This window comes from Hohaiivirga grylli (assembly GCF_039655745.1).
In the GTDB taxonomy this organism is placed as follows: Bacteria; Pseudomonadota; Alphaproteobacteria; order Rhizobiales; family Beijerinckiaceae; genus Hohaiivirga; species Hohaiivirga grylli.
The window spans coordinates 403,701-459,090 of the sequence record NZ_JBBYXI010000002.1; the positions used below are offsets into that span (position 1 = coordinate 403,701).

Here is a 55,390-nt window from a genome sequence, read left to right on the forward strand (position 1 = left end):
GACTACCTGTTCTGAGCCCCGGTAAATTGGACAGGATGGGCTTGGTAAAACTGGAAGATATTGAATTTGCAACCGATACTGTGCTCACCGAAGCCTCATCAGCTTCTGCTGGTGTCTCTTGTCTGGCCGATGCAGCATCCATGATTCTTGTCCGTAACCATTCCTCTACAAGGGTAGACATGCAGGCCATATTGAACAGCACGTTCCCGATGATAGGCAGGTGATAAGGCAAAGTTGAGCGGGCGACAACCATCTCACAAAAAATTGCTTTCAGATTTCGCAAGCAGGTTTGTGAGGTCTGAAGTGAAAGCCTGACAGACTATCCTAGGAAACAAATAATTGAGCTCTATTTTCCGATTGTGGCGCTTTCACCTCTGCGTGCAGCGCCCATTGTGTTGTTCAGCACTGAGCAAAAGGACATATCGTCCGAGGCTGGTAATGAAAAATTTCTATGAAAGGGAACACCAATGACGGAAAATATGTCTGATCCTATGCCGGAGTTTTCGAAACTGGACCGTTCCATCCGCATGAGAGGTATATCTTCTCTGTTGGCCAGTAACTGGTGGGCTGTTGCGCTGCGTGGGCTGTGTGCCATCATTTTTGGCCTGATTGCGCTATTCATTGCACCTGCTGCGATTCTCTCGGTCGTTTATCTTGCCGGTGCCTATATGCTGGTTGGCGGTATCTTTGGCCTCATCAGTGCGTGGCGGGCAGCGCAGGCTGATCAACGCTGGGGCTGGCTGACATTTGAAGGCATCATCAATATTCTGGCTGCTATGGTGGCCTTCTTCTGGCCATTTGCGACTGCTCTTGCCTTTATTTTTATGTTGGCTGCATGGTCGATAGTAAGTGGTATCTTCATGCTAGCTGCCGCTTTCCAGTATCAGGGGGATGGTAAGGGCTGGCTTATTCTGAGCGCTCTTGTCTCCGTAATTTTTGGTATTATTCTCTTTGTCTCTCCAATGGTGAGTGCTGTTGTGCTGACATGGTGGGTTGGTATTTATGCCGTTATTTTCGGAATTGGCATTATTATTCTGGCCTTCAAATTGCGCAAATTGAATACTCAGCTTTAAGTTTGCCTTGTATGAGTTGACTGCCTGAACATTTTTTAATGTATCGGGCAGTTAATTTTCTTGCTGCTCTGGTATTATTTTGCCTTAATTCCCATGTATCTTTCAACATGCCCGGGTTCTCGAAGCGCCGGGTGAACAGATAGCTTGGGGTTAAACCGTATGGACCGTTTGAAAAAAGCCTTTCTTGCCGCTGCGACTCTCGGCATAGCAGGAGCTATTGCTTTTGTTGCGCTGGTTTTTATTGGAGGCGCTTTAGCTATCGCCGGAATTATCATTGCAGCGATGATTTTGGTTGGAGCTGTCATGTCCATGTTTGGCAAAAAGCCATTTGGCAGAAAAGGTGAGCCGCTAACGGTGATGTATACCCGGGTGGATGAAACGGATTATCGGTCAAATGGCCGCTGATTGATAAAATTCCCGTTGCCGAATAAAAAAAGCCCCCTGAGAAGGGGGCTTAATTTTTCCGGATGTGATCACTTAGTTTGTTGTGATCGGGTCGAAGCGTGTCAGACCACGGAAGAGCTGGCCAACAAAGTTCTGTTCAACACCAGCTGCTGGTGTGCTGCGGCTGATGAAGTCGAATACAACACCATCCTGCAGGCCATAGAGTGCAGTACGCTCAACGCGCATGGCTGAATTGAAGTAAATTGCCGTTACACGACGGTCATCAGTCTTCTCAGGCAAAAACTGGGCTTTGCGATGAGAGTTTTCACTGATGTAGTACCAAGTCTTGTTACCGACAGTGGAAACAGTTGATGGTGTACCAAGCGTATGAAGAACCTGCTCGGCACTCGTACCCTTTTTAACGCTTGCGAGGGCTGCTTCATCGAGGATATATCCGCGCTGATAGCTTTCTCCAATCTTCGAGCAGCCAGCTAGAGCCAAGCCCATAACGGCAGCAACAGCAAGACGTGCGATAGCAGAACGGTTACGACGGATCATCTTTTATTCCCTGCGCTAACATTTAAAAACATATTCGCCAGCCCCGGCAGGCGAATTAAGATGCGGCATTATAAATTCCCTTGAAAGCAATTTCTATGCCTTTGAGCATTTTTCAGTTGGATGACAACTTATTTAAAGCTCGAATTGATACATAGAAACAAATTGTGGCAGAAAAAAACGTGTTCAAGAGCAGGGCTGTATATAATGAATGGCCTATGCTAGTAGCTATAAAATGTCTTTAAGAGTTCGTCTGAAACAAAGATTTGCGCATGTTTTCGTTCTTCAAGAGAAAATCTGATAACCGTAAGGTCATTTCATCGCTCTATCATGGTATCGCCAGAGCAGCCTTGAGGCCGTTTATTTTTGCTGGCTTTGGCGTTGAGGATACCCTTGAAGGCCGGTTTGAGAGTTTGGCGCTTCATATGGCTGTTGTCTTGCGGCATATGAAAAACTGGGCTCCACCTGCGGATGATGTTGCCTCTGACCTGACCGATTACTACTTTACGCAGCTTGACGATGTGCTCAGGGAGCTTGGAACCAGCGATAATAAGGTTCCGAAGAAAATGAAGGCAATGGCCGGTGCTTTTCTGAGCCGCGCAGAAGCCTATGATAATGCCTTTAAAAACAGTGAGATGACGCAGGTATTACAGGAACGTTTCGGTTCTGCTATCGACGTTGCCGGTTTCTCGCAGTATGTGGCTGCAATAGATAAATATGTGTCCGATTCTTGCCTTGATATATGGCTAGAGAAGGGAATTGAATTTCCCGAACCACAAGTTTCTGCTGGAGCAGTGTTATGAGTAAGGAAGTCGACAGCCTCTTGTTCAGGCCTTTCCCCGTTTTGCAGATGAAGCCAAGCGGTGTGGATATGAAGGTTGAGGCAGATGAAGAAGAACGTCTGGCTATTGCAGCTGATTTTGGGCTGCCCAAAATTAAATCGCTGGTTGCCAATTTCAAACTGACAGGTCGCCCGGAGCGTATCCGAATTGTCGGGACTGTTCAGGCTGATATTGAACAGATTTGCGTTGTATCTCTTGAGCCATTCGAGAGTATCGTCAAAGAAGATCTGGACGTTTTGTTTGCAGAGCCGGGAAAACTGCGCCCACGTCATGAGGAAGATGTTGCTGAAGATCTGCCTGATCCGATTGAAAACGGTCAGATTGATTTGGGAGCAATAACTCTAGAGTTCTTTGCGCTTGCGCTTGATCCTTATCCACGGAAGCCGGGAACCTCTTTTGAAGGTGTTAAGAAAGCATTGGGCTTAAGTGAGAGTTCCGGTACATCTCTCGGTGATATGATCAAGAAGGGGAAAAGCGGTTCTTGATCGTGACCGTAAACTTCGCTAGCAGATAGAAACAGGTTTTAGGAGAAGGGCGGATTGCCATTTTCCTTTCAGGTAAGAAAGAATTTCAAATAAATGGCACAGAACGTGTGCATTTCAGTTGATGCAATGGGTGGCGACCATGGGATTGCAACCGTAATTCCGGGGGCTGCTCTTGCATTGGAACGGCATCCCCAGATGCGTTTTCTGATGTTTGGCGATGAGCAGCAGATTACTGCTGCGCTGGATAAGCATCCGAAGTTGAAGGCTGCAACCGAGATACGCCATACAGATGTGTCGATTTCCATGGCTGACAAGCCTGGACAGGCACTTAGGGCAGGTCGTGGTAAATCCTCCATGTGGATGGCTATTCAGGCAGTGAAAGATGGCGAGGCTGGTGCTGCTGTCTCAGCCGGAAATACCGGTGCCCTGATGGCAATGTCCAGAATGTGCCTCAAAACAGTTGGACATATTGAACGGCCTGTGCTTGCCGCTCTATGGCCAACGCAGAGAGGCGAGAGCATTGTTCTCGATATGGGGGCAACCATTGGTGCTGATGCCTCTCATCTGGTTGATATGGCTGTTATGGGTGCCGCTATGGCCCGTATCGTATTTAATTACGAGCGTCCGTCTGTTGGTTTGCTTAATGTGGGTGTTGAAGAGGTCAAGGGCCTTGAAACAGTTAAGGAAGCCAGTCGGCTTCTGCGCGAAGCTAATCTTCCCAATCTGGATTACCGGGGCTTTGTTGAAGGTGATGATCTTGGCAAGGGCTCTGTTGATGTTGTTGTTACCGAAGGCTTCACGGGAAATATTGCCCTGAAGACTGCTGAGGGGACAGCCAAGCAGATTTCATCATTCCTCAAGGAAGCTTTGGGGCGTACATGGATGACAAAGCTTGGCTATCTGCTTGCCAAGCAGGCCTTTGATGCCCTGCGTGAGAAACTGGATCCCCGTAAGTCAAACGGTGCGGTTTTTCTTGGGCTTGAAGGTATTGTGATTAAAAGTCATGGTGGTACCGACGCATTAGGTTTTGCCAGTGCAATTGATATCGCCTATGACATGGCACATTATGATCTCATGCGGACCATTCGGGAAATGCTTGAGCAGGAAACCGCTGCGGTGCCAGCGTAAAGGAATTTAAAGTGACAAAACTCCGCTCAGTCGTTCGTGGATGTGGCTCTTATCTACCTGAAAAAGTCCTTACAAATGAGGAACTGGCAGGGCTCGTCGAAACTTCGGATGAATGGATCGTTCAGCGAACAGGTATTCGTCAGCGCCATATTGCAGCCGAGGATGAGCCAACTTCTGCGCTGGGTATTAAAGCGGCTGAAGCCGCTCTCAAGGCCGCTGGTTTGACAGCTGATGATATTGATCTTGTCATCTGTGCGACATCAACTCCTGATTTCACATTTCCTTCGACGGCTTCTGTGATTCAGGCTGGTCTTGGAATTACCCAAGGGGCAGCTTTTGATGTTCAGGCTGTATGCTCCGGGTTTGTTTTTGCCCTGACGACGGCTGACAAGTTTCTGACATCAGGCTCGCACAAGCGGGCTCTTGTCATTGGCGCAGAAACCTTCTCACGCATTCTTGACTGGACAGATCGCACCACCTGCGTGCTGTTTGGTGATGGCGCGGGAGCTGTTGTTCTTGAAGCTCAGGAAGCTGCTGGCACCAATAAAGACCGCGGAATATTGACATCACACCTTCGGACAGATGGTCGTCATAGAGACAAACTGTTTGTTGATGGAGGTCCGGGTTCAACCAAGACGGTTGGTCATCTGCGCATGCAGGGACGGGAAGTCTTCAAGCATGCTGTCAGCATGGTGACGGATGTTATTGTTGATGCCTTCAATGCAACTGATACAACTGCTGAACAGTTAAATTGGTTTGTACCGCATCAAGCTAATAAGCGGATTATCACGTCTAGTGCGGATAAGCTTGGAATTGCCCCAGAAAAGGTTGTCATGACGGTAGAGAAGCACGGGAATACATCCGCTGCATCTATCCCACTGGCGCTGTGTGTCGCTGTGAATGACGGGCGTATTAAACCGGGTGATCTCGTTATGGTTGAGGCCATGGGGGGCGGTTTTACATGGGGTAGTGCCCTGATCCGTTGGTAAATAAGAGCGTTTGCTTAACTTATACGAATGTTCTTGTTCTAATATATTGATAACGCTTGTTTAATAACGTAGTATTCTAGGGATCGAAACGGGGAGAAGTCATGTCAGGGAAAACTGTAACACGAGCTGATCTTGGCGAAGCTGTTTATCACAAGGTGGGACTTTCCCGTACGGAATCGTCCGCACTGGTTGAATCTGTTCTGACGGAAATTTGTGATTGCCTGGCCTCTGGCGAAAATGTGAAGTTATCATCTTTTGGCTCTTTTGTTGTCCGTAGCAAGGGCTTGCGCATCGGTCGTAATCCAAAGACCGGTGTTGAGGTTCCGATTGAGCCACGCCGTGTTATGGTCTTCAAACCTTCCAACGTTCTCAAGGCGCGTATCAATGGCCTTGAACCAGATGGAAAAGACTGAGACTTACCTGAATAAATCAGGGACAGGTATTTTGGCTCTAGGGTGATGCCATAGAATCTATTAGACTGATGTCATGGATAAAAGCCCTGATGCATTTAAAACGATAAGTGAAGTTGCGGAAGATATTGATCTGCCGCAGCACGTTTTGCGTTTTTGGGAAACGCGCTTTACCCAAATCAAGCCTTTAAAGCGCGGTGGTGGCCGCCGTTACTACCGCCCGGATGATATAGATCTGCTGCGGGGAATTCGTCATTTTCTGTATGGTGAAGGCTATACCATCAAAGGTCTACAGAGAATTTTAAAGGAAGAGGGCATTCCTTTTGTTCAGGCCGTGGGACGTGGTGAAATTATACCTTCTCCAGCGCCGCAACCTCCAAGTGCCGATAACTTGCCTGAGGCTTTTGCAACTCAGGAGCCTCACTCCAGTGAGCCTGTTGCCGCCTTTTCAGCAGGCTTAGCATCTACATCTTCTGTTGGTCAGGGCAATCTGTTTGAAGTGGCAGCGCCCGTTGCTCCGGTGCGAGAGCTTTCTGCTGGCAGGATCAAGCTCTTAAAAGCGGTTCTGGAAGACTTGAAAGAGTGTGAGCGCGTCTTGAATAGGCTGAAGCTACCGGGATAAGCCTCTGACGGCGATAACGGCAGCTGTCGGTTAGTGTAAAATATCAGCTTAATTTCATTTTATTTTCTAGAGCTTTCCAAGTGCTCTTCATATATGATGCTTAAAAGCACGTATCGATGATTATTGCTGAATCTTCTTCCCGCTTCCCTGTTGTGAATAATGTCTGCTGATCCTGAAACAGATAATCTTGAAACATCCGGCTCCTCAAACGAGAGAGAGAAGGGACGTATACAGATTGAAAGCCATGCCCCAAAGGGCGTGCTGCTGTTGATGATTGCACTGTTTTTATTCTCTTCAATGGATGTCACGACAAAATATCTTGCGACCCGGTATGAAGTGCCCTTCATCATGGCCGTGCGTTATATCATCAATACTTTGCTTCTGGTCGTCATGCTCACGCCGACCCAAGGGCGGCAGATGGTCCGAGTACAGCGGAAATGGCTCGTTTTTCTGCGTGGGGCGTGTATTGCTTCCGGCTCTTTGTGTGGGGCATGGTCAATGCATATTATGCAGGTTGCCGAGGCAACCGCTATTATCTTTCTGGCCCCCATAATGGTTGTGTTGTTAGCAAGCCGAATATTGAATGAAACAATAGGCTGGTTGGGTTGGGCAGCAGCTTTGGTTGGTTTTATCGGTATTCTGCTTATTGTGCGCCCAAGTGGTGGGCTTGATCCTCTAGGGGTATTTCTTGCACTCTGTGCATGCATGACAACAGTTATCTATCAGTTTTTGTCCCGCTTTTTGGTAACAACCGAGAATACTGCCGCCTTATCATTTTATGCCGCTCTTATTGGGGCAATCGGTTTTGGCATAGCGATTCCCTGGACAGTGGGAGGCCCAAGGCCAGATCCAACAATATTGGCTATGTTTATCGGAACCGGAATTGCTGGTGGAATAGGGCACTTCCTGCTGACATCTGCATACCGGCTGGCACCGGCATCGCTCTTGGCACCCATTAATTACGTACAATTGCTCTGGTCCGGTATTTTGGGCTGGATTGTGTTTGGTCATATTCCAGATGGAATTACAACGCTTGGTATGATCGTTGTTGCATTATCTGGTGTATTGGTGACCTTGAAGTTGCGGAAGTCCTGAAAATATTTTTGGCTTTGATTATTAAAATATCCAGCTTTATTTATGAGCTGTGTTTCTAAGTCCTATAACAAAAAACCGGCTAATCATATTCCCTCATAATCTTTAACGTAACGGCATGCCGTATTGGCGGTAGATTTAGATGTTGGATTGGAAGGGGATTTAATGAAGCCGTTCACTGTTGCCGCAATGCTTTTTTCCTTTGCTTTTTTCTCTCCCGTTCACGCGCAAACAACAGATAGTGCTCATAACAGTCGGGGAGCGTATCCGATGTTAAATACAGATGATATTGGTAAAGTTTCTCCAGCACTTGCAAAACATATGCAGGACACATTGCAGGGAGAGGTTTGGAAGCGATCCGAAATGAACATGAGAGATCGCAGTCTTGTTACAGTTGCCTCGCTTATTGCCCGTGGACAGACAGTTGATATGCCCCAATATTTCAATCTGGCTCTTGATAATGGAGTGACTCCGGGGGAACTTTCTGAAGTCATTACACATTTGGCATTCTATTCTGGCTGGTCAAATGCCATGTCAGCGATTGTTGTTGCGAAAGAAGTCTTTGAAAAGCGTGGCGTCACTCCTGAACAGCTCCCGGCTGCATCTGGCAATCTTCTTCCTCTTGATGAAGAGGCCGAGGCAAAACGGGCCGCATCTGTTGAACAACAGGTTGGGCCTGTTGTTCCGGGACTTGTTAAATACACATCGGAAGTTCTGTTTCATGACTTGTGGTTGCGCCCGGGACTTTCCCCACGGGACCGCAGCATGGTTACTGTCTCGGCTCTCATCACATCCGGACACTTTGCGCAGGTGAATTACCATCTGAACAGGGCAATGGATAATGGTCTGACGCAGCAAGAAGCTGCTGAAATTGTAACTCATCTTGCATTTTATGCAGGGTGGCCGAATGCTTTCTCAACAGTGCCGGTAGCGAAGGACGTTTTTGAGAATCGTAACAAGTAATATCTGGGCGAAAGTGACTGTTTAATGATATAGAATAAAATTCTTCATTGAAGGAGCTTTTGCGTATTTCTGCTTCACTTTTGCTTCTGCTCAACTATTTGAAGCTACTGAGGTCAAAAATTGGGGCTGGTTGTCATGAAGCACATACAAACAGCTACTCCAGCTTTAAGGGCATAAACGGTTTTGCAGCAGGTAAATGCCCACACTGATTATGGGTCGTTATTCTGTTTTGGTTATAAATAATTCAACCTATTTCATTGGAAGGACTAGGAAATGTTCATATGTGAAGGTTTTGCGGCACAGGGGCCTGATAAGTCTTTTACGCCATTCAGTTTTGAACGTCGTGATCCGCTGGCAAATGACGTTGATATTGATATTCAATATTGTGGTGTCTGCCATTCGGATTTGCATACTGCCCGTGGTGATTGGCCGGGTACGCTTTATCCATGTGTTCCTGGGCATGAGATTGTCGGTACCGTGCGTCGTGTCGGTTCTGCCGTCACCCGTTTTAAAGCCGGTGATAAGGTTGGGGTTGGCTGTATGGTCAATTCTTGCCAGACATGTGAAAGCTGTAAGCAAGGGCTGGAACAGTTCTGTGAAAAGGGCATGACAGGTACCTACAACAGTCCTGATCCTGAAACAGGGCCGGATCGCCATACATTTGGCGGTTATTCAAAGCGCGTTGTTGTGAATGAAAATTTTGTTCTGCGCATTCCGGATAATCTGGATTTAGCAGCTGCCGCACCGCTTCTGTGTGCAGGTATCACAACATATTCCCCACTCCGTCACTGGAAGGCAGGCCCTGGTAAAAAGGTTGGTGTTGCAGGTCTTGGCGGTCTCGGGCACATGGCTGTGAAAATTGCCCGTGCAATGGGCGCTGAAGTCACGATGATTACGACCTCTGCGAGCAAGCAGGCTGATGCTGAACGTCTTGGTGCTCACCATGTTATTCTGGCTCGTGATCCTGAAGCCATGAAGAAAGCAGCCGGTACTCTTGATCTGATCATTGATACAGTGGCAGCTCAGCATGATATCGGCAACTACCTGCAGCTTGTTAAAGTCGATGGTACGGTTGTGCAGGTCGGAGCACCAGAAAAACCCCTTCCAGTCAATGTCTTTGACTTGATCATGGGGCGTCGTAGCCTTGCTGGATCATTGATTGGTGGTATTGCTGAAACTCAGGAAATGCTCGATTTCTGCGCAAAGCATAATATCACTGCTGATATTGAAATGATCAACGCTCAGGAAATTGATCATGCATATGAGCGTATGCTGAAAAGCGATGTAAAATATCGCTTTGTGATTGATATGGCGAGCTTCTGAGTTTTCAGATAACTTCTATGATGAAGGCGCAATCGGTTCGGGTTGCGCCTTTTTCATTGGGTAGGTGACTTTACCTGCACGATGATAAAGCGTTGCAATCAGTACAAGCAGACAGCTTCCCGCGAGTACGGGAAAAAAAAGGAAACTGAAACTTGGATCTGATGCGAAAACAACAATCGGATCTGCGCCTGCTGGTGGATGGGTAAGGCGTAAAGCTGCCATGACGCCAATTGCCAAGCCAACAGCCAAAGCAATGGCCCACCACGTGTTTTGCAGGGCCAGATGTAAAACCAGACTGATAAGGGTCGCAATGAAGTGGCCACCAATCACATTGGCAGGTTGCGATAATGGGCTGTTTGGTACTGAGAAGAGAAGAACACAGCTGGCACCAAATGGTGCAATCAGGAGGGGTGTCTGTCCATAAAACGTGATGGCACCAATCAAGGCAATTGCCAGAACCCCACCAATTCCAGACAGTGCGGAGTGATGCAACGGTTGACGTGGCTGATGTCGGGTGAAAAACGACTTCAAGTCGATGCTCCAGAGAGGCTGAGGACTGCTCATATTAAAAAATCAGAGCGTTAGTCTCATATAAATGAGTGATGAAGCAATGCTGAATTGAGTTCAGACGAGGAATTATCCAAGGCTAGATTACTTTTCTTTTTCCTGTAATGCCTTGGTTTCTTTAAACATATTCAATGTTCAATTATACAATCTCTCGACAGAGCTTTTCGCTTCCGCTAGGTTTATTTCATAAAATTATATCTTTAAGCGTCAAAAAGTGATGCAGACGTTCGTATCTGCAATGCTTCTTAGTGGGAAAATAAGAATATGCCCCTGAAAACAATCTCTTCTTTCGAACAAGAATTACGCGATATCCGTCACCAGATACACTCCAATCCTGAACTTGGCTTCCAGGAAGAAGGGACAAGTGCGCTGGTTGCCGAGAAGCTGGAGCAATGGGGATATGAGGTTCACCGTGGCATAGCTAAAACAGGCGTTGTTGGTGTTTTACGTAATGGTGATAGTCAGAAGAGCATTGGTATCCGCGCGGATATGGATGCGCTTCCTATCGACGAAGCAACAGGTAAGCCTTGGTCAAGCAAGAAGCCGGGTGTTATGCATGCCTGTGGCCATGACGGTCATACAACTGTTTTGCTTGGCGCAGCCAAGTATCTGGCTGAAACACGCAAATTCAACGGCACAGTCAATCTGATCTTCCAACCAGCCGAAGAAGGTGCCGGTGGTGGTGAGGTCATGGTTAAAGAGGGGCTTTTTGATAGGTTCCCATGTGATGTGCTTTTCGGCCTGCACAACATGCCAGGTTATCCGTTGGGGCATTTCTGCTTTAAGCCGGGTGCCTTTATGGCTTCCATGGATCACTATCGCGTAACGGTAACTGGCCGTGGTGGGCATGGTGCCATGCCACATCTTGCGATTGACCCTGTCGTTGCGGCTGCCTCTATTACAATGGCACTTCAGAGCATCGTCTCCCGTAACGTTAAAGCAGGAGAGGCTGCCGTTATTTCGGTTGGTGCCATCAATGCAGGCAGTGCATTCAATATCATTCCGAATTCTGCTGTGATGGAGCTCTCGGTACGTGCTCTGAGCCCGGATGTCCGAAAGCTGCTCGACCAGCGTATCCGTGAGATTGTGCACTTGCAGGCCGAGAGCTTTAATGCCGAGGCTAAAATTGAGCATGTTGGGGGCACTCCAGTAACAATGAATGCACCAAAAGAAACAGAATATGCTGCTGATGTGGCCCGTAAGCTGTTTGGTGCAGATAAGGTCGATTATGGTGTTGAGCCCCTGATGGGCAGTGAAGATTTTGCCTATATGCTCGAAGCAAAACCTGAAGGTTGTTACTTCTTTGTAGGTGCTGGTGAAGACGCAATTTCAGTCCACAACCCAGGTTATGATTTTAACGACGATATTCTTGTGCCGAGTGCTGCTATGTGGGGTGCACTGGTTGAAGATTATCTGAAATAAGAAACAGAAAGCTATTTTAAATGATTAACTCTCAGGATGTAACCGGGGGGCAGGCATCCGCTTTTTCAAAAAGCGCAGACCCGTCCAATCCGAAGAAAGAAGTTTCCCGCCGTCAGATTATTTTCGCTGCAGCATTCGGTAACTTCGTTGAGTTTTTTGATTTCACGGTCTTTGCAACATTTGCCGTAATCATTGGTAAGGTCTTCTTTCCATCAGGCGACAGTGCAACAGATCTGTTAAGTGCTTTAGCGACATTTGGTGTTGGCTTCTTCATGCGCCCGGTTGGTGGTGTTGTTATCGGCTATTATGCAGATAAGATTGGCAGAAAGCCTGCCATGATCCTGACATTGTCACTGATGACCATAAGTACGCTCATGATTGCGTGTGCGCCGAGCTACGCTCTAGCTGGAGTTTGGGGCGCTGTCATTCTTGTGTTGGCACGTCTGCTTCAGGGCTTTGCAGCCGGTGGTGAAGTTGGTGCTTCAACATCAATGCTGGTTGAAGCTGCTCCAAAGAACCGCCGTGGTCTTTACTCTAGCTGGCAGCTTGCAACGCAAGGCGGCTCAACCATGTTTGGTGGTATCCTTGCAACTATTCTCTTCGCAACACTGGATGCCGAGCAGATGAGTTCATGGGGCTGGCGTATTCCGTTTGCAATCGGCGCTATTCTTGGCCCAATTGGTCTGATTTTGCGTCTGCGCATTGAGGTTGTTGCGGAAGAACCGAAGGCCGAGCAGAAAGCGATTGAGACAGAGAGTTCCTTTAGCCTGTTAATTCAACACTTTAAGCCAATTATTCTAGGGGTTCTGCTGACGATCGGCAGTACAATCAGCATTTATCTGTCGCTGTATTTCTACAGTACATTAGGTGCGAAATTCCTGAATATTTCCAGCACATACACGAGCGCAGCTATTTTGATGACCGGATTTATCAATCTGGTGTTGTCGCCGGTTGCTGGTTATTTGAGTGATATCTATGGCCGTAAGCCATTGATTATCATCTCTCGCTGGCTGATGCTTGTTTTCGCTGTGCCATCATTCTGGCTGTTGGTAAATTGGCCTACTCCAGTCGTGCTGTTTTTTGTTGTTATCGTAATGGCATCCATTGCAACGATTGCAGCAGCTCCTTCTGTTTTGATGATCTCGGAACTGTTCCCACGTAAGATTCGTGCGCTGGCTTTCTCTATTGTCTATAGCGTTGGCGTTGCAATCTTCGGTGGCTTTGCCCAGTTCTTTGCAACAGAGCTCATTGTTTTGACGGAGAGCTATATCTCCCCATCAATCTATATGATTTTTGGCTGTTTAGTCTCTATCATCGCACTGATATATATCGAAGATCAGTACAAAAACGACCTGAAATAAACAAGGGGGCTTTACGCCCCCTTGTTTTTATACAGGTATAGCTGGCTGAGATGCCAATATCGGCAGGATTTCTTTTGTCCCGCCATCCGTTAAGCCGAGGTCGGTCAGATGTGGGCCAGCATTGCAGGCAAGGCTGATACCTTCAATCGCTTTAAAGACGCGATAGGGGGGCTTCCACTCCATGATCGTATCTGTTGCAGCCTTGACCGTATTGTAGTTCTGGCGAATTATTTCCGGGTCTTCTTCTGAAATCATACCTGCTATTGGCAGGGCAATAGATGCGATGACCCTACCATTTTTTACGACACAGACGCCACCGCCCATTTCAATAAGTGAATTGGCAGCCAGCAGCATCTCTTTCGGGTCCTTACCAAGTACGACCAGATTATGAGAGTCATGCGAATAGGATGTTGCCAGAGCGCCTGTCATAGTGCCCCAGTCGCCAAGCAGAGCGCATTGTGGCTGTGCATCAGGCTTTCCGTGACGGTTCATAATGAACAGGCGATTGTAAGCATCAGGCAGAACAGCAAAGCCATTTTTGACCTCAAGGTCAGCCTCATGCCATTCGGTAAAGCGAGCACCATGAATAGCACGCAGACGGTGAATGCCATCTGCTACATTGGGTACACGTACTTCAAAATCTTCAAGGGTGAGAGGCCGCACCTTCATTGAATGTGAAATGGCCTCCATGTTGGAAACAGGGGGGGAGGCTATCTTTACACCTTTAGGAACAATCTTGCCGGAAGCATAGACTGTATTGATCTTCATCGTCTGGAGGTCAGACAAGACAACGATATCTGCAATGCGGCCAGCTGAGATCAGACCGATGTCTGTCCGGCGCAGACGATAAGAGGCATTCAGTGTTGCGAAGCGAATAGCTGTGACCGGGTCAAGGCCGTATTGAATAAGCCGGCGCAGCACATCGCAAATCCCCCCTTTGCTAACCAGATCATCCGGGAAGACATCATCTGTACAGATGGAAATCTGTGAGGATGCAAAGGGCAGTTCATTCAGAGCCTTGACAATATCCGGCAGAAGATAGTCATGAGAGCCGCGAATTTCGATGGAAAGGCCGGAGCGCAGCTTTTCAAGAAAGTCTTCCGCAGAGGTGAGCTCATGGTCGGAAGTCACACCTGCAGCAAGATAGGCCTGAAGTTCAGGGCCTTTCAGACCACGGGCGTGGCCTTCAACAAGCTTGTTGGCTTTGATGCCTGCCGCGACGATTTCAGTCATGCGCTTTGAGCCGGCAAGAACACCTTTCATATCCATGACTTCTGCAACACCAACCACTTCTGGCCAGCTCAGCATTTCCTCCATCTCCTTACCGGAGAAATAGGCACCGGAAGTTTCAAGTCCTTCCGTCGAGGGGATACTTGAAGGTGCTGTAAAGAGGATTCGTAATGGCAAGCCTTTGCTGGCTTCAATGCCATAGCGGACGCCATCCATACCAAATACGTTGGCAAGCTCATGTGGGTCACACATGATGGTTGTCGTTCCTTGAGGTACGATAACCGATGCGTAGTTTGCAGGGGTCATGTGCGAGCTTTCAAAGTGCACATGCATGTCTATGAGGCCCGGAGCCAGAAAGCGCCCAGTCAGATCGACAACTTCTTTGGCATCCTGTCGGGTGCCCTGCGGGTGGACGCTGGCAATCATATTATCAATGATGCCGACGTCTGCTGCACGAAGCTCTGCTGTTGCGACATCAACCAACGTGGCATTGGTCAGCAGAAGATCGAAAGGCTCAAGGCCTTGTGCTGCTTTGACCGCGCGGGCTCTGCTTTGGGCAGTGATCTCTGTCATGGTTCTACCCTTAATGTACGCCAACCACAGTATAGAAATAATAAGCCAGTGGAATGGTCATCAGATACATGCCAACCGGGACATCACGATGCTGGCCGGAAACCAGCTTGATGATGACATAGAATAGCAGACCACCGGCAATACCTGTACCAAAACTGTTGGAGATCAGTGTCAGAAGAACCATGAACAGTGCGGAAAGACCATCTGTAAAGTTATCAAGATCAACTTTACGGATGGCTCCGAACATGGAGGTGCCGACCAGAATAAGGGCAGGTGCCGTTGCAGCTTTCGGAATCATCAAGGCAACAGGTGTAAACAACAGCATCAGGAAGAACATGATAGCCGCAGCGGCTGCCGTCAGGCCTGTGCGTCCGCCACCTTCAACACCAGCTGCTGATTCAACCAGTGCTGTGGCTGCCGGAATACCAATAATCGGGCCAAGCATTGCAGCTGTTGAATCGACAATGAATGGGCGATTGATGTTTTCCATGTTGCCATGTTCATCAACCAGACCAGCTTTTCCGCCAACGGCCAGTGTTGTGCCCATTGTGGAGAAAAATTCTGATGCAAAGAAGGCAAACAGGTACGGGAAGTGGACAATGTCGATAGCGCCGAGAATATCAATATGGAAAGCAACGGCATCCATAGAGTGGGGCAGTCCGAAGAAACTTTCCGGCAGTTTGGTGACGCCTAGGGGGACACCAATCAGGGTTGCAGTTAAGATTGCCCAGAGTATGGCTCCCGGTACTTTACGGGCATGCAGACCGATACCAATAAACAGGCCGCAAAGAGCGACAATTGCATCCGGTGATGTAAAGCTGCCAAGCATTAAAGCCTGACTTTTGGCATTAACGGCAACAAGTCCGGCATTACGAAAGCCCAATACCGCAATAAACAGACCAATAGCAGCTCCAAGGGCCAGTTTGATTTGTGCCGGTACCATACGGGTAATGACTTCACGCATTCCCAAGATTGTCAGAGCAAGGAAGAGAAGACCTGACCAGAAGGCAACACCGACGCCTATCTGCCACGGAACGCCTTCATTGAGGGCAAGGGTTGTACCAACTATAACGGAACCACCAATACCCGGGCCAACCAGAAATGGCAGATTGGCATAGAGTGCCATGAACAGACAGCCCAGAACGAAGACAATGATTGTTGCCGTTGTTGCTGCGCCGCGATCCATCCCGCCAGCCGACAGCAGGGAAGGGATGACAACCAGCAGGTAGGCCGCTGCCAGAAATGATGTGATACCGGCAATGATTTCAATCTGCGGAGAAGATTGACGTTCCCGTACACGGAAAAGCTTTTCCAGTAAGCCTTTATTCTCTGCCCCTGTTTTGCTGTGACTTGTCTCAGCCATTTTGAACCCCGAAAAAGAAAAAAAGCAGCCGCCGGAAGCTTTAACTTCTAGGCATAGGCTGCACTGTCAAACTGATGAGCCTGCTTTACCCAAGATGAAAGTGAGAGACAAGCAGGATAAGTGATGTATGCACTTTTTACTAAGAGAGTGGATGCTGGATACCTGTCAAAAAAGCCCCGGCCTAAAGCTGAGCCGGGGCTTATCATTTATCGGTTGTCCAGTTGTGAACGTACTGATTTACGTCCTGTTTCCGTTATTTGGTAAGGTTTGCCATTCTTTGACATGATGAGACGTTTGCTCTTGAGTTTGGTAAAAACTGAAAGAGTACAGTCTGTCAGAATAAAACCTTCACGGGTATAGCATTCGATTGTGTGAATGCGCCCTGACGTGTTACGGAAATGTGTAATATGGCCACCTTTGGCCAAGACATGCAGAACCTTCTGTTCTGACTTGGATATATTCATGTTGGAAATCCGAATGCAGTAATCAGACATGCAAAACCAAGCATCTATGGATGCTTGTTGCGCTTTACGTGCATCGATAACCTGATCCCTGTTTAACGAAGGGTACGGTTATCGGACTCCCGCATTCTCCAACATAAAAACCTCTGCAAGATAGCTGTGCTATCATTCATAAAAGATGGGTTTATCTAATAAAATCAAAGAAAAATGTCAAACCGACTTACAGGTATATGACATTTCTCCATCGACTTGTTTGCCAATTAAACTAATAGTTTTCAATGCTTACATCGTCTGCAACGATATAAAATGAGTTGGTCAAAGATACTTTAGGTTGGACCAGAGAATTTGTGACAGCAATCTTTTTGAGAGAACGGACCGTAAAAGTTAAATTTAAGCGGCAGGGGGAAACCGTATCTATATTCATACGTTTCTGAGTGCATTTTTCTAAAATGCTATTTTGTGCGTCCGGTTGTTTCGCAACAATCTGAACGGTATCCTGTGGTGTTTGCTTCGTGCATAAAATCAGCGTCTGTTTTGACAGACATTCAATGCGGTTCACTTTTATGGGCTGAAATAAAGTCTTCAGTATATTATCCTGCTCAGCGAGCTTATGGGAGAAATCAGCAAGGCTGCTTTGCTTCGAATCTGTTTCAGCATCCAGTTTAATAAGCTGCCCTGTTAAAATGACAGGTGGTACCTTAAGGCCATGTTTGGATTCTGATTGTGTTGGCAGTAAGCCTGCCATTTCAAACTCAAGATTGAACCGGCACTTGTTCTTGTCTTTTAAAAGACTATCAGCTGGTAAATCTGTTTTTAAATCCGCGGCACATTGCTCTGGAAAACGAATGCCTTCACTAGCTGATGTATGACCAAGCAAAATGCCGTTTTCATTATTCCAGCATGTCATTGCGAAAGAATTTTTAAGCAATGGATTGCCATCCGCCTGAAGGCCATTGCCCTGAAAAGCGCAAAATACGTTCTTTAAAAACAGAGGTTTTGCAATATTCTCCATCTGTCTGAACTGAAGGGCAAGCTGCTCATTCTCAATAACGGTCGCCTGTACTGAAGGCTCAGCTGCAGAAACGAGATGAATGGAGCAGATAAGGCTAAAAGCGGAAAACAGATAAAGTATTTTTTTCATAATTTCAGTTTGCCCAATAACTCAAGTTTTACAGCTATCCTTACATAATAGGGATTTTCTGATGAGTACAGGCATATCAGACATGAGAGTGTTGAACTTCTCTGATGACATCAGAAAGGAATAAGTACGTATTTTAGATAAGCTCGGCACATAATGTCAGGCAGGGCCTATATGTAATTAAGGTTATAATTAGCTATGTTTCGGCTCAGAATATGAAAATTTAACTTCTAAAAAGTTTTAACGATAACCCGTTTTATGTTTTTTCTGCCGGATTATGAATTATTATTCGGGTTAAGTGTTTTGAATTAGTTGGGTTATCTATTTATCAGCCCAGAAAATTCTATATTTCTGTTCTCTTCCTATAATGAAAAACGCGCTTGCCATTAGCTTTTGGCAAGGCTATAGCTACCAAGCCTTTTGAGGTGTCGGAGCGTAGCGCAGCCCGGTTAGCGCACTAGTCTGGGGGACTAGGGGTCGTGGGTTCAAATCCCGCCGCTCCGACCATCCTAATCAATGATGATTGGGATTTCTTTATTGATTGGACGTGTTTGATGCTACGTCTTGAATTTAACAGTGGTTTCCCAACGGCCATTTTGGCCGATGGAGCTGTTTTTTCAAAACCTTCTCACATTGTTACAGAGGTGGGACAGCAGAGTTTTTCTGGTTGTGCCTATGGGTCCAGTCTTTTTTACCTGACATCTATCATAGAGACGAGTTTAGATGGGACGTGGCAACGATTACCGTGATCGCGGTGACCGCCGTCGTGGCGGTTTTGGCAATAATGATTTTCCGCAAAATGATCCGTGGGGAGATTACACACCTCCTCGCCCCGCATTCGAACGTAGGCCTGCCCCTGGTGGACGCGCCCCTGTAGAATCCGGACCGGAAACAGAAGCGAAGGTCAAGTGGTTCAATGGAGACAAGGGCTTCGGCTTTGTCGAAATGACAGATGGATCTGGTGAAGCTTTCATTCACATCCGCGCTGTTGAATCCGCCGGTGTTAATACACTTGATCCGGGCACAACACTGGTTGTCCGTGTCGGGCAGGGCCAGAAGGGTGCTCAGGTTACCGAAGTGTTGAGCGTTGACGCCAGCACAGCTGAACCAGCTGCTCCGCGTGGTGCTGGTGGCGGTTTCGGCGGTGGTGCTCCACGTCGTGGCCCTCAGGGTGGTGGCTTTGCTCCACGTCAGCCAATCGAGCGAGACCTCACAGATGCTCCAGAAGCTTCTGGTATCGTCAAGTGGTATGATGCAACAAAGGGCTTTGGCTTCGTTGCAGTTGAAGGCGAAAGCAAAGATCTGTTCGTACACCGTACAGTTCTTGGTGATGCCGGTCTTGCTAGCCTGATGGAAGGTCAGCGCGTTCGCGTGAAGATTGTCGAAGGCCGTAAGGGTCTGGAAGTTGGTTCTATCGAACTCGAATAATTTCCACGATAATTGAATAAAATATGTGCCGACGTTTTATGAGCGTCGGCATTTTTTTATTGTCTGTTAAGACCAAAACCCTATTTGAGATAATTAAGAAGCTAATGTGTGAGGCCATACATCTCATCAGTGTCTCTGCTTTTTGTTCAGGAAACTGACAGATTTCTTGCGTTAGATTCAAACTGTAATGTCGTCGATGCTTTGTTGATTCTTCATAAGAGCAGGGCGCTATGAAGAGGTTTTGGTTATGAAAAAGAATATCGTTTTAGGGATGATTGCTTCCTTTGCCCTTGCAACGAGCGTTCTTGCCGGCGCAGCGGTTAATGCGCAGCCCATTCCGAAGGAACGGGGACCTGTTGGCACTGTAAGGCCTAATGTTGCGCCACGTCCGAATGTTGCGCCTGGCCGTCCGTCTGTCCAGCCACCACGTGGTGGTCGCCCAGGTCGTCCAGGTAATGGCTATCGTCCAGACCATGGCTATCGCCCCGGTCCGGGACATCGTCCTGGCCCAGGTTATCGCCCTCATGGCCCACGTCCGGGTTATTATTACGATGGCCCACGCCGTCGCTACTATAACGGGCCCCGTGCTTATTACGATGATGGTGGCGCTGCTGCCGTTGGTGTTTTGGGTGGCCTGGCCCTTGGAGCTGCTATTGCATCAGGCAATGGTGGTGTTGTCTATGAAGAATGCCGTATTGTCCCGCGTCGCGTCTGGGTTGATGGATGGGGCTACCGTGTCAGAGATGTTGAAGTCTGTGACTGATCTCATAATTAAGAACAAGGCGGGAAACTTCCCGCCTTTTTTATTGGATCAGGTTTTGTCCGGACGCTCCATCCATTTGATGAGGGGCATGAGAGGCAGAATCCAGGCCAGGCCGATGACAATATAGAAGATGATTTTTATCACTAAGCCTTCTTCTGAAATGCGGCTATCGGCAAGAGCCATTGCAAGGAGCGCATAAATGATTGCGTAGATCAGAATAATGATCGTACCGAGAAGTTTACGCGTGCGCCTTTTCATGAATGAACCACTTTTCTTGAGTAAACGGCAAAGCTTGATAAGCCTATTTTACATGTAAGCCAATCTGACTTTTCTTTAAACTGTCAAAGCGTATAGAGCCAGCCCGATTTGATCGGAATATCGGATGATGGCGTGTTTTAAAATAATATGCGAGACCTAGTTTTATAAAAGGCTTCCCATGAGGAGATTTGGGTGGACGCTTTAAATTCCAGCTATTCACGAAAACAGCTCAGCGCTCCGCCTTGGAGTGCGCCGTCTTGGGGCAAGAGCTGGATTTGGCTTCTCATTATCTGCGTCATCATCATGGTTGCTATTGGTGGGGCGACAAGGCTGACAGGTTCTGGTCTTTCAATTACGGAATGGAAACCTCTGACAGGCGCTATCCCACCACTGTCAGAGAGCAGTTGGCTCAGTGAATTTGAAAAATACCGACAGAGCCCACAGTATGAGCTTTTAAATACTGGTATGAGCTTGGCTGAGTTCAAATCAATTTACTGGTGGGAGTGGGGGCATCGCCAGTTCGGGCGTTTAATGGGGCTTGTTTTTGTCATTCCGTTCTTGGTTCTAGTCTTTGGCTGGTTCCGTAAGCAAGTCTCTGGATGGCTCATTCTTGGGCTGGTTGGCTTGTGCCTGTTAGGGGCTTTACAGGCAATGGTTGGCTGGATCATGGTTGCTTCGGGCTTAAAACCGGGAATGATTGCTGTCGCGCCCGTTAAGCTAATGCTGCATCTCATTGTTGCGACACTGATCCTGGCAAGCCTGACATTCATTGCACAAAGGCTCAGCCAGTCTCAAAATATCAGCTCCCCAAAATGTATCAGGTGGGGAGCATGGCTCATCTTTCTGATGGTTTTTGTCCAGATTGCTTTGGGGGCACTTGTTGCGGGCTCCAAAGCGGGGCTGACTTATAATACCTGGCCGCTCATGGATGGAGACTTCATTCCACCTGCCAAATATCTTTTCATGACGTCCCCATGGTATGAAAACTTCTTTGATAATGTGACGATGGTGCAGTTCCAGCACCGAATGTTTGCTTATTGCGTGGTGATTGTTGCTGGTATCTATAGTGTATTTGTCAATATCAGGATGCCTGCAACACCCACTGCACGTCGGGCTCTGCTAGTTGCTGGACTGATCCTGGTTCAGGCTGCTCTGGGTATCCTGACACTGCTGCTGGCGGTTCCGCTCTGGGCAGGGCTTGCCCACCAGATTCTAGCTATGTTGGTTTTGGTTGCCTGCGCCTATCATACTTTTTCTCTTCAGATAAAGAGATCTTCTGTTCTTTGAACCAACAGAAGATCTCAGGTCTTTTTTAGCTATTCAATGCCTGATCAAGATCAGCAATGAGGTCCGCGACATCTTCAATACCGATGGAGAGGCGGACAACCTCTGGCCCGGCTCCCGCTTCTCTGAGCTGCTCAGGAGAGAGCTGCTTATGGGTTGTCGAGGCGGGATGGATAATCAGAGAACGGGTATCCCCGATATTCGCCAGATGGGAGAACAGTTTGAGGTTGGAGACAAGCTTGACCCCTGCATCATAACCGCCCTTCAAGCCGATGGTGAAAACGGCTCCGGCGCCTTTGGGGCAATATTGTTTGGCAAGGGCATGATATTTGTCACCTTCCAGCCCCGGATAGCTGACCCATTCAATTTTAGGGTGCTTTGCCAGAAACTCTGCCGTTGCGAGAGCATTATCAGAATGTCGCTGCATTCTTAATGGCAGGGTTTCAATGCCGGTCAATATCTGGAAGGCATTGAATGGTGAGAGAGCAGGGCCAAGATCACGAAGGCCAAGGGCGCGGCAGGCAAGTGCGAAGGCAACATTCCCAAAGGTTTCAGCAAAAACAAGTCCGTTGTATTCTGCTTTTGGCTGGGAGAGTTGAGGGTAACGGCTGTCTCCTGTCCATTGGAATGTTCCGCCATCAACGATAATGCCGCCAAGTGAGTTGCCATGGCCACCAAGGAATTTTGTTGCGGAATGGACGATAATATCTGCGCCATGTTCGAAAGGGCGAACAAGATAAGGGGTTGCCAGAGTATTATCGACGATGAAAGGAAGCTTATGGCGCTGAGCGATTTCTGAGATGGCTTTAAGGTCTGTGATGACGCCGCCAGGATTGGCAATAGATTCAACAAAAATTGCTTTTGTTTTTGGCGTTATTGCTTTTTCGAAACTTTCCGGGGCATCAGAATCCGCCCAGACAACTTTCCAGCCAAAGCTCTTAAAGGAATTGCCGAACTGATTGATTGAGCCGCCATAAAGTTTTCGCGAGGCAATAAACTCATCTCCGGGCTGAAGAAGACTATGGAAGGCAAGGAACTGCGCTGCATGCCCAGAAGCAACAGAAAGAGCAGCGGTTCCGCCTTCAAGAGCTGCAACACGTTCCTCTAAAACGGCATTGGTTGGGTTGGTCAGACGTGTATAGATATTACCTGCTGCCTGAAGCCCAAAAAGAGAGGCTGCGTGCTCAACGTCATTAAAAACAAAAGATGCTGTTTGATAGATCGGGGTTGTGCGGGCACCCGTTGTTGGGTCTGGTGCGGCTCCGGCGTGAACAGCAAGTGTATTGAAACCTAGTTGAGAACTGCTCATCATCGTTTCTCCGTCATAATGGACTGATATTTAGATATGTGTTCTTAATATAGAACGATGATAATCAGATATGTTATGCCTGGTCAAATTATTTTGTTTGAAAAAATGCGATTTTTTAGAGTGATTGACGTTCTTTATTAAAAACGATATGTCAGCGTGAGAGCGTCGGGACTACAGGCGAATTAAATGGAGGTCAGCCTACAGTTATCACCAATGTGCTGCTTTATTATTTATCCCAGCAGGGGGAGCGCTTTTCTATAAAGGCATTGATGCCTTCTTCTGCATGTTGATGCATCATATTTTCTGCCATGACTTCAACAACATACCTATAGGCCTCACGCTGCGGTTTCTCCAGCTGTTCGTAGAAAGCCTTCTTGCCAATTTTCAAGGCAACATGGGATTTGTCTGCAATAATCTGCGCAAGGTTAAGGGCTTCCGCTTCGGCCTGTCCGTCGGGAACGACGCGGTTGATCAGCCCAAAGCGGTGGGCATCTTCTGCGCTGAACATTTCACCCAGTGTCAGCATTTCCATTGCGTGTTTGCGTGACAGATTACGCGATAATGCAACCATGGGTGTTGAGCAGAAAACGCCAATATTGACGCCTGGCGTACAGAAACGGGAGGAGTGGCTTGCGACGGCAAGATCACATGAGGCAACAAGCTGACAACCTGCAGCGCTGGCGATGCCTTCAACGGCCGCAATAACGGGTTGTGGGAGCTCTACGATACGCTGCATCATGTCTGAGCACAGCGTAAGCAGATACGAGAAATAATTATGCCCCTGATCATCGTCTTGACGATGTGATGTCAGTCCTTTCAGGTCATGCCCTGCACAGAAAGCTGGTCCGGAAGCTGCCAGAATAACAGCCCGGATATCTTTTGATTGGGCTGTTTCCTCAAGAACCGAGGTAATGAGCTCAATCATCTCTTCTGACAGAGCATTGCGGGCCTTGGGATTATTAAGGCGGACAAGCAATACCTGATCTTTTCGAACAGTCTGAAGGATTTCAGTCGGGGAGTGCATGTCCATAAGGTGACCTCAAAATACACTATATATTCGGGCCAAATGGGTGCGTGAGCAATATAATCTTAAGGCAAATAGCCTTTCTGCTAATATTATCCGGGCTAGGGGTCTGTTTAACAAAATATATTCATATGGTATCTATATACCTTATTGTTGAATCCCTTGATATTAAAGAGGTTCGTAAAGATAAAAAATGAAGAAATGACTTGACGCTGGTGCCGGACATAGGTTAGAGACACACCACTTTCCGCCGCATGCCGCGGCGGTTGTCATTTCAATCTTGCTCGGGCCTATGGCTCAACGGAAAAACTGTTATGAAGACTTTTTCGCTGAAGCCCGCTGACGTTGAGAAAAAATGGATTGTGATTGACGCAAGTGGTCTCGTTGTGGGCCGTCTTGCTTCTATCGTTGCTATGCGTCTGCGTGGCAAGCACAAGCCAAATTATACTCCTCACGTTGATTGCGGCGATAACGTTATTGTCATTAATGCGGAGAAGGTGGTTTTCACCGGCCGTAAGCGTGAACAGAAGAATTACTATCACCACACTGGTTATCCAGGCGGTATCAAGGAGCGTTCTGCAAAGTTCATCCTTGAAGGCCGTTTCCCCGAGCGTATTGTTGAGAAGGCTGTGGAGCGTATGCTGCCACGTGGCCCGCTCTTCCGCCAGATTATGGGTAACCTCCGTGTTTATAAGGGTGCAGCCCATCCACATGAAGCACAGCAGCCTGTTGCTCTGGATGTTGCAGCCCTCAACCGCAAGAATGTGAGCATCTGATTATGGCGACATTGCAATCTCTTGCCGATATCGGCCAGGACGCCGCCGTGCAGCAGGACGCTCCGGTACACGTTCAGAAAATTGACGCTCAGGGTCGCGCTTATGCAACCGGTAAGCGTAAAGACGCTATTGCTCGCGTTTGGATTAAGCCAGGCTCGGGTAAGGTCATCATCAACGATCGTCCGGTTGAAGTTTACTTCGCCCGTCCGGTTCTGCGTCTGATCCTTTCTCAGCCGCTGCAGGTTGCCAACCGCGTTGACCAGTACGACATCGTTGCCACTGTTGTTGGCGGTGGTCTCTCCGGTCAGGCTGGTGCTGTACGCCACGGTCTTGCTAAGGCTCTGACATATTATGAGCCAGAGCTGCGCAGCCCACTCAAGAAAGAGGGCTTCCTGACCCGTGACTCCCGTGTTGTTGAACGTAAGAAGTACGGTAAGGCCAAGGCCCGTCGTTCTTTCCAGTTCTCCAAGCGCTAAGCTTGCGATATACAATACTACGTATCAAAGGGGCTGGAATTTCCAGCCCCTTTTTATTTGTTATGAATTGTGAATGAAAATTTTCTAAGTAAGTGTGGCGTAAGGAAAAGTACAATGTTCACGGGCAAAGAGCTCATTGCTGCAGGCTTTAAACAGGGAAAGTGGTTCCGAGAGGCGTTAGATGCTGCTAATCAGATTTTATCGGAAGGTGGGAGTTTTGATGATGCCATTAATGAGGCCGGAAAGTATGAACCAGCTCCTCCTAAGGCATTAAGAGCAGAGGGTGAACAGCCATTTTTCGTGAATATTAAGGCAGAAACTGAAGCAGAGTTAGCTAATGTTGATGCCGTAATTAAACACATGACTGAGCTCATGCGTACACCAATCATTCGATCTGGGGCAATTATGCCTGATGCTTGTCCAGCAGGGCCTTTTGGTACGATACCTGTTGGGGGAGTTGTTGCATCAGAGGCTATTCATCCTGGTATGCATTCTGCTGATATCTGCTGTTCAATGGCCATTTCTGTTTTCCCAAATGCTTCTCCTGCCGCTTTGTTAGATGCTGTTCATGCGGTGACCCATTTTGGACCTATGGCACGCGCATATGAGAGTGAAATTTCATTATCCAAAAATGTTTTAAGGCAGTTTGAGAATAATGCTCTTTTGAATGATATTATAGAGCCTGCTATACGTCACTTTGCTACGCAAGGAGATGGTAATCACTTTGCATTTATTGGAACGCTTAAATCAAGCGGTGAAACTGCTCTTGTGACCCATCATGGTTCTCGTTCGCCGGGCGCATTACTCTACAAGAAGGGAATGCGGATAGCTGATAAAGTACGTCGGCAGCTATCTCCAAAAACGCTATCTCAAAATGCTTGGATTCCAGCAGATACACCAGAAGGTGATCTCTACTGGGAGGCATTGCAAATTATTCGCCAATGGACAAAGGAAAATCATTTCGCAATTCATGATATGGCAGCCCGACGTATTAATGCGAAGTGTTCCGATCGTTTCTGGAATGAGCATAATTTTGTGTTTCGGCGCTCAGATGGGCTTTTTTATCATGGTAAAGGCGCAACGCCAGCATTTCCAAACTGGGCTGATGATTCAACAGATCTTACTTTGATTCCACTTAATATGGCTCAACCAATATTAATTGCACGAGGGAAGAACGCTGCACATGGTTTAGGTTTTTCACCACATGGAGCTGGCCGAAATTTTTCGCGTCGTGAACACAAGCAGTTGAAAGCTGGTCGCAGTGATGCAGAAATTTTTGCAGAAGAGACACGCGGAATAGATGCACGATTCTTCTGTGGTGTTACAGATATCTCTGAATTACCAAGTGCTTATAAAGATGCATTAACCGTTCGATGCTTAATTGAAGAGTACGAACTTGCCGAAATTGTTGATGAGGTACTGCCTTACGGATGTATTATGGCTGGAGATTGGGAAGTTAATGCACCGTGGCGTAAGAAGGCATAATTAATGTATTGTGACGGGTGATCACATGTATCATCTATTTCATATGGTGTATGAGTTTGTCCAAGTACTTACTGGTGCTTGTTTTGGAGCAGTATAATGAAGACAGTTTTTATTGATGGTGAAGCCGGGACAACGGGTCTTGGAATAAGAGGGCGTCTTCAGAATATTCCGGGGCTGAAGCTCCGCAGTATTGATCCTGCCTTGCGGAAAGATGCTGATGCCAAGAGAAAGCTGCTTGGCGAGGTTGATCTTGTCATTCTCTGTTTGCCTGATGATGCGGCGAAAGAAACGGTGGCGATGGTAGAAGCCATGGGTGCAGCAGGGCCTCGTATTCTGGATGCCTCAACGGCACATAGAACGGCTGATGGCTGGGTTTATGGTTTTGCTGAAATGGATGCTGGGCAAGCGGATGTTATTTCTAAAGCTGCAAAAGTTGCCAATCCTGGCTGTTACCCCACGGGTGCTATTGGCCTGCTTCGTCCTCTTATCAAGGCCGGATTGATCAATGCAGGTTATCCAATCACCATTAATGCTGTCTCTGGCTATAGTGGGGGCGGGCGCACGATGATTGAGGCTTATGAAGCAAAGACTGCTCCGGCTTTCGAGCTGTACGGACTTGGTTTTGATCACAAGCATCTGCCTGAAATCACCACATATGCAGGGTTGGAGCAGGCTCCGGTTTTCGTGCCATCTGTCGGTAATTTCCGTCAGGGCATGCTGGTCAGTATTCCGCTCTATCTTGATAAGCTGCCGGGGCAGCCAAAGGCCGTCGATCTGGAAGGGGCCTTGCGTGCTTATTATCCGGATGGTGGTCAGGTGTCTGTGATCTCAACGCGTAATGGCGAAAAGCCGGAAACGAGACTTGAACCTGAGGCCCTTAACAATACGGACCAGATGGAACTTCGTGTGTTCGGTCATCCAGATAAACATCAGGCTGTCCTGCTTGCACGCCTTGATAATTTAGGTAAGGGCGCTTCTGGTGCTGCGGTGCAGAATGCGCGGCTGATGCTTGGTTTGTAGCATTTTATGAAGGGGGCAAATATGAAAAAACGAATGATGATTATTCTTTCTGGTATTTTGCTTGCAGGGTGTGTTCAAAATACCGGTCGAGTTATTGCGGTTGATACACCGCCTCCTGGGCCTGCTTTGAAAGAACTTAGAAAGATAGTTGATGCTTCATCCTATGGACAATTTGAGAGATGTTTTAAGAGAAACTCTACCTATACTGATGACATCACTCTATTTAAAGTTGTTTATTCAAAGTCAAAGAATAAATTATGTGCCATAGCCGTCTCTCGCAAATTCGGGGTTGCTGGAGCAGGTCCAATGTCTGCTACATTTGATATGAGTGATGTAGAGTGTTCTTTGCAGGCAGTAAGTTGCCTGAACCCTGCTGCAGCCAAAAGAATTGCAGCAAAGTATAATTTAAAGATTATTCGCTACCCGACTGATGGGGAATAATTGTATTGAAAAAGGAGAGCAAATGCTCTCCTTTTTCTTTTTTATCTTACTCTGCGCCGATGACTTTGGCACTTTGTGAACCAAGCCCTTCAATGCCAAGGGTGAGTTTGTCGCCGGGCTTGAGGAAGCGCTGTGGCTTTTGGCCCATGCCGACACCGGGCGGGGTGCCTGTTGTGATGACGTCACCCGGTTCAAGGATCATGAACTGGGAGATATAGGAAACGATATAGGGCACAGTGAAGATCATTGTGCTGGTATTGCCTGTCTGCATGCGCTCGCCATTGAGATCAAGCCACATATCAAGCTTCTGCGTATCCTTGATTTCATCAGCGGTGACAAACCATGGGCCCAGCGGACCAAACGTCGGGCAGCTTTTACCCTTGTTCCATGTTCCGCCACGCTCCATCTGAAACTCACGCTCGGACAGGTCATTACAGATACAGTACCCGGCAATCACAGATGGTGCATCAAGGCTGCTGATATAGGAGGCACGTTTGCCGATGACGATCGCCAGCTCTACTTCCCAGTCAGTCTTACGCGACTGACGTGGGATAATGATGTCGTCATTCGGGCCATTGATGCAGGAGGGAGCTTTATTAAACAGAACGGGCTCGGTCGGGATGGCAGCACCTGTTTCCAGAGCATGATCGGCATAATTCATCCCGACGCCAATGAAACTGCGTATATTTCCGATGCAGGGGCCAAGACGCTCTGTCTCAGGTACAACGGGTAATGTTTCAAGTGCGGTTTCTGCTAATGTATTCTGCAGGCCAGCTGCAAGGCTCCTGCCATCAATATCGTGAACAATTGAAGAGATGTCTCTGATAACGCCTTGAGCATCCAGAACACCGGGTTTCTCCTGACCACTAGGGCCAAACCGTACAAACCGCATGAGATATCTCCGTTAAGATTTTGAAGATAATGGAAGAATTGTAAGAGGACTCAGCTGTCCTATAATTTTAATATCAAGCTCTTAAAATCATACGTCAATTTATGACAGAAAACACATGTGACTAAAGTCGCATATACAGCCAGAATGCCTGATATGTTGTTATACCTGTAAAAAATATCATTTCTTCTGCTTATTATCTAAAGAAAATAGGGGATAGCTGTAGCATCCCTGCCTAAATCCGTTTATGGACAAAGCGTGTCTAATCTCTAAAGATGCCTGCCTGTTGTACAGGAGAGGCTCGTCAGGTGAAACGAAAATGGAAATGGTACGCAGATCGGCTCTCTTGATGGCCTGCGTAATCGGCGCGTTTGCCGTTGCAGGATGCTCCCACGATGTTAATCCGGTTCGGGATACATTTGCATCAATGGGAGCTGCAGCAAAGGTTCCGCCAGCACCCGATTTTGTTGTTGCTTCACGCTCTTATGAGCAGGGGGATTATATCCCGGTTGGTATCAGACAGCCGCCGCGTAAATATCCAGCCCGGACACCAGAGCAGATAAAAGCTGTCGAAGGACAGCTTGATGCTGCCCGTAACAGAACAGATGCTCAGGGTCGAGCAGTGCTGCGTGAAAGCGCTGCTCCTAGCAACTGATCTGAGATCATGTCTTTAGGACCATCCGAATAATTACAGGAGTGAAGAGAATGTCGGATTTCCACCGTATCAAGCGTTTGCCGCCTTATGTATTCGAGCAAGTGAATCGAATTAAGGCCGCCGCGCGAGCCGGTGGGGCTGATATTATTGACCTTGGGATGGGCAATCCTGATCTTGATGCTCCACGTCATGTTATCCAGAAGCTGGTTGAAACAGCCGGAAAGCCAAGGACAGACCGTTACTCTGCATCCAAAGGCATTGTAGGTTTGCGCCGTGCGCAGGCTGCCTATTATGAGCGCCGCTTTGGTGTAAAGCTCAACCCAGATACGCAGGTTGTCGCGACCCTTGGTTCCAAGGAAGGCTTTGCCAATATGGCACAGGCCATTACGGCACCGGGTGATGTGGTTCTGGTTCCAAACCCAAGTTACCCAATTCATGCATTCGGCTTCCTTATGGCGGGCGGCGTTATCCGCTCCGTCTCGGCTGAGCCAACACCAGACTTCTTCGTTTCGGCTGAGCGTGCCATGCTGCACTCTATTCCGAAGCCAATTGCGCTGGTTGTATGCTATCCGTCAAACCCGACAGCTTATGTTGCAAGTCTTGATTTCTATCGTGATCTTGTTGCTTTCGCAAAGAAGCATGAAATCATTCTGCTCTCGGATCTGGCCTACTCAGAAGTTTATTTTGATGGTGAGCCACCACCATCCGTTCTGCAGATTCCGGGTGCTATTGATGTCACCGTTGAATTTACCTCCATGTCAAAGACATTCTCCATGGCAGGGTGGCGTATGGGCTTTGCTGTTGGTAACGAGCGCCTGCTGGCAGCTCTTGCCCGTGTGAAATCCTACCTTGATTATGGTGCCTATACACCAATTCAGGTCGCCGCGACGGCGGCCTTAAACGGGCCGGAAGACTGCATCAATGAAATGCGTGGCATTTATCGCAAGCGCCGTGATGTCCTGATCGAATCTTTTGCGACAGCGGGCTGGGAGATTCCATCTCCGAGTGCTTCGATGTTCGCATGGGTTGGTATTCCTGAGCCATTCCGCCATCTGGGTAGCCTTGAATTCTCCAAGCTGCTGGTCGAGAAGGCCGATGTTGCTGTTGCCCCGGGTATCGGTTTTGGCGAGCATGGGGATGACTATGTCCGTATCGCTCTTGTCGAGAACGAACAGCGCATTCGTCAGGCTGCACGTAATATCCGTAAGTTTTTTGAGAGTGCGCCAAGCACGATGCATAACACTTTACGGACAGATGCCCCTAATGGCTAAGACAATATGGCACAGACCGCTTAATCAATGGGTGAGGACATTGTCCCTTATTCTTGATAAGCGGTAGGTGCATTTGGGATACGTTCATCTTCGCTCTGATAGGTCGTCATTGTTGTCGAGATGGGCATGCGTTGATACTCCGTATTGAGTGGTCAATCCCGCCATTTCAATATGCTAACTGTGGTTGAGATTATGAAAGAGCCTCTGCGTATTGGTGTTGCCGGACTTGGAACTGTCGGTGCTTCTGTTATCCGTATTCTCAATACACAGGCCTCTTTGATTGAAGAGAAGACAGGTCGTCCTGTTGTCGTGACAGCTGTCTCAGCCCGCGATCGTAGTAAAGATCGTGGTATCGATCTCTCAGGTTATCAGTGGTTTGATAATGCCGCTGATATGGCCGCCTCATCTGATGTTGACTGCATTGTTGAGCTTATCGGTGGCGCTGATGGCATGGCCTATGAAACCATTGAAAAAGCTATTGCCAACGGCAAGCATGTCGTGACAGCCAATAAGGCTCTTCTGGCAAAGCATGGTCTTAAACTGGCCGCGGCAGCAGAGAAAAAAGATACAGCTCTTGCTTTTGAGGCATCTGTTGCGGGTGGTATTCCCGTCATCAAGATTTTGCGTGAAGGTATGTCGGCTAACCGCATTAAGCGTATCTATGGCATCCTGAACGGTACCTGCAATTACATTCTTTCCCGGATGGAAAATGAGCGCATGACATTTCAGGATTGCCTGAAAGACGCGCAGAAGCTTGGTTATGCAGAGGCTGACCCGACATTTGACGTTGAGGGCTTTGATACGGCGCACAAGCTTGCGCTTCTTTCTAGCCTTGCTTTCGGAACCGAAGTTGATGCCGATTCCATCTATGTTGAAGGCATCTCCTCTATTTCGCCGCTTGATATCACAATGGCTGGTGAGCTCGGTTACCGGATAAAGCTGCTGGGCGTTGCAGAATACGGCAAGAATGGCCTTGAGCAGCGTGTCCATCCAACGATGGTTCCAAAGACATCGGCAATTGCTCAGGTTATGGGTGTGACAAACGCCGTAACGATTGATGCTGATGCCGTGAAAGAACTGACGTTGATTGGTCCGGGTGCCGGTGGTGATGCAACCGCTTCAGCGGTTGTTGCTGATCTGACAGATGTCGCCGCTGATGCCGTACCATTACCATTCGGTGTTTCAGCCGCTTCTCTGATCAAGGCCACATCGGCCGGTATGCAGCTGCATCAGGGCGGCTATTACATCCGTCTCATGGTTCATGATCGTCCGGGCGTTGCTGCAGGTGTTGCAACACGTATGGCTGAAGAAGAGATTTCGCTTGAAAGCATTTTGCAAAAACGTCCGGATAGCGAACAGCCGAGCGCGGATCGCACGGGGCGTTCAGGAACGCCAGTGCCGTTAGTGCTGATCACATATGCGGCTGAGGAGAGCCGGATACGTTCCGCTCTTGCCAGAATTTCTGCCGACGGGCTGACAGCGGAAGAGCCTCAGCTCATCCGTATCGAACGTGAATAACCACTAACCACTATAGGGTAATCAGGAAAGGCCACACAATGTCAGAGATTATTACCGTCAAACCGGATAAACTGATTGAGCGTATTCTGACGCTTGAACTCGTTCGTGTGACGGAACGTGCCGCGGTCTCTGCTGCGCGCTTGCGTGGCCGTGGTGATGAAAAGGCGGCCGATCAGGCGGCCGTGGATGCCATGCGCCGTGAGCTGAACCGCCTGCCGATTGATGGCACAATTGTCATCGGTGAAGGTGAGCGTGACAAGGCTCCGATGCTGTTCATCGGTGAAAAGGTCGGTAACAAGAACGGCCCGAAAGTCGATATCGCTGTTGATCCGCTCGAAGGAACCACCCTTTGCGCCAAGGATATGCCGGGTTCGATCGCTGTTATGGCGATGGCTGAAGCCGGTACACTTCTGGCTGCTCCTGACCTTTATATGCAGAAGATTGCTGTTGGCCCCGGATATCCAGAAGGCATTATCGACCTTGATGCGCCAATTGAAGACAATATCCGCAATCTGGCAAAGGCAAAGGGTGTAGAGCCTCATGAAATCAACACTCTAATTCTTGATCGTCCTCGTCATGCCGAGCTTATCTCCCGCATCCGTGCCATGGGCGCAGGCATTCGCCTGATCTCTGACGGCGACGTTGCCGGCGTTATCTTCACGGCTAACCCAGAGCAGACAGGTATTGACCTTTATGTTGGTATCGGTGCGGCTCCTGAAGGCGTTCTGGCTGCTGGCGCTCTGCGCTGTATCGGTGGTCAGATGCAGGGTCGTCTGATTTTCGATACCGAAGAAAGCCGTACCCGCGCTGCTTCTATGGGCGTAACCGATTTCAACAAGCGTTATGACATGAATGAGCTGGCTTCCGGTGACGTGATCGTTGCTGCAACCGGCGTGACTGATGGTGGCCTGCTAAAGGGCGTACACTTCGGTAAAGATGTTATCACGACAGAAACCATCGTTTACCGCTCTGCAACAGGAACCGTGCGTCGCATTTATGCTGAGCACCGTGAACTGGCAAAGTTCTTCCTCGATTAATCGCTCAGAGCTTTCTGAATAATGCAGAACCCCGCAGTTATCCTGCGGGGTTTTCTCATAGAAGGGGCTGTTATCTATGCCTTTCTCTTTGAAAAGGGCATAATGCTTCCGTGAACGAATCAAACTTAAAAAACGACAGACAGACTCTGGCAGGCGTAACCGCTTCCGAACTTGGACAGCGTTGGGTTGAACGTTGCAATACGCATGAGAATGCGATTGCCACCGCCATGGTTCAACATTACGGCATTGCTGATATTCTGGCCCGTGTTCTTGCAGGCCGTCAGGTTGATCTGGAAGAGGTTGAAAGCTTCCTTGAGCCGAAACTGCGTGACCTGATGCCAGATCCATCCGTTATGCAGGATATGGAGAAGGCTGCAGAGCGTTTGGCGCAGGCCGTTGTTGCCCGCGAGAAAGTTGCCATCTTCGGCGATTACGACGTTGACGGTGCCTGTAGTACGGCGCTTCTTGCTGATTATCTGCGTCAGGCGCAGGTTCCCTACATCACCTATATCCCGGATCGTCTGACAGAAGGCTATGGGCCGAATTCCGAGGCTGTCCGCAATCTTGCCGGGCAGGGGGCAAAGCTGCTGGTCATGGTAGACTGCGGGACAAGTGGGCATGAGCCCGTTAGCGAAGCCCGCCGTCTTGGGCTTGATGTCGTTATCCTTGATCACCATCAGGCACCGGTTGAATTGCCAGATGCCAATGCACTGGTGAACCCCAATAGGCAGGATGATCTTTCAGGCCTTGGCTATCTCTGTGCAGCGGGTGTCGTATTTGTCTTTCTTGTCGCGCTGAACCGTAATCTCCGCCAAAAAGGCTTCTGGCAGGCTGGGCATGAACCGAACCTGATGGGAGCGCTTGATCTGGTTGCGCTGGCAACCGTTGCGGACGTTGTTCCTCTCAAGGGCCTGAACCGGGCCTTTGTGCGTCAGGGGCTTTCTGTGATGCGCAGCCGCAGCCGTCCGGGGTTGGCTGCACTTGCAGATGCCGCTGGTCTTAAGGATGCGCCTGAGGCCTGGCATCTTGGTTATCTGATTGGGCCTCGCATTAATGCGGGCGGCCGTATTGGTGATGCAGGCTTAGGAACGCGCCTTCTGCTGACAGAAGAGCCTGAGAATGCCGGGCGTCTTGCGGGTGAGCTTGATATTCTCAACAGAGAGCGTCAGCAGATTGAACAGCTGGCGGTTGAGGAAGCAATGGCTTCTTCCGAACATTATCTCCAGCAGCACCCCCAGACAACCTTACTGCTCAATTATGCGCCGGAGTGGCATGCTGGTATTGTGGGCCTTGTTGCAGCCCGTGTAAAAGAGCGTTTCCGTCTTCCATCCTTCGCCTTTACCCTGTCTGGTGAGGAGCAGGTAACAGGCTCAGGGCGCTCTGTGGCGGGATATGACATTGGTGCTGCCGTTCGGGCATCCGTTGATGCGGGTATTGCCATCAAGGGTGGTGGCCATGCCATGGCGGCAGGTGTGACGGTGCCGCTCGCACGGTTAGAAGAGTTTCGTGCCTTTATTGCCGGGTATCTTTCGACCCATGGTTCTGATGACGGGCAGGGTGAGGCACTGGAAGTAGATGCCATCCTGACGGCAGGTGGGGCAACGCCTGAGCTTTTGAAACTGGTTCAGAAGGCAGGCCCGTTCGGTTCCAGCCAGCCAGAGCCGGTTTTTGCCTTCACCAATCACCGTCTTGTTGAGGCCCGGGAGGTTGGAAGCTCCGGCCATATCAGAATCAAGCTTCGCTCCGGCGATGGCACAACCATTGGCGGCATCGTTTTTCGCGCCGCCGGGCAGCCATTAGGTATTGCCTTGCAAAAAAATATTGGTGAACTTGTGCATGCTGCTGGCACTCTCTCGATTGACCGCTGGGGTGGTAACGAGAAGGCTGATTTGCGGCTCATTGATATTGCAAGGCCTTAAGAATAAACAATAAATTGAAGAAAAATATTTCTATTGCTTGTGTGCTGCGAGGCCTGAAAGCGTAGCTATATCTTAACCATGCCGGGATGATCTTCAAAAAGAGCCTGTGTGTGACGAAAAAAAATGCATCAGATGGGTTGCCCCGGGAGAAGAACCCCATTATACAGCGCCAATCCGCAGCGCTTAGCGCGGATCCGCGCGCCCTTCGTCTAGCGGTCTAGGACGCTGCCCTTTCACGGCAGAAACACGGGTTCGAGTCCCGTAGGGCGCGCCATTTTTATTTTCAGCCTTTAAAATTGTTTTGCAGTCTTTTAGTGAACTAGTCAGTTTTAAGATGCATACCCTATGATAAATAGTAAGCTAATAGCGTGAAACTTTAATAACGCGATTAAAAATATAAATACTAATTAGAACGGTAGGTCGTCATCTAAATCATTGAAACGACTTTTAGTTTCTTGACTCTGCGTAGTTTGCGGAGGCCATGTTGGCGGTCTAAGTCCAGCCTCAGAAATAGCTCTTAGCATTTCCATTCCAGCTTCAAAGTAATCTTTAGATTTAGTCTCGTCCCACAACTTTATAAACTCATCAATTCTAGGCCATAATATTTCGATATAATGAGGGATGAAGATAGAAAATGTATTGTCTTTGTAAAAGAAAACATGATGAATTTTTGTGAACTGTAGACGTTTCTCTTCTTCATAAGTAGGGAAAAGTTCGTTTTCTTGGTAAATTTTTAAACTGCGTATGCCTTCGTTTACATCCCAGTAATCTTTCCAGTTTTCAGAGTAATCATTCCGTGAAAAAGGGCTTTTTTTGTGAATCACTGTACGTTCAGCTGCATCAGCTAAGGCTCTTTCTATAACCATGGTTATAGTTTGCCCTTTAAGGCGAGCCATGAAATCAAGCATAAATCGATTTTTGGTGTCCAGGCGGATGGTTAGGGTTTCGCCTTTTGGGGGTCTTTTTCTCTCAATAGCCATTACACTTCCTTTTTGCACTAATAAATAAATACATGAAATGAAAAATGATTGCAACTGAAGGTTGACAAAATATCATAGTGAATTTATATTTGTACTTGTCTTTAAATACAAAAAAGACTTGGTACTATAGTAGAGGTTAAATAATAAGGTTAAACTTTATGCTGAGCAGCGCACTTGTAGCATCCATAGGATACTACAGGTTGAATTTAAAAGATGGGGAATGGGCTTATTGTTGGACTTTATAAGCCACGCATCAAAGATAAGAATCCTTGTAAAAGGCTTCGGTCTGTTACTGATGAAAGAAGCACAGTCTGAAATAGAAAAAGCGGCGGGAGAATTTCGACCCTCACCCGCCGCTTTAAATTATCAATCACATAAGGAATAACGTGATGAATATAAATACACTTAGTACAACTGATACAACTTTACCAGTCCCAACACTTTTTCAAAGTGAACAATTTGGAAATATTAGGGTTGTTGAGCGTAATGGTATGGCATGGTTTGTTGCCAAAGATATTGCGGAACGACTTGGCTATTCCAATCCTCACAAAGCAATTAGCGATCATTGCAAGAATACCTCTCAAGTAGGGGGTAATGGTATACAGTCTCTCGATCCCCGAACAATTCTAATAGGTCAGTCTGATGTTATGCGGTTAGTTACTCGTTCATCTCTTCCTACTGCTGGGCAGTTTAAAGGATGGATATTTAAAGAGGTACTTCCGTCAGTACTCAAAAATAATATGTTGGTCATGCCTCAAACTATTGAAGCGATACTTGCAAATCCTGATACAACAATTCGGATTTTGACCGAATTAAAAAGTGAGCGGGAAAGTAGATTAGACGCAGAACTTACAAAGGCAGAGATCGGCAGCCGCCGAGAAGCAACAGCAATGGCAACCGCCTCTGCTGCCGTTCGTAGAGCAAACCAACTATGTGATGAATTGGGGCAAGGAGCCAAGCAAGCCACAATTACCGCAATCGAGAACATAACAGGGGTGAAATACGATTGGGTACCAATGCGCCGCTGGTGTCGGACAAATAACATTGCCGTTAATAATGTTCTAGATCCTCGATGGGGAACGGTAAAAGCATGGCCTGCTCAAGCATGGAAAGAAGTACATGATGTTGATCTATCTATGATCTTCCCCCCTCCTGCGGGCGAAGCTTAAGATATGAAATCTGCTGTTAGGGATAGATGGTAGGTGACTACCCCAATCTAGAGAATTGGCTAGCTCTGGAACTGAAAAGCCCCATAAGGGGCTTTTCTATTTCAAATATTTTCTAATTTTATAATAAACAGGTCTAATTAGAGCTACTGCAAGAAAGACCATTGAATATATCATCAAACCTAAAATAATAAGCCAAAGGGCTGTTCCTATATGCCATGGCATTGATTTGATTACCCTTCAATTACGACATGAAAGTTATTGTAGCGGACATATATGCAAGAAAGACTGCAGCTTTATCATAATCCTGGGTGAATAAGCGTTTGATACCTTTAAGGATAGGAATGCCCTTATATGTTCCTTGTTTCATAATATGTGCAAGGCTATAAAATGAGCTTATAAGTGCAAGTAAGGCTGCAAGTTTCATCATTTCTCCGCTATCCTTTTGATAGATTTACGGTTTTATCTTAAATTACGTTTCTATTCTAGATAGCCCATTAATATTCGAGAACGAAGAGGTTTGGGGAAAATATTTCCATTTTCGTGATTGGATTATGGCACTTCTTAGTTGAGTAGGAGCCCATGCATCCCTTTTCAACCAACTCTAATAGCCATCAACGCTTCTTCATGATCCCGGCTAGGGTAATCAACAGTCCGATGGCAAACGGAATGTAGAAGGCGTAGATGGCCTCTTCCCGGAAGAAGTCATTGCCACGGCAGGGGGCTGCGGTTGTGGACATGCAGCCCATTGCACTGAACCATGTGAAAAAGAGGAATGTGGCAATACAGATGATGATGCCAAAAATGATAAGGAATGCTTTCATAGCTTGTCCTTAACATATTTTCCCATAGCTGAAATAGCAGATCAGCCGGTTTCTCGTGATCGGATGTTGAGAAATTTTAGGGCAGCACTATCAGATGTTTTCTGTCTCTCTCATCTAAGGGCCTCAATCAGCTCAACGACCCTCTCAGGTTTCTCCACAAACACCAGATGGCCGGCATCAATCTCCTCGAACCTCGCACCCTTAATTCCTCGCGCCAGTTGTCGGCAATGATGGGGCCGTACCATACGGTCGTCGGTCATGCTGATGACGAGGGTTTCGGCTTTTATGTCGGGGAGGCGGGCACAGATGTCGATGGTTGCGTCTAATGCGGCCTGGCGGTCACTGCCCGGAGACAGGTTTTCTGCATATTGGTTTTGAAGGTTTGCGAGCGTTATCTCGTCAATGGTCTCAAAAAAGGCATCCGAGAGGCCGTTGAGCATGACGAAGTTGGCAAGCTGAGAGCGATTTGTTCGGGCAAGGGTAATCCATGAATCAAACAGCAGGTTCATTCTTATATCGCTTTTAACCCAGCCGCCGATCAGAATGAGACGGCGGATGCGGTCTGGCATTTCTGATGCCACCGCGGCAGCAACAACAGCGCCCAGTGAATAGCCGATAATATCTATCGGCTCATCAGGGGCAAGAGCTGCTGTTGCTTTGACTTGAGCAATCAGCATGTCGAGGGTAATCGCGCCGCCATTATCCTGCGTTTCCCCTGAGCCGATAAAGTCAGGAGCCAGGCATCTTCTGGTTTTGCCAAGCTCGGGGAGAAGAGGGCCCCAGCCCATCAGGGCACTGGAACTGGTACCATGCAGCAAAATGGTTGGCCGCCCGCGACCAGCTTCAAGGATGCTGGTGCTGATACCGTTGGTCTGAACGAGCTGGCGTTTCATAGGTATGGAAACAGTCATGTCGATATCTCCGTCAATAAACACAATGAGGGTTATTTTCAGCGGGCGTAGCTGAAGATGGGGTCATTGAGATCAATTGCGGGGAAGTCGTCTTTATCGAGCCAGTAGTCGTGGGTATGTTGCCATTCCCGCTTGTTTCCCTGTTTCGGGAGCAGATGCATACCGCGGGCGAGATAGCCGGGGTTAAAGTCCTCCGGGTGAATCCACGGCCCAAGTGTCATGCCTTCGTCTTCGGGCCGAAGTTCAGTCGTGACCTTTCTGGCGTTGTTCGCATCCATATGCTTCAGAAGCTTGCAGACGAAATCTCCCACCATGTCAGAGCGGAGTGTCCAGCTGGCACGGAAGTAGCCGAAAACCCAGACCATATTCGGGAGGCCGGTAAACATCATGCCACGGTAGGTGATAGTATCGCCAAAGTTGAGTGGCTCTCCATCAATCGTAAAACTGATGTCTCCAAGAACGGAGAGATTGAAGCCCGTTGCCGTGACAATGATATCAGCATCAAGATGTTTACCTGATTTCAGCTGGATACCGTGTGTGGTGAAGCTATCAATCTCATCCGTTACAACAGAAGCTAGGCCCTCTCTTACGGCCTTGAAGAGATCACCTTCCGGAATAAAGGCAACACGTTGTTGCCATGGGCGATAGCGTGGGGTGAAATGGGTATCAATATCGAAGTCATTCCCCAGATGTTCACGTAGGACGGCCAGAAGGTCACTTTTGACCTTTTCCGGTTCTTCTTTCGTGCGCTGGACGAAAAGGGCCTGATCACGCAGGACTTTACGACGGGTGATTTCATGAACCCAGCTTTCATCAATATCAAGAAGCCGTAGCTCTTCTGCCATGGCATTGGCATTGCGCCCGGTCGTGAACCATGTTGGTGAGCGCTGGAGCATCGTGACATGGGCACATTTCCCGGCAAGGGCAGGGATAAGCGTTGCAGCCGTGGCACCAGAGCCGATGACAACAATCTTCTTGCCCGCAGTCTCCAAATCTTCTGGCCATGTCTGGGGATGGATGATCTGGCCTTTAAATGAAGACATGCTTTGCCATTGCGGGGTGTAGCCCTCTGCATGCTGATAATAGCCTTGGCACATCCAGAGGAAATGTGTTTTGAAGCGGAGAGACTGGCCTGTATCACTTCTTCTGGCTGTTATGGTCCAGAGGTTTTCCTCGCTGGACCATGAGGCGCTTTCAACGGTGTGCTGGTAGCGGATGTGGGGCTGTAACCCGTCATCATCAATTACGGATTTCATATAGGCGAGAATTTCATCACCGGTTGCGATGGGCGCGCCTGTCCATGGCTTGAAACGATATCCGAAGGTATGAAGGTCGCTGTCTGAGCGCACGCCTGGATATTTATGGGTGAGCCATGTACCGCCAAAACTTTCCTTGGCTTCCAATATGGCAAAGCTCTTGTCGGGGCATTGTTCCTGAAGGTGGTGGGCGGCGGCAATTCCTGAAATACCGGCACCGATAATCAGAACATCATAATACTCGGTAGGCGTATCCGTTGTATTCTTGTCCATCTGATGTTTCCTTCAAATTATAGATTATTGTTACATGCGTGTTCCTCTTGCTGTTGATGGAATTGAATAGGCAAAAAATGGCGCCAACAATTCTTCTTTGGCGCTAAACATTTCTAGGCATTTTTATTTTTAAGATATTGTTCTGATTGTATTATCTTTGGTCACTGAATTTATTCTCTCCCGCTTTCCAGCGTTGTTATCTGGCAATGAAAAAATCATTCTCGTTGACTCCTGATATATAATTTGTTCACTATATGTTCTAATTAAGAACATGGGACACAGGATATGCGCAAGCCAGAGACGGTGGAGCATCTTTATATTGATTGTGATGGCTTCTTTGCATCCGTTGAGCAGCAGATGCGGCCCCGTTTACGTGAGCGGCCTGTGGGTGTTGTGCCGTTTGGTGATACGGAACGAACGGGGCTGATTGCTGTCTCAAAAGAGGCCAAGATGCTTGGTATAAAAGGCTTCATGTCCATTCGTGAAGCCCGGCGTATCTGCCCGGATATTCAGATTGTTGCACAATCACCAGATCTCTACCGCCGGGCACATAACGCGCTGACCATGCAGATATCGTCCGTGCTACCGATTGATGTCATCAAATCCATCGATGAGCTTTCCTGTCGGCTGGATAGTACGGCCATCCATAATCCGGCTGCTGTTGCCCATGAAGTCAAGAAGGCCGTGTCAGATAATATTGGCCCGTATATTACTTTAACGATGGGTGCAGCAGCTAACAGGCACCTGGCAAAAATTGCCTGCAAACAAGCCAAATGGCATGATGGTGTTTATGGCGATGGTCTTGCTGTCTGGAAGCCGGAGGATATGCCGGGACCTTTGTTACAAATGGATATCAAGGATATCCCCGGTATCGGCCCCAATATGCGACAGCGGCTTTATCATGCCAATATTTACAGCACCGAGAGCCTGTATCGAACTGATCCGAAATTGATGCGCAAGATATGGGGGAACGTGAATGGGGAGCGCCTTTGGTATGCGCTCCACGGCTACGATATTGAAGCTGAGGAGAGCAAACAGGGTATGATCGGCCATAGCCGGGTTCTACCACCTGAAAACCGCAGCCTGCAGGGGTCGCGTGAGGTTGCCCGTTTGTTGGCTGTAAAGGCAGCCCGTCGCTTACGCCGGGCCAATCTTTATGCATCCGGGCTCTGGGTCTGGCTGGCACAGCGCGATAGTAACTGGCGGCATATGGAGCGGATGATGGCCGTCAATGATGATCACTCCATCCTGTTGGCTCTGGAAAGGGCGTGGAGGGTGGCCGCAGCGCAACTGCCGGTCGGGCCGATATTCAATCTTGGGGTGACACTCCTTGATTTCAGTCAGGCAAATGAATGTCAGGAAGACCTTTTCAATACAGATATGGATGAGCGCCGTAAGTGGGAGGCAACAACCCGGGCCATTGATGAGCTTAATCAGCGTTATGGCCAGACCGTGATTTCACTGGGTGAATGGCGTCAGCCATCCGGTGGTTATGCCGGCGGGAAGATATCTTTCTCACGAATACCGGACGCAGAGGATTTTTGGTGAAATGAGCTGGAAACAGAACTTGCAGTTACGGGATCTCGAACCCCGCCAGAAGATAGAATTTACTTGCCGCTCATGTGGCAAGGTTCATTTCAGAACGGCCGAGCAACTGCTGACTGATGAAGATCGTCAGTATCTCTATCTGGATGAACTTGAGAGTAAGGAAACCTGTAACCAGCGGGGATGCCATGGTGAAGTTCGTCTGATGCTGCTTGGTATTGCCCGAATGGGCGGTTTTACCGGCGGGATGGCGTAATAAATAGCGCTCATGTTGCAATAAAAAAAGCGTGGTCAAAGACCACGCTAAGGAGCCGGCCCGTGGGGGCATATAAAAAGGCCGGAGTAAAAACAAAGTAGCTAAAAATACTTAATGCATAGTCAATATGGAGAGAATATGAAAACTTACAAGCTAAAACTGAGCTTTTCACCTATGGTTTTGATTTAAAACAAAAAAACAGGCCTGCTTGGTAGAATAATATTCTGTAGAAGTTGTTTTCATAGAGTGTTATGCCACTTTGGTATAAATTCTGTATATACTGCCTACCACTACGACTGGAATATGAATTGTCCTTGAAAGCACTTTTGTTTGATCTTGACGGTACCCTGGTTGATACTGATCCGGTACATTTAGCTGTCTTTGCTGAAATTCTTGCTCCTCTTGGGCATCATGTTGATGATGCTTTTTTCCGTAAATATATTTCAGGTGGGCGCAACGAGGAGATATTGCCCCGTTTCTTCCCGGAGCTTGATGAAGATGAAATCCGTCGGCGCGGAGATGCGAAGGAAGCACGCTTTCGGGAGCTGGCATCGCAGGTTGCTCCGGTCGAAGGTGTTTATGAAGTTATCGCATGGGCTAGGCAGCAGGGACTGTCGGTCGGGCTTGTGACCAATGCTCCCCGTGAGAACGTTGATTTCGTTCTGCCTGTTCTGAAACTTGAAGATGCTTTTGATATTCAGATATTGGGGTCAGAAATGGAGAAGGGAAAACCTGATCCTGCTCCTTACAAGGCTGCTCTGGAGGCTTTCGCCATAAATGCGGATGAAGCTATTGTCTTTGAAGATTCAAAGACAGGTATCATATCTGCAAAAGGAGCTGGTATTTTTACCTATGGCCTGATGACCACTCATACAGAGACAGAGCTGGTGGACGCGGGTGCTGATATCGCCATTCGTGATTATCGGGATCAACACCTGTGGGTTAGTTTGGAAGAAAAACTTAAATAGCCTGATCGACTTTAACGGATTTATCTGCGGGGATAATCCGTTCTTTTAAAAAGCGTACAGCCTGTTCACTGCTATCAAACATGTAGTCAGGTCCGCCGAGCCTCTCAATGAAACCGGAGCGCTCAAGGGCGCGTCTGAAGTTTCGGTGCCCTCCGGCAATAACCAGTCTGGCACCGACACTTCTCACTTCTTCATCCAGCTCTTCCAGCGCTTCAATCGTGCTGGCATCTGCCTGTGTCATCACAGAGGCATCAAGCACAAACCATTGCATGTTTTGTGCTGTTTTCACCATCATTGAACTACGTCTGAGAAATGTCTCGGCATTAAAAAAGACGATGGAGCCCTCAAACAGATAAATCACGAAACCCGGTATAATCTGCGCCTGAGGATCAAGATGCAGCTTGACGATATCAGAAGAGTCTGGACGACTTCCCAGTAAGGCGTCTCTGGGAGACACGGCAAGGCGCAGGAGGTTGCCCATCGTTGCGATGACGGCAACGATAACCCCGGGCAGAACGCCGAGCCAGATAACGCCAACTGTCGCAATGAGGGCCAGAATAAGCTCTGCCTTACTAATCCGCCACAGAGTTCTGAACTGGCCGATATTGATAAGATCAATAGCAGCAGAAGCAAGTATGGCACCAAGAACAGCCTGAGGGAGATAGGCAAGGGGTTCTGTCAGAAAAATCACAACCAGAGCTATTGTGAGGGCTGAAACAATCGCAACCAGAGGTGAGGAGCCTCCTGCTGCATAATTGACGGCTGTTCGGGAGTCAGCTCCGGTAATTGTGAAGCCCTGAAATAAACCGGCAACAAGGTTTGCCATGCCAAAGCCTTGTAATTCACGATTGGCATCAATGTTGCGTTCAAGTTTATTAGCAAAACTGCGAGCTGTCACAATTCCGCTTGAAAAGCTGATGATGAAAACACCAAGAACGGCACTGATGAAGGTTTCAGGCTGATAGGCAAAAGACGGCAGGCTGAACCATGCCAACCCTCGTGGAACATCACCAAGAGTATCAATGCCAAAGGCCTCAAAGTTAAAGAGCCATGAGATAAGAATGCTGAAGGCAATAATAATAACGGCTGCAGGAATTTGGGGATGCCATTTCTTCATGGCCCGCAATATAGCAAATACGCTCAGACCTGTGAGGAGGGTGGCAATACTGATTGTCTGCAGGTGCTGGAACAGGCCATAGGGAGTTTGAACAATTCCGGTATGCGGAATTGAAACGCCTGTCAGTTTCGGAATCTGGGATAGCATCAGATTAACGGCGACACCTGTCAGATAGCCGGTCAGAATTGGGCGGGACAGGAAGTTGGCGATAAATCCAAGTTTCAGTCGGGAGGCTAGAAAGCAGGCAAACCCAGCCCCGATTGCTAAGGCCGCTGCACCTTGGGCGCGCTGGTCCGGTCCAGATAGCTCCAGAGCAGTTAATGCAGCGGCAATCAGTGTACAGGTTGCTGCATCCGGCCCAACAATCAGGCGTGCTGAAGGGCCGAAGATGGCATAGGCAATAACCGGAAAAATGCTTGCGTACAGACCGGTTGATGGTGCAAGTCCCATGAGAGCCGCATAGGCCAGACCAATGGGAATGGCGACAGTTGCGACGCTCAATCCGGCCAGAACATCACGCATTGCCTGATCAGGTGTCAGTTTTCTCAATGCTGACAGGCCGGGGGCCAGTTGTTTGAGACGAGGCAAGCGCATAAATTAACCGTAGTAACTCTAGGAATGACTATAACAAAAGATGCTAACTCTTATAGTCTGAAATTGTGTTAACGCGATGGGATAAGTGTTGAGAATGTCGTGTAGAAATCAAACAGGTCTTCATTGAGATGTCAGGCCATCAGATGCACAACCCAGATGCCAAGATAGTGGTTCTTACAAATAAAAAGCAAAAACTGGCTCTCAGTCTTCTTGGGGCTGAACCGATTTCATGGCGAGTTGATGATCAGGAATACCTTTGGCAGGCAGATCCTGATATCTGGGATGGCACGGCGCCATTACTTTTTCCTGTTGTCGGTGCCTGTCGAAATGGAAGTATCCTTGTTGAAGTTCGCTCCTATCCAATGCCGCAACATGGTTTTGCTAAAGATATGGAGTTTGTACTCATCCGCAAAACCAATAATCAGGTTCATCTGCGGCTGGGTGATACGGAAGAGAGCAGAAAACACTTTCCCTTTGCATTCCAACTGGATGTGGAAGTTACGCTTCTGGATGAGGGATTTGCATATCAGTGTAAGGTCACCAATACCGATCATAAGGTGTTACCTTATGCTATTGGTTTCCACCCGGGAATAAACTGGCCTGCTGCTATGGGAAAAGTGGTTTTTGAAAAGCCAGAAAGACCAGATATTCCAAAAATTGTTACTGGTGGGTTGTTATCACGTCAAAACCGTAAGCTTGATTTTGATGGAGAAACCCTTTTGCTGGAAGCAGATATTTTCCAGCAAGGGGCCTTGGTGTTCAGGGATGCGAAATCTAAAGACCTGACACTCATAAATAACAATGGTGAAGGCGTAATCTTCTCTGTTTCCGAATGCCGTCATTTGGCTTTGTGGAGTAAGCCTCAGGTTCCATTCCTCTGTCTGGAAGCATGGAGCTCCCATGCTGACTGGGAGGGTTTCTCAGGTGAAATACAAGATAAAGATACAATGGTTATGCTGCCCGCAGGGCAATCAAAACAGCATGGATACTCTTTAAAAATCATATGATTAGGTTAGTTTTCTGATTCAAAAACTAAGCTCGGGCCTGAGATAGGAAGCGAATGGTGTAATTCACTGCATAAACAGTCAATACGGCGCATACGCCCGCTGGTATGACAGCCCATGCACCAATTTTCAGGGCTAATGGTGGCAGTATCAGAAAGCAAAGGTTGAACCCGACAAGACCCGTCAGAAAACCGCGTAGCTGCATTAATACAGCGCTTCTATCGCCATTTGCGAGGGTAAACGCCGGAATAACGGCTGCTGCAACAGGGCCACCTGCAAAGATTCCAGTGAGTGAGGGGCCAAGCAATTGTGATGCAAAACTCAGACCGGCAACAAGAATGAAGCCTGTGAGCATACGGGCAAATAATTCTGAGCGTGGCAGCTTGGAAATATGAGGAGGAGATTGTGGTTTGGGGATGATCCAAATACCAAGAAGAAGGCTGGCAAGTGCAATGAGGGACATTTCCAGAGTATGGGATTGCCCCGTAGAAGCAACGAACAGGGCAACGAGAAGATAGGCTACCCATCCGCAGGCCAGCATACCGTACCAGGGAAAATATAAACTCGCATATGCCATTACCAGCATATAAGCAGAATTCGCCAGAAGACCCGAGGGCGCAGCACGTGCCGTATCAAGGGCATAGTCCATTCCAAGGTCGAGCCAGAGGGCTGCAACAATACAGCCTGCCAGCAAAGGTAATCCGCCTAGTAACCCTGAAACAGCCGGGCCCCATTTTCGGCCGGCAACACTGGCAAGCCAGATGATGAAAGGGCCTCCAAGAAGTTTAATTAGAAAGATCATCATAACACTGGAGGCTCATTGTTCATTATGTTCTTGGCCTGCCTTTTTAGCACAGGCGTTGGCAATTTCAGTAACACGGTTTTGAATCTGAGGCAGCTTTTCAGGGTGCTGTAGAGCCGTTTTGATATCTTCATTTGCCGGATTAAAGAACAGTTCTTTTGTCGTACAGAGGCACATTCTGCGACATGCGCTTATCTCTACATTTGTAGCAATGCAGCTGTCTTCACATTCTTTCTGAAAAACGACAGAGGGTAATTGTTCCTGCTTTGGAGGAAAGACCATCGCTCCCAGTTGTGTTGCCGTAAACAGAATTGGTTGGTGCAGTAAGTAAATAACCAAACTCCAGCGACCTGCTGTAATCAGAAACCTGGCATAGGATGTGCGTTGTACTTCCATACGCATTCCCTTTGGAATACGTCCGATGAGAAGACCGATGAGGACAAATGAAAACCATGGAAAAACAGGGACGTAATCATTTGTAATTGGAAGGGTGTTGCCGAAACCGAGCCATTCAAGCCAGGGCGTATCCCAAAATGATTGCGTAAAAAATTCCGGTAAGACCAGACTGAAAATGATAACGATAAGAATGAGCCATATTGGTGCTTTTAAAAATGGCAAGGCAAGAATACTGCTGACTGCGAGGCAGTGCAGAATTCCAAAGAAAATATAGCTGTCAGGAAAAACAAACCAGGTCACAAGGGTAACCAAAGCTGCGGCAAGAATGAGCTTCAGCAACCTTTTTATAAAGCCCTCAATATTGAAATAGGGGCGGTGGGCTAAAGAGAGGCTGATACCAGATATCATTAGAAAGGAGCCTGCTATGAGGTACCCTATCGTTTCCCAAGCTAGCCCTGTTAACAGGCTCTGGGGAAGAAAGCGGAAATAAGCCAGATTCCATATCGCATGGTACACAACCATGATGAGAATGAAGAACCCGCGTAGAAAATCCACTAATAACCAGCGACCGAAAGAGTGTTTGTTTAAGTATCCATCCACGATGAAAATTTTCCACGATATTTTAGGGGAAAACGAATGCAATATTTTCCCTGATTGCTTGCATTTTTAGGTTCAAAACAAAATCTTACAAAAAACTTTGCGTACCTTATGAAACTGACTCTTAAGAAAGGATTCTACTACACTAATTGGCTTAGGTTTGTAGCTATTATGTATAAAGTCCTTCTTCTTTTGTAGAGGTGGGAATACCAAAAAGTATAAAGTCAGGGTTCCCTCGCGGCTGTTGAGTGCTATTTTATGCCAAGAACAAAGTTGATTCTGCGGTGTAGATATGACTGACAAATTCAGTTCGGAAGTTGAAAATAGCTTTTTAATGCGGGCCGAAGATGGCAAGGGCGGGGATGTTGATACTTCCCATGCTGAGCATGTTGGAGAAGTTGCGCCACAGATAACTCTCGTTACTGGCCGTATTAAATGGTTTGACGTATCTAAAGGGTTTGGCTTCATCGCAGTTGATGATGGCTCTGCAGACGTTCTTTTACATATCTCCTGCCTCCGTCGTGACGGTTATCAGTCCGTCAATGAGGGGGCGCATGTTGTCGTTGAGGCTATACAGGGCAATCGTGGGCTACAGGCTCATAAGATTCTTGAAATGGATGAATCTGTTGCCTTGCACCCGTCTGAACTCCCAATGCCGCGGACGCATGTTATCGTAACACCCTCGAGCGGTTTAGAGATCGCCGTTGTGAAATGGTTCAATCGTCTGCGTGGTTTCGGCTTTCTCAGCCGGGGAGAGGGAACGCCTGATATTTTTGTTCATATGGAAATCTTGCGGCGCTACGGTATTGCAGATGTAAAGCCTGGCGATATTGTGCTTGTTCGTTACGGATTTGGCTCAAAGGGGTGTATGGCTGCCGAGGTTCGTCCATTAGATACGAATTTGCCTCGCTCCCATTGATGCATGGATTATCTCGTTCTTGCAGGGTAGTAGGGCTTCTACTACCCTGTTTTTGTTTATTCTCCCTGAAGGGAAAATGTGTGATGCTGTTTTTACGATCTCGCCTGAGCAGTTTGGCCATTGCGGTCATGTCTGTTGTTTTCATTGCAACAGCATCCAGCCACTTATGCGCGCAGCAGTTAGTTCAGGTGCAGCAGTTTGATCCTTTGACGATTGTAACAGTTAATGGCGAGCGCCATGTGTTCAAGGTTGAAAAGGCCGACACGGATGAAAAGCGCCAGCGTGGCCTGATGTTTCGCAAAGAATTACCAAGCGATCAGGGAATGATCTTCGATTTTGGAGATCCGATACCTGTCGCCATGTGGATGAAGAATACCTATATTCCATTAGATATGATTTTTATCCGTAAAGATGGCTCGATCGCCCGTATTGCAGAAAATACCGAACCGTTATCCACACGGGTCATCGACTCGGGAGAGCCCGTTCTTTCAGTTCTGGAGCTTGCCGGAGGGGTTACTTCCAAGCTTGGGATCAAGGCTGGAGATCGGGTGGAATATCCTATTTTTAAAAAAACACAGTAAAATTTCAAAATATTACGAAAAATATGCCTAGTGCTCTTGCAGAGAGAGAATAGGCATGTTAGCAGCCTTCTCACGGTCACGGGGTGTAGCGCAGTCTGGTAGCGCATCTGCTTTGGGAGCAGAGGGTCGCGGGTTCAAATCCTGCCGCCCCGACCATCCGAGTTTCGCGATGTCCCACAAATCGCTTTTTCTGGTACTTCCCATCATCTGCTCATTAAAAGCGGATTAGGGTCAGACAAGTTGGGTACAGATTATGTTCGCAAGAATTTTCAAACCCTCCAAGGATGCCTCTCAGTCCGGTCTTGCAGGAACCAGAAAATGGGTTCTTCTTTTTGAACCTTCTTCTCCTAAAAGTGCAGATACCCTGATGGGCTGGACAACATCCAGCGATACACGTCAGCAGATCCGCCTGTCCTTTGACACTCAGGAAGAAGCTGTTGCTTATGCACAGAAACAGGGGATTCCTTATCGGGTAGAAAAGTCACATGAAGCCAGGCGCCGTATTGCGACTTACTCCGATAACTTCAAGTTCGATAGGGTTGCTCCCTGGACGCACTAATCCCGTAAATATAATCCAAGGCTCCGTAGCTCAGTTGGATAGAGCAACCGCCTTCTAAGCGGTAGGTCGAAGGTTCGAATCCTTCCGGAGTCGCCATTCTTATTGAAACTTCAATATGCTGATTTTGTCCCTGTTCTTCTGAGAATGGGTTCGAACAACTACAATTTTAAAGTGGGGATACCCGTGAAAAAAACAATTCTTCTTTCTCTTGCCGTTCTTGTTGGCTCCACAGCTGTCGCAGACGCCCGGCCTCTCTCACAAAGCTGTACTATTAAAGAACAGAAGATTATGCGCGAACTCAGATATGCGCGTGAGCATAGAAACCAGCATAGGATCTGGGGGCTTGAGAGAGCTTTGGCAGAGGTGAGAGATCGCTGCACTGATGAAGGGCTGGAAAGAAAATACCGTGAGAATATTGCGGATAAAGAGCGCAAGGTTGAGGAACGTAAGTTTGATTTGCGTGAGGCTGAAGCCGAGGGCGATGCGAAGCAGATCAGAAAGCGCATGAAGAAACTTCGCGAGGCTGAAGAAGAGCTGCGCGAGGCTAGAAAAGAACTGCGCTAATTATTGATACGACAGACAAAAAAATAACCGGCAAGTTCATGCCGGTTATTTTTTTACTGTTGGTTAGAAACCGTATCAGGCCAGCTCAAGCTGATCTGCGGATTCTTTACCTGTGCGCTTATCCTGAGCAACCTGATAGTTGACCTTCTGGCCTTCGTTCAGCTCACGGATACCTGCGCGTTCAACTGCACTGATGTGAACGAAAACGTCCTTGGAACCATCGTCAGGTTGAATGAAGCCGTAGCCTTTTGTTGGGTTGAACCATTTAATTGTGCCGGAACTCATAGTAAATCCTTTGGCGTATAAGTATATAGTCCTCCCATATGGGAGGTAGTTAAGTCGATTTATGGTTGAGTTCAGTCAGGTGGACGGTTCGTCCAAAGGCAGAGCATCTAGCAAATATCGATGACTATAACGTAGGCTAAAAAAAAAATCAGTCAAGTTAATATAAGTCTTCTGATGTAACCTTATGTTTTTTCTGCTTAATTTTATGTGCTGCATATTTCGTCAATGAATGATTGATGAAACCATCATTTATGGACTGTTCATACAGATGGGCGTATCCTTCTTATGAAGTTTGAGATTCAATGGAGTGCGTTATGTGGAAAATTTTGTATATATCCGCTGGGCTAACCATTGCTGCAATGACGAATGTGCAAGCGATGCCAATGGTTCAGGCTGATGTTATTCATGGTGTCAGCCAAACCGCTGTAGCAGTTGAAAAGGCTCAGTACTATCATCCGAGAGACCGTCGTCATTACCGTCATCATCGCCATTACAGACGGTATTATGGGCCACCACCACGTCGCTATTATGGGCCTCCACGTGGTTATTATGGACGTCCGTATTACCCACCTCCACGGCGCTATTATCGCGGCTGGTAAGGGCCTTGGAAACGCAGAGCAATTAGCGGCTCTGCGTTTTTTTATTTAGCGGACTATGAGTCCTGCCCATTTTGTCGTTCTATTTGCCAGCATATCGCAGGCTGTACATAGGATAAAATACACAAGGCCAATAAATAAAAAGACTTCAATGGGATAAACCATAGCGCGGTTATTGACCTGGGTTGCTACGAACGAAAGTTCAGGTACGCCGATAACATAGGCAAGCGATGTATCTTTGATCAAAGATATCCATTGATTGATGAATGAAGGCATCATGCGTGGAAGGGCCTGAGGTAAAATAATCAGGCGCAGAACCTCCCAGCGTTTAAGGCCAAGCGCCAGACCTGCGTCCCATTGCTTGCTGCTGACACTGCGAATACCGGCTGCTACACCATGTCCGAGATAGGCGCCTCCAACCAGAGAAAGAGCAATAACGACAGTGCCTACCTGCGGAGCTGTTATTCCAAATAAAACAGGTAGCAGAAAATAGATCCAGAAAATCAGCATGATAATCGGAATGGCGCGGAAGAAGCCAAGAGCTGTTGCAAGCAAAGCTTCAAATCGCTGGCTCGCCATGACCATTGCAATGCCAAGAATCAAGCCAAGAACAGCAGATGCAATTGCAGAGCTGATACTTAAAATGACGGTCAGGGCCAGTCCACCGACCGGGCCATTCGGCCATGCACCTATGAGTAAATAATCGAGATTATCCCAGATGACAGAGAGATTCATATCAGAAAGCTCCCCGTAACAGGATGTGACGCTTATAGATATGTCGGCCGATTAATTCGAGAATGGCGATTGCCAGAACATAAAGCACCGTAGCAATTCCAAATGCCTGAAATGTCTTAAAGGTGACTGTTTCAACCTGACGTGATGCATAAGAGAGTTCTGCAAGACCAATAGCCATTGTTAATGATGAGTTCTTGAGAGCATTCATATACTGCCCGAGAAGAGGGAAAAGGCTTACACGAATGGCCTGAGGCAGAATGATCAGGAAAAATATCTGACGAGGGGTAAAGCCAAGGGCGGCTGCTGCATGGTGCTGGCCCTGCGGAATAGCCTGAATACCAGAGCGCAGTTCTTCTGAAATAAATGCCGATGTGTAGAACGTGAGTCCAATGAACCCAGCCAGAAATTCAAATGATGGCCAGTAGAGCGTCATAAATCCCAAAGAAAGACTGCGCGGCGTATTCAGCCAGATCATCAGATCAGACGACAGAAGAGATGCGGCCCCAAAGTACCAAAAGAAAAGCTGTACCAGCAGGGGAGTATTGCGGAAGATATCTATATAGGTTCTGGCAAAAGTGCGCAGCAGTTTGCTCTGACTAATGCGGAGACCACAGACCAGTGCTCCGATAACAGATGCAGCAACGCATGAGGTAAGCGACAACAGAACGGTAATGCCGAAACCGCTTAAAAGCCATTCAATATATTCGGGAGCAAGCATATCGACTCTTCAGTCCGAAAAGAAGAATAAGCCGGTTAGACCGGCTTATCGTGTTTAGAAGGAATAAGTATGAGGCTTACTTATCGCCAATTTTGAAAAGTCGTGGGAGAGGGGTTTTGGAATCCGGGCCGAACCATGCATTGTAAATCTTCAATGCACGTCCATCAGCCTCAAGTTCCCGCAAGGTTTCATTGACGAGATCGACCAGAGCCTTTTCTCCCTTTGGAGCGCCGACACCAATGTAATCATCTGAAATGGTGAAAGCTGGAATTTCGTAGTTTTCCTTATCAGGAACATTTGCAAGCAGACCAACCAGTTTTGGTCCATCCTGAGTGATTGCCTGAACATTGCCATTACGCAGTGCCGTAAAAGCAAATGGTGTGTCATCATAAGCGACAATCACTGTCTTTGGATAGAGTTTACGCAGATTGATTTCGTTGGTGGTGCCTTTATCTGCACCAATACGCAGGCTTTCAATCTGATCAGGAGACTTCAAGACACCTTTTTTAGCAAGGAATTGCTGTCCTGATGCAAAATAGGGAATTGAGAAATCAAGCTGCTTTGCCCGTTCTTCCGTAATCGTAAAGTTGGCGAGAACGAGATCAACCTGTCCTGAGACGAGCAGGGGAACACGGTTGGCTGGGTTTGTCGGGCGAATTTCAAGTTTCACGCCAATCTTGTCAGCGATTGCTTTGGCGTAATCAACATCAAGACCAATGATCTGTTTGCTCTGCTGATCAACAAAACCAAATGGTGGGTTGCCATCAAATGCGGCAACGCGCAAAACACCAGCTTTCTTGATGTCATCAAGGCGATCAGCCTGAGCAACACCAGTTAAGACGGCTGAAACAACTAAAACGGCACTAATCAATCTTTTCATGATTGCAAATCCTTGAACGGACAAAGAGGGCTCTCAAAGGAGAGTGAGAGATTAGTGATCAAATAACACGTAATAAAAATTAATCAACAATAAAATTTGTATATTTAAAATATAATACAAAATTTAAATGTTAATTTAGGTGGGTTGTTGACCAATTTTTGCTGGATCATAAGCTAAAATCTGACGGTAGAAATTTTCAGCCGCATTCGATAAAGTTCGGTCTTTTAAACGGATAACATGCGTCTCACGGAAGACCTTCAGATCACTGAAAGGCCGGATAACCATATCCGGATGACGGAACTGGTACAAAGCAAGCTCTGGAATAATGCTGACACCAAGCCCGGCTGCGATTAGCCCCATCATTGTTGTCAGCTGCTCAACCTCGAGAGAATCATAGGTCGTATTCTCTGGAAGAGAGTGGTCAAGGTGCTGACGAATACTGGTGAGCCGAGAAAAATTGAGCACCAGATGCCCGTGAAGCTGGCTGAGAGAAATAATATCAAAGGCAGCAAGCGGATGGTCTTTATGGCAGATGAGATGAAAGGTCTCTGTGAAGAGCTTCACTGAATGAAAAGCATCTCTATCCACCCGCAAGGTTGTCAGGGTAAAATCGGCAATACCATCATCCAGCAGCTGCATACATCTGTCCGACGGAGCATCAATAAGCTCAACGCGGACATTGGGATAGGATTTGCGGAATACAGGCAAAATGCTTGGAAGAAGGGTAACCGCGACAGAAGGAAGAGCAGCTACGCAAACACGACCGTGTTCGCCATGGGCAATTGCTTTAATTTCCTTTTTGGAATCCTCATAGAGCCGGATATTGCGGATTGCGATCCGTTTAAAAGCCTCTCCATCAGGGGTTAGATGAACATTGCGTGTGTCTCTGTCAAAAAGCCGGAACCCGATTTCTGTTTCCAGCCCATTGATTAAAGCACTGAATGCGGGTTGAGAGAGAAAAACGCTACTTGCGGCACGCGTAAAGTTTCTAAGCTCTGCCAGAGCCATGAATGCTCGCAGGTGACGTATTGTTATATTCATAATTTCTCTCTTAAGTTCTTAAAACTTAATGTCATTATTCTGTCGTATCTTGATCTGTTCCAATGCGGACCCACACACTGGATAAGATTAGTCTTGTAGCTACTGATAGCGGCAAAAAATTGATACGTATCAAGGAGCTCCTTTAATTCAGCCATACTATAGAGCAAGCCTTGTTTAAAATGGAGTGGGCAGATGAAATTATTGGGTAAGTTACTAGTATCTGCGGCTTTCCTTGCCATCACTGTGCCAGCTGTTGCAACACAGACAGATAGTGAACTCAGGAAAGAAG

General features: G+C 47.7%; 60 protein-coding genes and 4 tRNA genes (2 of these 64 only partly in view). 41 read left to right on the plus strand and 23 right to left on the minus strand.

Annotated features, from left to right (window positions below; translation table 11 throughout):
* Positions 1-142, minus strand: partial view of a thiol reductant ABC exporter subunit CydD gene (gene cydD / locus WJT86_RS06200; RefSeq protein ID WP_346336656.1) — the start only. The gene continues 1,598 nt to the left of window position 1, outside the view; 142 of the gene's 1,740 nt are visible here — the first part of the coding sequence; it begins with the start codon at positions 140-142; its stop codon lies off the left edge, out of view.
* Between the two features lie 325 nt (positions 143-467).
* Here cydD and WJT86_RS06205 point away from each other — a divergent pair, with 325 nt between their 5' ends.
* Both WJT86_RS06205 and WJT86_RS06210 read left to right on the plus strand, forming a co-directional pair.
* Positions 468-1,073 (plus strand): HdeD family acid-resistance protein, encoded by a 606-nt coding sequence (locus tag WJT86_RS06205; RefSeq protein ID WP_346336657.1) that lies wholly within the window; start codon positions 468-470, stop codon positions 1,071-1,073.
* Positions 1,074-1,232: 159 nt separating this feature from the next.
* Positions 1,233-1,478, plus strand: a complete 246-nt coding sequence (locus tag WJT86_RS06210) for a hypothetical protein (RefSeq protein ID WP_346336658.1) — start codon at positions 1,233-1,235, stop codon at positions 1,476-1,478.
* Positions 1,479-1,550: 72 nt separating this feature from the next.
* Here the strand turns inward: WJT86_RS06210 and WJT86_RS06215 are convergent, their stop codons facing one another.
* Positions 1,551-2,015 carry an outer membrane protein assembly factor BamE gene (locus WJT86_RS06215; RefSeq protein ID WP_346336659.1) on the minus strand — a complete coding sequence of 155 codons (465 nt, stop codon included), beginning with the start codon at positions 2,013-2,015 and terminating at the stop codon, positions 1,551-1,553.
* A gap of 269 nt (positions 2,016-2,284) precedes the next feature.
* Here WJT86_RS06215 and WJT86_RS06220 point away from each other — a divergent pair, with 269 nt between their 5' ends.
* The 9 genes from WJT86_RS06220 (at position 2,285) to WJT86_RS06260 (ending at position 9,866) form a co-directional block, all read left to right on the plus strand.
* On the plus strand, positions 2,285-2,815 hold the full coding sequence (locus WJT86_RS06220) for a ubiquinol-cytochrome C chaperone family protein (RefSeq protein ID WP_346336660.1): 531 nt from the start codon (positions 2,285-2,287) through the stop codon (positions 2,813-2,815).
* Complete coding sequence (locus WJT86_RS06225) at positions 2,812-3,339, plus strand: YceD family protein (protein WP_346336661.1); 528 nt, start codon at positions 2,812-2,814, stop codon at positions 3,337-3,339. Before WJT86_RS06220 ends, WJT86_RS06225 begins: the two co-directional genes overlap by 4 nt.
* A gap of 93 nt (positions 3,340-3,432) precedes the next feature.
* Positions 3,433-4,467, plus strand: coding sequence for a phosphate acyltransferase PlsX (plsX, locus tag WJT86_RS06230; RefSeq protein WP_346336662.1), 1,035 nt, complete (start codon positions 3,433-3,435; stop codon positions 4,465-4,467).
* Between the two features lie 11 nt (positions 4,468-4,478).
* A complete protein-coding gene (locus tag WJT86_RS06235; protein ID WP_346336663.1) occupies positions 4,479-5,456 on the plus strand; it encodes a beta-ketoacyl-ACP synthase III in 978 nt (325 codons plus the stop codon).
* Between the two features lie 101 nt (positions 5,457-5,557).
* Positions 5,558-5,869: an integration host factor subunit alpha gene (locus WJT86_RS06240; protein ID WP_346336664.1), complete on the plus strand. Its 312-nt coding sequence runs from the start codon at positions 5,558-5,560 to the stop codon at positions 5,867-5,869.
* A 73-nt stretch (positions 5,870-5,942) separates the two neighbouring features.
* Positions 5,943-6,488, plus strand: a complete 546-nt coding sequence (locus tag WJT86_RS06245) for a MerR family transcriptional regulator (protein WP_346336665.1) — start codon at positions 5,943-5,945, stop codon at positions 6,486-6,488.
* A gap of 159 nt (positions 6,489-6,647) precedes the next feature.
* Positions 6,648-7,583 carry a DMT family transporter gene (locus WJT86_RS06250; protein ID WP_346336666.1) on the plus strand — a complete coding sequence of 312 codons (936 nt, stop codon included), beginning with the start codon at positions 6,648-6,650 and terminating at the stop codon, positions 7,581-7,583.
* Between the two features lie 162 nt (positions 7,584-7,745).
* Positions 7,746-8,543, plus strand: coding sequence for a carboxymuconolactone decarboxylase family protein (locus WJT86_RS06255; protein ID WP_407066914.1), 798 nt, complete (start codon positions 7,746-7,748; stop codon positions 8,541-8,543).
* 273 nt (positions 8,544-8,816) lie between these two features.
* Entirely contained in the window at positions 8,817-9,866 is a 1,050-nt protein-coding gene (locus WJT86_RS06260; protein ID WP_346336668.1) for an NAD(P)-dependent alcohol dehydrogenase, read from the plus strand.
* A 15-nt stretch (positions 9,867-9,881) separates the two neighbouring features.
* Here WJT86_RS06260 and WJT86_RS06265 read toward each other — a convergent pair whose 3' ends face one another.
* The gene (locus WJT86_RS06265; RefSeq protein ID WP_346336669.1) at positions 9,882-10,397 is read right to left on the minus strand and encodes an HPP family protein; all 516 of its coding nucleotides are present in this window, start codon (positions 10,395-10,397) and stop codon (positions 9,882-9,884) included.
* 300 nt (positions 10,398-10,697) lie between these two features.
* Between WJT86_RS06265 and WJT86_RS06270 the strand changes: the two genes are divergently transcribed.
* Together WJT86_RS06270 and WJT86_RS06275 are read left to right on the plus strand one after the other, a co-directional pair.
* A complete protein-coding gene (locus WJT86_RS06270; protein ID WP_346336670.1) occupies positions 10,698-11,855 on the plus strand; it encodes a M20 aminoacylase family protein in 1,158 nt (385 codons plus the stop codon).
* Between the two features lie 20 nt (positions 11,856-11,875).
* Complete coding sequence (locus WJT86_RS06275) at positions 11,876-13,216, plus strand: MFS transporter (protein ID WP_346336671.1); 1,341 nt, start codon at positions 11,876-11,878, stop codon at positions 13,214-13,216.
* Positions 13,217-13,243: 27 nt separating this feature from the next.
* Here WJT86_RS06275 and WJT86_RS06280 read toward each other — a convergent pair whose 3' ends face one another.
* From WJT86_RS06280 to WJT86_RS06295, 4 genes are all read right to left on the minus strand, one after another.
* On the minus strand, positions 13,244-15,019 hold the full coding sequence (locus WJT86_RS06280) for an adenine deaminase (RefSeq protein ID WP_346336672.1): 1,776 nt from the start codon (positions 15,017-15,019) through the stop codon (positions 13,244-13,246).
* Between the two features lie 10 nt (positions 15,020-15,029).
* Entirely contained in the window at positions 15,030-16,382 is a 1,353-nt protein-coding gene (locus WJT86_RS06285) for an NCS2 family permease (protein ID WP_346336673.1), read from the minus strand.
* A 206-nt stretch (positions 16,383-16,588) separates the two neighbouring features.
* Positions 16,589-16,846, minus strand: a complete 258-nt coding sequence (locus tag WJT86_RS06290) for a YjhX family toxin (protein ID WP_346336674.1) — start codon at positions 16,844-16,846, stop codon at positions 16,589-16,591.
* A gap of 262 nt (positions 16,847-17,108) precedes the next feature.
* On the minus strand, positions 17,109-17,855 hold the full coding sequence (locus WJT86_RS06295; RefSeq protein WP_346336675.1) for a hypothetical protein: 747 nt from the start codon (positions 17,853-17,855) through the stop codon (positions 17,109-17,111).
* Positions 17,856-18,410: 555 nt separating this feature from the next.
* On the opposite strand from WJT86_RS06295, the gene WJT86_RS06300 reads away from it, so the two are divergent.
* From WJT86_RS06300 to WJT86_RS06310, 3 genes are all read left to right on the plus strand, one after another.
* A tRNA-Pro gene (locus WJT86_RS06300) sits at positions 18,411-18,488 on the plus strand.
* A 216-nt stretch (positions 18,489-18,704) separates the two neighbouring features.
* The gene (locus WJT86_RS06305; protein ID WP_346336676.1) at positions 18,705-19,409 is read left to right on the plus strand and encodes a cold-shock protein; all 705 of its coding nucleotides are present in this window, start codon (positions 18,705-18,707) and stop codon (positions 19,407-19,409) included.
* A gap of 247 nt (positions 19,410-19,656) precedes the next feature.
* Positions 19,657-20,172, plus strand: a complete 516-nt coding sequence (locus WJT86_RS06310) for a hypothetical protein (RefSeq protein WP_346336677.1) — start codon at positions 19,657-19,659, stop codon at positions 20,170-20,172.
* A 48-nt stretch (positions 20,173-20,220) separates the two neighbouring features.
* Here the strand turns inward: WJT86_RS06310 and WJT86_RS06315 are convergent, their stop codons facing one another.
* A complete protein-coding gene (locus WJT86_RS06315; protein WP_346336678.1) occupies positions 20,221-20,430 on the minus strand; it encodes a DUF2842 domain-containing protein in 210 nt (69 codons plus the stop codon).
* Between the two features lie 192 nt (positions 20,431-20,622).
* Here WJT86_RS06315 and WJT86_RS06320 point away from each other — a divergent pair, with 192 nt between their 5' ends.
* Positions 20,623-21,717 (plus strand): COX15/CtaA family protein, encoded by a 1,095-nt coding sequence (locus WJT86_RS06320; RefSeq protein WP_346336679.1) that lies wholly within the window; start codon positions 20,623-20,625, stop codon positions 21,715-21,717.
* A gap of 25 nt (positions 21,718-21,742) precedes the next feature.
* Here the strand turns inward: WJT86_RS06320 and WJT86_RS06325 are convergent, their stop codons facing one another.
* Positions 21,743-23,023 carry an O-acetylhomoserine aminocarboxypropyltransferase gene (locus tag WJT86_RS06325; protein ID WP_346337057.1) on the minus strand — a complete coding sequence of 427 codons (1,281 nt, stop codon included), beginning with the start codon at positions 23,021-23,023 and terminating at the stop codon, positions 21,743-21,745.
* A 226-nt stretch (positions 23,024-23,249) separates the two neighbouring features.
* Positions 23,250-24,053, minus strand: a complete 804-nt coding sequence (locus tag WJT86_RS06330) for an enoyl-CoA hydratase (protein WP_346336680.1) — start codon at positions 24,051-24,053, stop codon at positions 23,250-23,252.
* Positions 24,054-24,361: 308 nt separating this feature from the next.
* On the opposite strand from WJT86_RS06330, the gene rplM reads away from it, so the two are divergent.
* From rplM to WJT86_RS06355, 5 genes are all read left to right on the plus strand, one after another.
* Positions 24,362-24,823, plus strand: a complete 462-nt coding sequence (gene rplM / locus WJT86_RS06335) for a 50S ribosomal protein L13 (protein ID WP_346336681.1) — start codon at positions 24,362-24,364, stop codon at positions 24,821-24,823.
* Positions 24,824-24,825: 2 nt separating this feature from the next.
* A complete protein-coding gene (gene rpsI / locus WJT86_RS06340) occupies positions 24,826-25,299 on the plus strand; it encodes a 30S ribosomal protein S9 (protein ID WP_346336682.1) in 474 nt (157 codons plus the stop codon).
* 114 nt (positions 25,300-25,413) lie between these two features.
* Positions 25,414-26,784 carry an RtcB family protein gene (locus tag WJT86_RS06345; protein ID WP_346336683.1) on the plus strand — a complete coding sequence of 457 codons (1,371 nt, stop codon included), beginning with the start codon at positions 25,414-25,416 and terminating at the stop codon, positions 26,782-26,784.
* Positions 26,785-26,880: 96 nt separating this feature from the next.
* Entirely contained in the window at positions 26,881-27,804 is a 924-nt protein-coding gene (argC, locus tag WJT86_RS06350; protein ID WP_346336684.1) for an N-acetyl-gamma-glutamyl-phosphate reductase, read from the plus strand.
* A gap of 21 nt (positions 27,805-27,825) precedes the next feature.
* On the plus strand, positions 27,826-28,245 hold the full coding sequence (locus tag WJT86_RS06355; protein ID WP_346336685.1) for a hypothetical protein: 420 nt from the start codon (positions 27,826-27,828) through the stop codon (positions 28,243-28,245).
* 46 nt (positions 28,246-28,291) lie between these two features.
* Here the strand turns inward: WJT86_RS06355 and WJT86_RS06360 are convergent, their stop codons facing one another.
* A complete protein-coding gene (locus tag WJT86_RS06360; RefSeq protein ID WP_346336686.1) occupies positions 28,292-29,137 on the minus strand; it encodes a fumarylacetoacetate hydrolase family protein in 846 nt (281 codons plus the stop codon).
* 322 nt (positions 29,138-29,459) lie between these two features.
* On the opposite strand from WJT86_RS06360, the gene WJT86_RS06365 reads away from it, so the two are divergent.
* The 6 genes from WJT86_RS06365 to WJT86_RS06390 all read left to right on the plus strand — a co-directional run bounded on the left by WJT86_RS06365 (position 29,460) and on the right by WJT86_RS06390 (position 35,808).
* Positions 29,460-29,789, plus strand: a complete 330-nt coding sequence (locus tag WJT86_RS06365; protein WP_346336687.1) for a hypothetical protein — start codon at positions 29,460-29,462, stop codon at positions 29,787-29,789.
* 50 nt (positions 29,790-29,839) lie between these two features.
* The gene (locus WJT86_RS06370; RefSeq protein WP_346336688.1) at positions 29,840-31,060 is read left to right on the plus strand and encodes an LL-diaminopimelate aminotransferase; all 1,221 of its coding nucleotides are present in this window, start codon (positions 29,840-29,842) and stop codon (positions 31,058-31,060) included.
* Positions 31,061-31,252: 192 nt separating this feature from the next.
* A complete protein-coding gene (locus WJT86_RS06375) occupies positions 31,253-32,578 on the plus strand; it encodes a homoserine dehydrogenase (protein ID WP_346336689.1) in 1,326 nt (441 codons plus the stop codon).
* 38 nt (positions 32,579-32,616) lie between these two features.
* Entirely contained in the window at positions 32,617-33,615 is a 999-nt protein-coding gene (gene glpX, locus WJT86_RS06380) for a class II fructose-bisphosphatase (RefSeq protein ID WP_346336691.1), read from the plus strand.
* Positions 33,616-33,725: 110 nt separating this feature from the next.
* Entirely contained in the window at positions 33,726-35,534 is a 1,809-nt protein-coding gene (gene recJ / locus WJT86_RS06385) for a single-stranded-DNA-specific exonuclease RecJ (RefSeq protein WP_407066915.1), read from the plus strand.
* Positions 35,535-35,732: 198 nt separating this feature from the next.
* Positions 35,733-35,808 (plus strand) — tRNA-Glu (locus WJT86_RS06390).
* Positions 35,809-35,941: 133 nt separating this feature from the next.
* Here WJT86_RS06390 and WJT86_RS06395 read toward each other — a convergent pair.
* The gene (locus tag WJT86_RS06395; RefSeq protein ID WP_346336693.1) at positions 35,942-36,514 is read right to left on the minus strand and encodes a hypothetical protein; all 573 of its coding nucleotides are present in this window, start codon (positions 36,512-36,514) and stop codon (positions 35,942-35,944) included.
* A 389-nt stretch (positions 36,515-36,903) separates the two neighbouring features.
* Between WJT86_RS06395 and WJT86_RS06400 the strand changes: the two genes are divergently transcribed.
* A complete protein-coding gene (locus WJT86_RS06400; protein ID WP_346336694.1) occupies positions 36,904-37,683 on the plus strand; it encodes a BRO-N domain-containing protein in 780 nt (259 codons plus the stop codon).
* 611 nt (positions 37,684-38,294) lie between these two features.
* Here WJT86_RS06400 and WJT86_RS06405 read toward each other — a convergent pair.
* From WJT86_RS06405 to WJT86_RS06415, 3 genes are all read right to left on the minus strand, one after another.
* Positions 38,295-38,504 carry a hypothetical protein gene (locus WJT86_RS06405; RefSeq protein ID WP_346336696.1) on the minus strand — a complete coding sequence of 70 codons (210 nt, stop codon included), beginning with the start codon at positions 38,502-38,504 and terminating at the stop codon, positions 38,295-38,297.
* A 110-nt stretch (positions 38,505-38,614) separates the two neighbouring features.
* Entirely contained in the window at positions 38,615-39,415 is an 801-nt protein-coding gene (locus WJT86_RS06410) for an alpha/beta fold hydrolase (protein ID WP_346336697.1), read from the minus strand.
* A gap of 38 nt (positions 39,416-39,453) precedes the next feature.
* The gene (locus tag WJT86_RS06415) at positions 39,454-40,944 is read right to left on the minus strand and encodes a flavin-containing monooxygenase (protein WP_346336698.1); all 1,491 of its coding nucleotides are present in this window, start codon (positions 40,942-40,944) and stop codon (positions 39,454-39,456) included.
* 285 nt (positions 40,945-41,229) lie between these two features.
* On the opposite strand from WJT86_RS06415, the gene WJT86_RS06420 reads away from it, so the two are divergent.
* From WJT86_RS06420 to WJT86_RS06430, 3 genes are all read left to right on the plus strand, one after another.
* Entirely contained in the window at positions 41,230-42,492 is a 1,263-nt protein-coding gene (locus tag WJT86_RS06420) for a Y-family DNA polymerase (protein WP_346336699.1), read from the plus strand.
* Between the two features lies 1 nt (position 42,493).
* Complete coding sequence (locus WJT86_RS06425) at positions 42,494-42,745, plus strand: hypothetical protein (RefSeq protein ID WP_346336700.1); 252 nt, start codon at positions 42,494-42,496, stop codon at positions 42,743-42,745.
* A 308-nt stretch (positions 42,746-43,053) separates the two neighbouring features.
* The gene (locus WJT86_RS06430) at positions 43,054-43,713 is read left to right on the plus strand and encodes an HAD family hydrolase (protein ID WP_346336701.1); all 660 of its coding nucleotides are present in this window, start codon (positions 43,054-43,056) and stop codon (positions 43,711-43,713) included.
* On the opposite strand, the gene WJT86_RS06435 is transcribed toward WJT86_RS06430, so the two are convergent.
* Positions 43,706-45,424, minus strand: a complete 1,719-nt coding sequence (locus WJT86_RS06435; RefSeq protein WP_346336703.1) for a SulP family inorganic anion transporter — start codon at positions 45,422-45,424, stop codon at positions 43,706-43,708. The two genes, WJT86_RS06430 and WJT86_RS06435, sit on opposite strands and share 8 nt — an antisense overlap.
* A gap of 143 nt (positions 45,425-45,567) precedes the next feature.
* Between WJT86_RS06435 and WJT86_RS06440 the strand changes: the two genes are divergently transcribed.
* Positions 45,568-46,431: an aldose 1-epimerase family protein gene (locus tag WJT86_RS06440; protein ID WP_346336704.1), complete on the plus strand. Its 864-nt coding sequence runs from the start codon at positions 45,568-45,570 to the stop codon at positions 46,429-46,431.
* Between the two features lie 25 nt (positions 46,432-46,456).
* Here the strand turns inward: WJT86_RS06440 and WJT86_RS06445 are convergent, their stop codons facing one another.
* Both WJT86_RS06445 and WJT86_RS06450 read right to left on the minus strand, forming a co-directional pair.
* A complete protein-coding gene (locus tag WJT86_RS06445) occupies positions 46,457-47,233 on the minus strand; it encodes a hypothetical protein (RefSeq protein WP_346336706.1) in 777 nt (258 codons plus the stop codon).
* A 12-nt stretch (positions 47,234-47,245) separates the two neighbouring features.
* Positions 47,246-48,268 (minus strand): heparan-alpha-glucosaminide N-acetyltransferase, encoded by a 1,023-nt coding sequence (locus WJT86_RS06450; RefSeq protein WP_346336708.1) that lies wholly within the window; start codon positions 48,266-48,268, stop codon positions 47,246-47,248.
* A gap of 247 nt (positions 48,269-48,515) precedes the next feature.
* Between WJT86_RS06450 and WJT86_RS06455 the strand changes: the two genes are divergently transcribed.
* The 6 genes from WJT86_RS06455 (at position 48,516) to WJT86_RS06480 (ending at position 50,846) form a co-directional block, all read left to right on the plus strand.
* The gene (locus WJT86_RS06455; RefSeq protein WP_346336709.1) at positions 48,516-49,142 is read left to right on the plus strand and encodes a cold-shock protein; all 627 of its coding nucleotides are present in this window, start codon (positions 48,516-48,518) and stop codon (positions 49,140-49,142) included.
* An 83-nt stretch (positions 49,143-49,225) separates the two neighbouring features.
* Complete coding sequence (locus tag WJT86_RS06460) at positions 49,226-49,723, plus strand: DUF192 domain-containing protein (RefSeq protein ID WP_346336710.1); 498 nt, start codon at positions 49,226-49,228, stop codon at positions 49,721-49,723.
* A gap of 79 nt (positions 49,724-49,802) precedes the next feature.
* Positions 49,803-49,879 (plus strand) — tRNA-Pro (locus tag WJT86_RS06465).
* Between the two features lie 97 nt (positions 49,880-49,976).
* Entirely contained in the window at positions 49,977-50,282 is a 306-nt protein-coding gene (locus tag WJT86_RS06470; RefSeq protein WP_346336711.1) for an ETC complex I subunit, read from the plus strand.
* 19 nt (positions 50,283-50,301) lie between these two features.
* Positions 50,302-50,378, plus strand: a tRNA-Arg gene (locus WJT86_RS06475).
* 87 nt (positions 50,379-50,465) lie between these two features.
* Complete coding sequence (locus WJT86_RS06480; RefSeq protein WP_346336713.1) at positions 50,466-50,846, plus strand: DUF1090 domain-containing protein; 381 nt, start codon at positions 50,466-50,468, stop codon at positions 50,844-50,846.
* A gap of 75 nt (positions 50,847-50,921) precedes the next feature.
* Here WJT86_RS06480 and WJT86_RS06485 read toward each other — a convergent pair whose 3' ends face one another.
* Positions 50,922-51,131: a cold-shock protein gene (locus tag WJT86_RS06485; RefSeq protein WP_346336714.1), complete on the minus strand. Its 210-nt coding sequence runs from the start codon at positions 51,129-51,131 to the stop codon at positions 50,922-50,924.
* 314 nt (positions 51,132-51,445) lie between these two features.
* On the opposite strand from WJT86_RS06485, the gene WJT86_RS06490 reads away from it, so the two are divergent.
* Positions 51,446-51,730: a hypothetical protein gene (locus WJT86_RS06490; protein ID WP_346336715.1), complete on the plus strand. Its 285-nt coding sequence runs from the start codon at positions 51,446-51,448 to the stop codon at positions 51,728-51,730.
* 45 nt (positions 51,731-51,775) lie between these two features.
* Here the strand turns inward: WJT86_RS06490 and WJT86_RS06495 are convergent, their stop codons facing one another.
* From WJT86_RS06495 to WJT86_RS06510, 4 genes are all read right to left on the minus strand, one after another.
* Positions 51,776-52,462, minus strand: a complete 687-nt coding sequence (locus WJT86_RS06495) for an amino acid ABC transporter permease (protein WP_346336716.1) — start codon at positions 52,460-52,462, stop codon at positions 51,776-51,778.
* 1 nt (position 52,463) lies between these two features.
* Positions 52,464-53,180 carry an amino acid ABC transporter permease gene (locus WJT86_RS06500; protein ID WP_346336717.1) on the minus strand — a complete coding sequence of 239 codons (717 nt, stop codon included), beginning with the start codon at positions 53,178-53,180 and terminating at the stop codon, positions 52,464-52,466.
* 76 nt (positions 53,181-53,256) lie between these two features.
* On the minus strand, positions 53,257-54,060 hold the full coding sequence (locus WJT86_RS06505) for an ABC transporter substrate-binding protein (RefSeq protein ID WP_346336718.1): 804 nt from the start codon (positions 54,058-54,060) through the stop codon (positions 53,257-53,259).
* A gap of 135 nt (positions 54,061-54,195) precedes the next feature.
* Entirely contained in the window at positions 54,196-55,101 is a 906-nt protein-coding gene (locus tag WJT86_RS06510; RefSeq protein WP_346336719.1) for a LysR family transcriptional regulator, read from the minus strand.
* A gap of 192 nt (positions 55,102-55,293) precedes the next feature.
* On the opposite strand from WJT86_RS06510, the gene WJT86_RS06515 reads away from it, so the two are divergent.
* Positions 55,294-55,390, plus strand: the start of a protein-coding gene (locus WJT86_RS06515; RefSeq protein WP_346336720.1) for a cytochrome-c peroxidase. 998 nt of this gene lie beyond the right edge of the window; 97 of the gene's 1,095 nt are visible here — the first part of the coding sequence; it begins with the start codon at positions 55,294-55,296; its stop codon lies off the right edge, out of view.

What these genes read in the sequence shown, in the direction of transcription:
- WJT86_RS06210 (WP_346336658.1), top strand. Translation starts at nt 1,233, where the DNA reads ATGGACCGTTTGAAAAAAGCCTTTCTTGCCGCTGCGACTCTCGGCATA.
- WJT86_RS06250 (WP_346336666.1), top strand. Translation starts at nt 6,648, where the DNA reads ATGTCTGCTGATCCTGAAACAGATAATCTTGAAACATCCGGCTCCTCA.
- WJT86_RS06455 (WP_346336709.1), top strand. Translation starts at nt 48,516, where the DNA reads ATGACTGACAAATTCAGTTCGGAAGTTGAAAATAGCTTTTTAATGCGG.
- WJT86_RS06285 (WP_346336673.1), bottom strand. Translation starts at nt 16,382, where the DNA reads ATGGCTGAGACAAGTCACAGCAAAACAGGGGCAGAGAATAAAGGCTTA.
- WJT86_RS06500 (WP_346336717.1), bottom strand. Translation starts at nt 53,180, where the DNA reads ATGCTTGCTCCCGAATATATTGAATGGCTTTTAAGCGGTTTCGGCATT.
- WJT86_RS06245 (WP_346336665.1), top strand. Translation starts at nt 5,943, where the DNA reads ATGGATAAAAGCCCTGATGCATTTAAAACGATAAGTGAAGTTGCGGAA.
- WJT86_RS06355 (WP_346336685.1), top strand. Translation starts at nt 27,826, where the DNA reads ATGAAAAAACGAATGATGATTATTCTTTCTGGTATTTTGCTTGCAGGG.
- WJT86_RS06275 (WP_346336671.1), top strand. Translation starts at nt 11,876, where the DNA reads ATGATTAACTCTCAGGATGTAACCGGGGGGCAGGCATCCGCTTTTTCA.
- WJT86_RS06415 (WP_346336698.1), bottom strand. Translation starts at nt 40,944, where the DNA reads ATGGACAAGAATACAACGGATACGCCTACCGAGTATTATGATGTTCTG.
- WJT86_RS06495 (WP_346336716.1), bottom strand. Translation starts at nt 52,462, where the DNA reads ATGAATCTCTCTGTCATCTGGGATAATCTCGATTATTTACTCATAGGT.
- WJT86_RS06225 (WP_346336661.1), top strand. Translation starts at nt 2,812, where the DNA reads ATGAGTAAGGAAGTCGACAGCCTCTTGTTCAGGCCTTTCCCCGTTTTG.
- WJT86_RS06370 (WP_346336688.1), top strand. Translation starts at nt 29,840, where the DNA reads ATGTCGGATTTCCACCGTATCAAGCGTTTGCCGCCTTATGTATTCGAG.
- WJT86_RS06315 (WP_346336678.1), bottom strand. Translation starts at nt 20,430, where the DNA reads ATGAAAAGGCGCACGCGTAAACTTCTCGGTACGATCATTATTCTGATC.
- rplM (WP_346336681.1), top strand. Translation starts at nt 24,362, where the DNA reads ATGAAGACTTTTTCGCTGAAGCCCGCTGACGTTGAGAAAAAATGGATT.
- WJT86_RS06305 (WP_346336676.1), top strand. Translation starts at nt 18,705, where the DNA reads ATGGGACGTGGCAACGATTACCGTGATCGCGGTGACCGCCGTCGTGGC.
- WJT86_RS06330 (WP_346336680.1), bottom strand. Translation starts at nt 24,053, where the DNA reads ATGGACATGCACTCCCCGACTGAAATCCTTCAGACTGTTCGAAAAGAT.
- WJT86_RS06290 (WP_346336674.1), bottom strand. Translation starts at nt 16,846, where the DNA reads ATGAATATATCCAAGTCAGAACAGAAGGTTCTGCATGTCTTGGCCAAA.
- argC (WP_346336684.1), top strand. Translation starts at nt 26,881, where the DNA reads ATGAAGACAGTTTTTATTGATGGTGAAGCCGGGACAACGGGTCTTGGA.
- WJT86_RS06220 (WP_346336660.1), top strand. Translation starts at nt 2,285, where the DNA reads ATGTTTTCGTTCTTCAAGAGAAAATCTGATAACCGTAAGGTCATTTCA.
- WJT86_RS06460 (WP_346336710.1), top strand. Translation starts at nt 49,226, where the DNA reads ATGCTGTTTTTACGATCTCGCCTGAGCAGTTTGGCCATTGCGGTCATG.
- WJT86_RS06310 (WP_346336677.1), top strand. Translation starts at nt 19,657, where the DNA reads ATGAAAAAGAATATCGTTTTAGGGATGATTGCTTCCTTTGCCCTTGCA.
- WJT86_RS06400 (WP_346336694.1), top strand. Translation starts at nt 36,904, where the DNA reads ATGAATATAAATACACTTAGTACAACTGATACAACTTTACCAGTCCCA.
- WJT86_RS06240 (WP_346336664.1), top strand. Translation starts at nt 5,558, where the DNA reads ATGTCAGGGAAAACTGTAACACGAGCTGATCTTGGCGAAGCTGTTTAT.
- WJT86_RS06470 (WP_346336711.1), top strand. Translation starts at nt 49,977, where the DNA reads ATGTTCGCAAGAATTTTCAAACCCTCCAAGGATGCCTCTCAGTCCGGT.
- WJT86_RS06205 (WP_346336657.1), top strand. Translation starts at nt 468, where the DNA reads ATGACGGAAAATATGTCTGATCCTATGCCGGAGTTTTCGAAACTGGAC.
- WJT86_RS06505 (WP_346336718.1), bottom strand. Translation starts at nt 54,060, where the DNA reads ATGAAAAGATTGATTAGTGCCGTTTTAGTTGTTTCAGCCGTCTTAACT.
- WJT86_RS06410 (WP_346336697.1), bottom strand. Translation starts at nt 39,415, where the DNA reads ATGACTGTTTCCATACCTATGAAACGCCAGCTCGTTCAGACCAACGGT.
- WJT86_RS06325 (WP_346337057.1), bottom strand. Translation starts at nt 23,023, where the DNA reads ATGAGCAGTTCTCAACTAGGTTTCAATACACTTGCTGTTCACGCCGGA.
- WJT86_RS06405 (WP_346336696.1), bottom strand. Translation starts at nt 38,504, where the DNA reads ATGAAAGCATTCCTTATCATTTTTGGCATCATCATCTGTATTGCCACA.
- rpsI (WP_346336682.1), top strand. Translation starts at nt 24,826, where the DNA reads ATGGCGACATTGCAATCTCTTGCCGATATCGGCCAGGACGCCGCCGTG.
- WJT86_RS06255 (WP_407066914.1), top strand. Translation starts at nt 7,746, where the DNA reads ATGAAGCCGTTCACTGTTGCCGCAATGCTTTTTTCCTTTGCTTTTTTC.
- glpX (WP_346336691.1), top strand. Translation starts at nt 32,617, where the DNA reads ATGTCAGAGATTATTACCGTCAAACCGGATAAACTGATTGAGCGTATT.
- WJT86_RS06215 (WP_346336659.1), bottom strand. Translation starts at nt 2,015, where the DNA reads ATGATCCGTCGTAACCGTTCTGCTATCGCACGTCTTGCTGTTGCTGCC.
- WJT86_RS06425 (WP_346336700.1), top strand. Translation starts at nt 42,494, where the DNA reads ATGAGCTGGAAACAGAACTTGCAGTTACGGGATCTCGAACCCCGCCAG.
- WJT86_RS06365 (WP_346336687.1), top strand. Translation starts at nt 29,460, where the DNA reads ATGGTACGCAGATCGGCTCTCTTGATGGCCTGCGTAATCGGCGCGTTT.
- WJT86_RS06445 (WP_346336706.1), bottom strand. Translation starts at nt 47,233, where the DNA reads ATGATGATCTTTCTAATTAAACTTCTTGGAGGCCCTTTCATCATCTGG.
- WJT86_RS06295 (WP_346336675.1), bottom strand. Translation starts at nt 17,855, where the DNA reads ATGGAGAATATTGCAAAACCTCTGTTTTTAAAGAACGTATTTTGCGCT.
- WJT86_RS06440 (WP_346336704.1), top strand. Translation starts at nt 45,568, where the DNA reads ATGCACAACCCAGATGCCAAGATAGTGGTTCTTACAAATAAAAAGCAA.
- WJT86_RS06435 (WP_346336703.1), bottom strand. Translation starts at nt 45,424, where the DNA reads ATGCGCTTGCCTCGTCTCAAACAACTGGCCCCCGGCCTGTCAGCATTG.
- WJT86_RS06490 (WP_346336715.1), top strand. Translation starts at nt 51,446, where the DNA reads ATGTGGAAAATTTTGTATATATCCGCTGGGCTAACCATTGCTGCAATG.
- WJT86_RS06510 (WP_346336719.1), bottom strand. Translation starts at nt 55,101, where the DNA reads ATGAATATAACAATACGTCACCTGCGAGCATTCATGGCTCTGGCAGAG.
- WJT86_RS06360 (WP_346336686.1), bottom strand. Translation starts at nt 29,137, where the DNA reads ATGCGGTTTGTACGGTTTGGCCCTAGTGGTCAGGAGAAACCCGGTGTT.
- WJT86_RS06345 (WP_346336683.1), top strand. Translation starts at nt 25,414, where the DNA reads ATGTTCACGGGCAAAGAGCTCATTGCTGCAGGCTTTAAACAGGGAAAG.
- WJT86_RS06260 (WP_346336668.1), top strand. Translation starts at nt 8,817, where the DNA reads ATGTTCATATGTGAAGGTTTTGCGGCACAGGGGCCTGATAAGTCTTTT.
- WJT86_RS06375 (WP_346336689.1), top strand. Translation starts at nt 31,253, where the DNA reads ATGAAAGAGCCTCTGCGTATTGGTGTTGCCGGACTTGGAACTGTCGGT.
- WJT86_RS06395 (WP_346336693.1), bottom strand. Translation starts at nt 36,514, where the DNA reads ATGGCTATTGAGAGAAAAAGACCCCCAAAAGGCGAAACCCTAACCATC.
- WJT86_RS06280 (WP_346336672.1), bottom strand. Translation starts at nt 15,019, where the DNA reads ATGACAGAGATCACTGCCCAAAGCAGAGCCCGCGCGGTCAAAGCAGCA.
- WJT86_RS06270 (WP_346336670.1), top strand. Translation starts at nt 10,698, where the DNA reads ATGCCCCTGAAAACAATCTCTTCTTTCGAACAAGAATTACGCGATATC.
- WJT86_RS06485 (WP_346336714.1), bottom strand. Translation starts at nt 51,131, where the DNA reads ATGAGTTCCGGCACAATTAAATGGTTCAACCCAACAAAAGGCTACGGC.
- plsX (WP_346336662.1), top strand. Translation starts at nt 3,433, where the DNA reads ATGGCACAGAACGTGTGCATTTCAGTTGATGCAATGGGTGGCGACCAT.
- WJT86_RS06420 (WP_346336699.1), top strand. Translation starts at nt 41,230, where the DNA reads ATGCGCAAGCCAGAGACGGTGGAGCATCTTTATATTGATTGTGATGGC.